Source organism: Terrabacter sp. 05T424, from assembly GCF_056396225.1.
In genome coordinates, this window is record NZ_JBFTLB010000011.1 from 56,286 (window position 1) to 111,806 (window position 55,521).

Annotated in this window: 56 protein-coding genes, 2 tRNA genes and 1 other RNA gene (2 of these 59 running past the window's edge); 31 read left to right on the top strand and 28 right to left on the bottom strand. The window is 69.7% G+C overall.

The features are described 5' to 3' along the window. From AC1DE0_RS19215 to AC1DE0_RS19230, 4 genes are all read right to left on the bottom strand, one after another. Nucleotides 1–263 carry the 5' portion of a hypothetical protein gene (locus AC1DE0_RS19215; RefSeq protein WP_478104279.1) on the bottom strand. It extends 55 nt beyond the left edge of the window, so only the first 263 of its 318 coding nucleotides appear in the window; it begins with the start codon at nt 261–263; its stop codon lies beyond the left edge, outside the window. Between the two features lie 677 nt (nt 264–940). Beyond that, nucleotides 941–2,632, bottom strand: a complete 1,692-nt coding sequence (locus tag AC1DE0_RS19220) for a hypothetical protein (RefSeq protein WP_478104283.1) — start codon at nt 2,630–2,632, stop codon at nt 941–943. A 7-nt stretch (nt 2,633–2,639) separates the two neighbouring features. Then, complete coding sequence (locus AC1DE0_RS19225; protein ID WP_478104285.1) at nt 2,640–3,983, bottom strand: DUF3987 domain-containing protein; 1,344 nt, start codon at nt 3,981–3,983, stop codon at nt 2,640–2,642. A gap of 138 nt (nt 3,984–4,121) precedes the next feature. Beyond that, nucleotides 4,122–4,364, bottom strand: a complete 243-nt coding sequence (locus AC1DE0_RS19230) for a helix-turn-helix domain-containing protein (protein WP_478104287.1) — start codon at nt 4,362–4,364, stop codon at nt 4,122–4,124. A gap of 80 nt (nt 4,365–4,444) precedes the next feature. Between AC1DE0_RS19230 and AC1DE0_RS19235 the strand changes: the two genes are divergently transcribed. Further along, the gene (locus tag AC1DE0_RS19235; protein WP_478104289.1) at nt 4,445–5,080 is read left to right on the top strand and encodes a helix-turn-helix domain-containing protein; all 636 of its coding nucleotides are present in this window, start codon (nt 4,445–4,447) and stop codon (nt 5,078–5,080) included. 202 nt (nt 5,081–5,282) lie between these two features. Then, nucleotides 5,283–6,230 (top strand): tyrosine-type recombinase/integrase, encoded by a 948-nt coding sequence (locus AC1DE0_RS19240; protein ID WP_478104291.1) that lies wholly within the window; start codon nt 5,283–5,285, stop codon nt 6,228–6,230. Nucleotides 6,231–6,386: 156 nt separating this feature from the next. Here AC1DE0_RS19240 and AC1DE0_RS19245 read toward each other — a convergent pair. Continuing rightward, nucleotides 6,387–6,463: transfer RNA gene (locus AC1DE0_RS19245), tRNA-Ile, on the bottom strand. A gap of 167 nt (nt 6,464–6,630) precedes the next feature. Here AC1DE0_RS19245 and AC1DE0_RS19250 point away from each other — a divergent pair. The 6 genes from AC1DE0_RS19250 (at nt 6,631) to AC1DE0_RS19275 (ending at nt 10,424) form a co-directional block, all read left to right on the top strand. Continuing rightward, a complete protein-coding gene (locus AC1DE0_RS19250) occupies nt 6,631–6,972 on the top strand; it encodes a bifunctional 3-phenylpropionate/cinnamic acid dioxygenase ferredoxin subunit (RefSeq protein ID WP_478104293.1) in 342 nt (113 codons plus the stop codon). Nucleotides 6,973–7,133: 161 nt separating this feature from the next. After that, entirely contained in the window at nt 7,134–7,649 is a 516-nt protein-coding gene (locus AC1DE0_RS19255) for a DUF3145 domain-containing protein (RefSeq protein ID WP_478104295.1), read from the top strand. Between the two features lie 269 nt (nt 7,650–7,918). Continuing rightward, nucleotides 7,919–8,065 carry a hypothetical protein gene (locus AC1DE0_RS19260; RefSeq protein ID WP_478104297.1) on the top strand — a complete coding sequence of 49 codons (147 nt, stop codon included), beginning with the start codon at nt 7,919–7,921 and terminating at the stop codon, nt 8,063–8,065. 107 nt (nt 8,066–8,172) lie between these two features. After that, nucleotides 8,173–8,688, top strand: a complete 516-nt coding sequence (locus AC1DE0_RS19265; RefSeq protein WP_478104299.1) for an HNH endonuclease — start codon at nt 8,173–8,175, stop codon at nt 8,686–8,688. Between the two features lie 19 nt (nt 8,689–8,707). Further along, entirely contained in the window at nt 8,708–9,079 is a 372-nt protein-coding gene (locus tag AC1DE0_RS19270) for a WhiB family transcriptional regulator (RefSeq protein ID WP_478104301.1), read from the top strand. A 136-nt stretch (nt 9,080–9,215) separates the two neighbouring features. Further along, on the top strand, nt 9,216–10,424 hold the full coding sequence (locus AC1DE0_RS19275; RefSeq protein WP_478104303.1) for an RtcB family protein: 1,209 nt from the start codon (nt 9,216–9,218) through the stop codon (nt 10,422–10,424). A 72-nt stretch (nt 10,425–10,496) separates the two neighbouring features. Here the strand turns inward: AC1DE0_RS19275 and fabF are convergent, their stop codons facing one another. The 6 genes from fabF to argG all read right to left on the bottom strand — a co-directional run bounded on the left by fabF (nt 10,497) and on the right by argG (nt 17,260). Next, on the bottom strand, nt 10,497–11,747 hold the full coding sequence (gene fabF, locus AC1DE0_RS19280) for a beta-ketoacyl-ACP synthase II (RefSeq protein WP_478104305.1): 1,251 nt from the start codon (nt 11,745–11,747) through the stop codon (nt 10,497–10,499). Between the two features lie 137 nt (nt 11,748–11,884). Further along, on the bottom strand, nt 11,885–12,133 hold the full coding sequence (locus AC1DE0_RS19285; RefSeq protein ID WP_385905824.1) for an acyl carrier protein: 249 nt from the start codon (nt 12,131–12,133) through the stop codon (nt 11,885–11,887). Nucleotides 12,134–12,250: 117 nt separating this feature from the next. Next, the gene (locus AC1DE0_RS19290; RefSeq protein WP_478104308.1) at nt 12,251–13,303 is read right to left on the bottom strand and encodes a beta-ketoacyl-ACP synthase III; all 1,053 of its coding nucleotides are present in this window, start codon (nt 13,301–13,303) and stop codon (nt 12,251–12,253) included. 155 nt (nt 13,304–13,458) lie between these two features. Then, nucleotides 13,459–14,388, bottom strand: a complete 930-nt coding sequence (locus AC1DE0_RS19295) for an ACP S-malonyltransferase (RefSeq protein ID WP_478104309.1) — start codon at nt 14,386–14,388, stop codon at nt 13,459–13,461. A 46-nt stretch (nt 14,389–14,434) separates the two neighbouring features. Next, a complete protein-coding gene (locus AC1DE0_RS19300) occupies nt 14,435–15,754 on the bottom strand; it encodes a PucR family transcriptional regulator (RefSeq protein WP_478104310.1) in 1,320 nt (439 codons plus the stop codon). Nucleotides 15,755–15,835: 81 nt separating this feature from the next. After that, the gene (gene argG / locus AC1DE0_RS19305; RefSeq protein WP_478104312.1) at nt 15,836–17,260 is read right to left on the bottom strand and encodes an argininosuccinate synthase; all 1,425 of its coding nucleotides are present in this window, start codon (nt 17,258–17,260) and stop codon (nt 15,836–15,838) included. Nucleotides 17,261–17,484: 224 nt separating this feature from the next. On the opposite strand from argG, the gene AC1DE0_RS19310 reads away from it, so the two are divergent. Then, nucleotides 17,485–18,429 (top strand): type IV toxin-antitoxin system AbiEi family antitoxin domain-containing protein, encoded by a 945-nt coding sequence (locus AC1DE0_RS19310; protein ID WP_478104314.1) that lies wholly within the window; start codon nt 17,485–17,487, stop codon nt 18,427–18,429. A 171-nt stretch (nt 18,430–18,600) separates the two neighbouring features. Here AC1DE0_RS19310 and aceE read toward each other — a convergent pair whose 3' ends face one another. Beyond that, complete coding sequence (gene aceE / locus AC1DE0_RS19315) at nt 18,601–21,372, bottom strand: pyruvate dehydrogenase (acetyl-transferring), homodimeric type (RefSeq protein ID WP_478104317.1); 2,772 nt, start codon at nt 21,370–21,372, stop codon at nt 18,601–18,603. A 420-nt stretch (nt 21,373–21,792) separates the two neighbouring features. Here aceE and AC1DE0_RS19320 point away from each other — a divergent pair, with 420 nt between their 5' ends. The 8 genes from AC1DE0_RS19320 (at nt 21,793) to AC1DE0_RS19355 (ending at nt 27,176) form a co-directional block, all read left to right on the top strand. Then, the gene (locus AC1DE0_RS19320; RefSeq protein WP_478104320.1) at nt 21,793–22,209 is read left to right on the top strand and encodes a DUF3052 domain-containing protein; all 417 of its coding nucleotides are present in this window, start codon (nt 21,793–21,795) and stop codon (nt 22,207–22,209) included. A 42-nt stretch (nt 22,210–22,251) separates the two neighbouring features. Continuing rightward, nucleotides 22,252–22,776, top strand: a complete 525-nt coding sequence (locus AC1DE0_RS19325; protein WP_478104322.1) for a peroxiredoxin — start codon at nt 22,252–22,254, stop codon at nt 22,774–22,776. Nucleotides 22,777–22,821: 45 nt separating this feature from the next. Beyond that, nucleotides 22,822–22,894 (top strand) — tRNA-Val (locus AC1DE0_RS19330). A gap of 1 nt (nt 22,895) precedes the next feature. Beyond that, nucleotides 22,896–23,798, top strand: a complete 903-nt coding sequence (locus AC1DE0_RS19335) for a Nif3-like dinuclear metal center hexameric protein (protein ID WP_478104324.1) — start codon at nt 22,896–22,898, stop codon at nt 23,796–23,798. Then, nucleotides 23,726–24,535, top strand: coding sequence for a zinc ribbon domain-containing protein (locus AC1DE0_RS19340; RefSeq protein WP_478104327.1), 810 nt, complete (start codon nt 23,726–23,728; stop codon nt 24,533–24,535). The genes AC1DE0_RS19335 and AC1DE0_RS19340 overlap by 73 nt, the downstream gene beginning before the upstream one ends. Nucleotides 24,536–24,542: 7 nt before the next feature. Then, a complete protein-coding gene (locus tag AC1DE0_RS19345) occupies nt 24,543–25,556 on the top strand; it encodes a reverse transcriptase-like protein (RefSeq protein ID WP_478104329.1) in 1,014 nt (337 codons plus the stop codon). A 25-nt stretch (nt 25,557–25,581) separates the two neighbouring features. Then, nucleotides 25,582–25,995, top strand: coding sequence for a rhodanese-like domain-containing protein (locus tag AC1DE0_RS19350; RefSeq protein ID WP_478104331.1), 414 nt, complete (start codon nt 25,582–25,584; stop codon nt 25,993–25,995). Continuing rightward, entirely contained in the window at nt 25,992–27,176 is a 1,185-nt protein-coding gene (locus AC1DE0_RS19355) for an O-succinylhomoserine sulfhydrylase (protein WP_478104332.1), read from the top strand. Before AC1DE0_RS19350 ends, AC1DE0_RS19355 begins: the two co-directional genes overlap by 4 nt. Before the next feature lie 268 nt (nt 27,177–27,444). On the opposite strand, the gene AC1DE0_RS19360 is transcribed toward AC1DE0_RS19355, so the two are convergent. Both AC1DE0_RS19360 and AC1DE0_RS19365 read right to left on the bottom strand, forming a co-directional pair. Then, on the bottom strand, nt 27,445–28,539 hold the full coding sequence (locus AC1DE0_RS19360; protein WP_478104334.1) for an ArsB/NhaD family transporter: 1,095 nt from the start codon (nt 28,537–28,539) through the stop codon (nt 27,445–27,447). Nucleotide 28,540: 1 nt separating this feature from the next. Then, entirely contained in the window at nt 28,541–29,290 is a 750-nt protein-coding gene (locus AC1DE0_RS19365) for a YaaA family protein (RefSeq protein WP_478104336.1), read from the bottom strand. 90 nt (nt 29,291–29,380) lie between these two features. On the opposite strand from AC1DE0_RS19365, the gene AC1DE0_RS19370 reads away from it, so the two are divergent. Further along, a complete protein-coding gene (locus AC1DE0_RS19370; RefSeq protein WP_478104339.1) occupies nt 29,381–30,817 on the top strand; it encodes an RNB domain-containing ribonuclease in 1,437 nt (478 codons plus the stop codon). A 37-nt stretch (nt 30,818–30,854) separates the two neighbouring features. On the opposite strand, the gene AC1DE0_RS19375 is transcribed toward AC1DE0_RS19370, so the two are convergent. Continuing rightward, a complete protein-coding gene (locus tag AC1DE0_RS19375; RefSeq protein WP_478104341.1) occupies nt 30,855–31,778 on the bottom strand; it encodes a hypothetical protein in 924 nt (307 codons plus the stop codon). Between the two features lie 206 nt (nt 31,779–31,984). Between AC1DE0_RS19375 and AC1DE0_RS19380 the strand changes: the two genes are divergently transcribed. Continuing rightward, entirely contained in the window at nt 31,985–32,329 is a 345-nt protein-coding gene (locus tag AC1DE0_RS19380; protein WP_478104343.1) for an STAS domain-containing protein, read from the top strand. 95 nt (nt 32,330–32,424) lie between these two features. Here AC1DE0_RS19380 and AC1DE0_RS19385 read toward each other — a convergent pair whose 3' ends face one another. Next, nucleotides 32,425–32,850 (bottom strand): ATP-binding protein, encoded by a 426-nt coding sequence (locus tag AC1DE0_RS19385; protein WP_478104345.1) that lies wholly within the window; start codon nt 32,848–32,850, stop codon nt 32,425–32,427. A gap of 67 nt (nt 32,851–32,917) precedes the next feature. Here AC1DE0_RS19385 and AC1DE0_RS19390 point away from each other — a divergent pair, with 67 nt between their 5' ends. After that, nucleotides 32,918–34,720, top strand: coding sequence for a GAF domain-containing SpoIIE family protein phosphatase (locus AC1DE0_RS19390; protein ID WP_478104347.1), 1,803 nt, complete (start codon nt 32,918–32,920; stop codon nt 34,718–34,720). A gap of 98 nt (nt 34,721–34,818) precedes the next feature. Beyond that, an RNA gene (gene rnpB / locus AC1DE0_RS19395) (RNase P RNA component class A) lies at nt 34,819–35,214 on the top strand. Between the two features lie 99 nt (nt 35,215–35,313). On the opposite strand, the gene AC1DE0_RS19400 is transcribed toward rnpB, so the two are convergent. Then, nucleotides 35,314–35,967 (bottom strand): winged helix-turn-helix transcriptional regulator, encoded by a 654-nt coding sequence (locus AC1DE0_RS19400; RefSeq protein WP_478104349.1) that lies wholly within the window; start codon nt 35,965–35,967, stop codon nt 35,314–35,316. 147 nt (nt 35,968–36,114) lie between these two features. On the opposite strand from AC1DE0_RS19400, the gene AC1DE0_RS19405 reads away from it, so the two are divergent. The 3 genes from AC1DE0_RS19405 to AC1DE0_RS19415 all read left to right on the top strand — a co-directional run bounded on the left by AC1DE0_RS19405 (nt 36,115) and on the right by AC1DE0_RS19415 (nt 38,194). Further along, complete coding sequence (locus AC1DE0_RS19405) at nt 36,115–36,816, top strand: alpha/beta fold hydrolase (RefSeq protein ID WP_478104445.1); 702 nt, start codon at nt 36,115–36,117, stop codon at nt 36,814–36,816. Continuing rightward, the gene (locus tag AC1DE0_RS19410; protein WP_478104351.1) at nt 36,816–37,574 is read left to right on the top strand and encodes a DUF899 family protein; all 759 of its coding nucleotides are present in this window, start codon (nt 36,816–36,818) and stop codon (nt 37,572–37,574) included. The genes AC1DE0_RS19405 and AC1DE0_RS19410 overlap by 1 nt, the downstream gene beginning before the upstream one ends. A 107-nt stretch (nt 37,575–37,681) precedes the next feature. Beyond that, a complete protein-coding gene (locus AC1DE0_RS19415; RefSeq protein WP_478104353.1) occupies nt 37,682–38,194 on the top strand; it encodes a DinB family protein in 513 nt (170 codons plus the stop codon). A 215-nt stretch (nt 38,195–38,409) separates the two neighbouring features. Here the strand turns inward: AC1DE0_RS19415 and AC1DE0_RS19420 are convergent, their stop codons facing one another. Then, complete coding sequence (locus AC1DE0_RS19420; RefSeq protein WP_478104356.1) at nt 38,410–38,871, bottom strand: NUDIX domain-containing protein; 462 nt, start codon at nt 38,869–38,871, stop codon at nt 38,410–38,412. A 1,098-nt stretch (nt 38,872–39,969) separates the two neighbouring features. On the opposite strand from AC1DE0_RS19420, the gene AC1DE0_RS19425 reads away from it, so the two are divergent. Continuing rightward, a complete protein-coding gene (locus tag AC1DE0_RS19425; RefSeq protein WP_478104360.1) occupies nt 39,970–40,287 on the top strand; it encodes a hypothetical protein in 318 nt (105 codons plus the stop codon). 81 nt (nt 40,288–40,368) lie between these two features. Here AC1DE0_RS19425 and AC1DE0_RS19430 read toward each other — a convergent pair whose 3' ends face one another. Beyond that, complete coding sequence (locus AC1DE0_RS19430) at nt 40,369–41,313, bottom strand: cold-shock protein (RefSeq protein WP_478104365.1); 945 nt, start codon at nt 41,311–41,313, stop codon at nt 40,369–40,371. 185 nt (nt 41,314–41,498) lie between these two features. On the opposite strand from AC1DE0_RS19430, the gene AC1DE0_RS19435 reads away from it, so the two are divergent. Further along, entirely contained in the window at nt 41,499–41,702 is a 204-nt protein-coding gene (locus AC1DE0_RS19435; protein ID WP_478104369.1) for a hypothetical protein, read from the top strand. 150 nt (nt 41,703–41,852) lie between these two features. Here AC1DE0_RS19435 and AC1DE0_RS19440 read toward each other — a convergent pair whose 3' ends face one another. Together AC1DE0_RS19440 and AC1DE0_RS19445 are read right to left on the bottom strand one after the other, a co-directional pair. Then, nucleotides 41,853–42,560: a hypothetical protein gene (locus AC1DE0_RS19440; RefSeq protein ID WP_478104373.1), complete on the bottom strand. Its 708-nt coding sequence runs from the start codon at nt 42,558–42,560 to the stop codon at nt 41,853–41,855. 444 nt (nt 42,561–43,004) lie between these two features. Further along, on the bottom strand, nt 43,005–44,486 hold the full coding sequence (locus tag AC1DE0_RS19445; RefSeq protein WP_478104377.1) for an amidohydrolase family protein: 1,482 nt from the start codon (nt 44,484–44,486) through the stop codon (nt 43,005–43,007). A gap of 543 nt (nt 44,487–45,029) precedes the next feature. Here AC1DE0_RS19445 and AC1DE0_RS19450 point away from each other — a divergent pair. Further along, nucleotides 45,030–45,731, top strand: coding sequence for a quinone oxidoreductase family protein (locus tag AC1DE0_RS19450; RefSeq protein WP_478104380.1), 702 nt, complete (start codon nt 45,030–45,032; stop codon nt 45,729–45,731). A gap of 28 nt (nt 45,732–45,759) precedes the next feature. Here the strand turns inward: AC1DE0_RS19450 and AC1DE0_RS19455 are convergent, their stop codons facing one another. The 3 genes from AC1DE0_RS19455 to AC1DE0_RS19465 are packed head-to-tail and all read right to left on the bottom strand — an operon-like array spanning nt 45,760 to nt 48,732. After that, a complete protein-coding gene (locus tag AC1DE0_RS19455; protein ID WP_478104384.1) occupies nt 45,760–46,566 on the bottom strand; it encodes a citryl-CoA lyase in 807 nt (268 codons plus the stop codon). Next, nucleotides 46,563–47,801 carry a CaiB/BaiF CoA transferase family protein gene (locus tag AC1DE0_RS19460; protein ID WP_478104389.1) on the bottom strand — a complete coding sequence of 413 codons (1,239 nt, stop codon included), beginning with the start codon at nt 47,799–47,801 and terminating at the stop codon, nt 46,563–46,565. Before AC1DE0_RS19460 ends, AC1DE0_RS19455 begins: the two co-directional genes overlap by 4 nt. Before the next feature lie 43 nt (nt 47,802–47,844). After that, a complete protein-coding gene (locus tag AC1DE0_RS19465; RefSeq protein ID WP_478104393.1) occupies nt 47,845–48,732 on the bottom strand; it encodes a dioxygenase family protein in 888 nt (295 codons plus the stop codon). A gap of 294 nt (nt 48,733–49,026) precedes the next feature. Between AC1DE0_RS19465 and AC1DE0_RS19470 the strand changes: the two genes are divergently transcribed. The 3 genes from AC1DE0_RS19470 (at nt 49,027) to AC1DE0_RS19480 (ending at nt 51,599) form a co-directional block, all read left to right on the top strand. Next, nucleotides 49,027–49,827: an IclR family transcriptional regulator domain-containing protein gene (locus tag AC1DE0_RS19470; protein WP_478104398.1), complete on the top strand. Its 801-nt coding sequence runs from the start codon at nt 49,027–49,029 to the stop codon at nt 49,825–49,827. A 582-nt stretch (nt 49,828–50,409) separates the two neighbouring features. Further along, on the top strand, nt 50,410–50,940 hold the full coding sequence (locus AC1DE0_RS19475; RefSeq protein ID WP_478104402.1) for a cupin domain-containing protein: 531 nt from the start codon (nt 50,410–50,412) through the stop codon (nt 50,938–50,940). Between the two features lie 95 nt (nt 50,941–51,035). Further along, on the top strand, nt 51,036–51,599 hold the full coding sequence (locus AC1DE0_RS19480) for a dihydrofolate reductase family protein (RefSeq protein WP_478104450.1): 564 nt from the start codon (nt 51,036–51,038) through the stop codon (nt 51,597–51,599). A gap of 27 nt (nt 51,600–51,626) precedes the next feature. On the opposite strand, the gene AC1DE0_RS19485 is transcribed toward AC1DE0_RS19480, so the two are convergent. The 4 genes from AC1DE0_RS19485 to AC1DE0_RS19500 form a co-directional block, all read right to left on the bottom strand. Then, complete coding sequence (locus AC1DE0_RS19485) at nt 51,627–52,004, bottom strand: hypothetical protein (RefSeq protein ID WP_478104407.1); 378 nt, start codon at nt 52,002–52,004, stop codon at nt 51,627–51,629. Between the two features lie 380 nt (nt 52,005–52,384). Beyond that, on the bottom strand, nt 52,385–53,632 hold the full coding sequence (locus AC1DE0_RS19490; protein WP_478104411.1) for a YncE family protein: 1,248 nt from the start codon (nt 53,630–53,632) through the stop codon (nt 52,385–52,387). A 50-nt stretch (nt 53,633–53,682) separates the two neighbouring features. Then, a complete protein-coding gene (locus tag AC1DE0_RS19495; RefSeq protein ID WP_478104415.1) occupies nt 53,683–54,303 on the bottom strand; it encodes a polysaccharide deacetylase family protein in 621 nt (206 codons plus the stop codon). 290 nt (nt 54,304–54,593) lie between these two features. Beyond that, nucleotides 54,594–55,247, bottom strand: a complete 654-nt coding sequence (locus tag AC1DE0_RS19500) for a phosphatase PAP2 family protein (protein WP_478104419.1) — start codon at nt 55,245–55,247, stop codon at nt 54,594–54,596. Between the two features lie 241 nt (nt 55,248–55,488). On the opposite strand from AC1DE0_RS19500, the gene AC1DE0_RS19505 reads away from it, so the two are divergent. Beyond that, a protein-coding gene (locus AC1DE0_RS19505; RefSeq protein WP_478104423.1) for a COG4705 family protein crosses the window boundary here: on the top strand, nt 55,489–55,521 show its 5' end (the start). 1,236 nt of this gene lie beyond the right edge of the window; the window shows 33 of its 1,269 coding nt (coding positions 1–33); it begins with the start codon at nt 55,489–55,491; the stop codon falls past the right edge of the window.

Here is a 55,521-nt window from a genome sequence, read left to right on the forward strand (position 1 = left end):
AAGGCCTGGTCGGCCAGCGACTTCGCTTCATTCCACGCCGAGACGAACGACTCCAGGGCTTCGCGGTCGGTGACGTAGACGAGCAGGCGTCCCACCCGGACGGCGATCTGACCGCGGGCGGTTCCCAGCAAGGGCTGGGTGGCCTGGACGGTGCTGTCCTGGCTGCCGGTGGCAATGGCCTGTGCGGCGACCTCAAAGTGGCTTGTGGTGTGGGGGAGTGCCGGTGGCAGGTCGCGTCGGGGGAGGGTGCTGAGCTGAGACATCTTTGACTCCTGACATAGAAGAAGGCCCCACGCGGGTGCGTGGAGCCTGGCGTACTGCAATCCGTTGATCGACGTTATTCCGGTGGAACGAGTTCAGGAATTGCTGTCAGGTTTATCCAGTCCATGTTCATTGGACGTGGTTATCCCGACTCCATAATTATCTCATGAATGGATCGCTAAATCCATTGTTCTGTCAGTCAGAGACATGTTCGTTCAGCGAACCATTTGCTCGATGCGACCGTTTCTCGGACGAAACGAACGCCAGGTCCGGCTGCGGAGTCAGGTAGGCATCGAGGTCACTGCGGATTGCCGCGTGTTGAAGTCGCGAAGGGCATAAAGAATCTTCACCCAGTCTGGCGTCATCCGTCAGGTCAGCCCCTGAGGATGATCACGGTGGGTAGCGATGACCACCCGTGACCCACGTGGTGGGTAGGTGGCGAAACCTGCAATGAGCGCGAATAGCGAAGCGAAGCGCCTTTTTTCGTGACATTGGTTCTCATTACTCAACTTCAGGAAATGTCCATCATGAACTTCTCGCGGGTCGCGGTGACGTCTACAACGTTTCCCCGAGGGCGGTTCATATTCGGCTACCTTTCGCTCGAGTGGCGACCGAAACCCCCGGTTGGCAACATCGAGGCCACCGACTTGGACGCATTTCGGTGCTGCTGCTGTGGCCACTACTGTCGGTCCCGGCGGAACTGTTCATTTCGGCGACCGAGCGTGCCAGAGAAGGAGTACTGGTCGGCCAGCTTGTCCAGGTCGGCTTGAAGAGCCACCCAGACGCCGTCGTCCTTCCGTTCGACTAGGTCGTCCCCGGCGAGGCCTGTGAGCTGCCTGCGGACCGTTTGCGGGGTTCGCCCGGTCCGTTGGGCCAGCTGTGCGACTGTGCCCGGTTCGGCCAGCAGCGCTTCATAGATCTGTTTGGCCGTTGGGGGGAGGCCCGACCAGTAGTCGTGCGCGACGGAGGGCATGCTTAGAGAGATCGGCGCACCGTCGAAGCTCTCCGGAAGAAGGTGGAGTCGATACCTGGCGGCATGACGCGTCACTCCGTTGCCTCCCTTGATCCTCGAGAGCCGTCCTGTGGCGATGATGCGGTGAATCGAGCTACTCACAGCGTGCAGCGACCGTCCCGAATGCGAAGCGATGTCACGAAGACTGACGTTGAACTCGACGCTTCCCAGGGCTAGCGCGTGCTCGAGAAGGACCTTGAAGACCTCCTGGTCGACCGGGCCTCCTTTGCCCCGCCATGGGACTTGGGCCTGTCGCTGGACACGCTCAACGAAGCGTTGTGCGTCGGCTTTGCAAGAGATTGGTGGTCTACGCCGGTAGAGCGCATCAGCCTTTTCCCAAGCACGGTCGATGAAGTCCGGCATCCGTCGGGGCTCACGCCAAGTAGAGGAGTTGTTCCGGGAGTCCCTGACGTATTCGGTGAATCGTGCACGGGATACACCCTTATTGATGGCGTGAAGCGCCACCGAGATGAGGGCCTCAGATTTGCTCTTATAATTGCCACCCCTTGCTGGCCTGCTCAAATCGCCAGTCCGGAGGATTCGCAGGTATTCAGGGGCGAGAGAGGCTTTCGCGGTGCCATCGTCTTGAGTGGGTGATTCGGGTACATACATAGCCCCCTGTGTATTTATGTATGTACCCGAATCATCTTCCTCGAGGGGGGGAACGTCTCGGCTATTCAGGCCCACCCCTAACAGCTGCGCAAGCTCAACGGGATCCACCTCACGGACTTGGTGTGGGACCAGCCGAACTGGCCGGGGGCTCGATGGAGATTTCCGATTGGTGGTCCCCGGCACTCTAAGCACGTCGTTGTCACTGATCTTGGGGTCCTTGGCCCCGAAGTAGGACTTCAGTCCACGGCAGAGCGCTGCGTGCTCGCTGGCGCTCACAGAGCGTGAGAGGCGAACGTAGACGTGGGCGTTTCCGGGAGAGCCCGAGGCGACCGCGAAGCCGCCCAACCGGGCAAGTTTCTCAGGATCGAACTTGCCTTCGTCCACGTCGGCGTGGGCGTTGCGACGGCTGACCGCGGTCCCCTCGAGCCTCGCGTCGGTGCTGAGGATGTTCGGGACGATGTAGACGTCGAATCCCGCCGCATCCCGCTCAAGGATCCAGTCGATCGCAGCTTCCCGGTCGGGCCAGGTGCACTGGTTCTCTTCCCACTCCTTCAGCAGCTGGCCCTGCGGGTCCCACCACAAGCAGGTGGGGCAGTGGAGCCAGCCAGCGTCGTCTGGTCCGAAGACGAGGTCAAAGAACTCGGAGATCTGCTGGCGGGCATCGAACTGGGTCGGCACGGCGTCCTGTGAGGGTTGGACATTCCGGTCGCGGCCCTGGCCCGGGTCGGAAGCGGCGGGCTGGGTCATGCCGATCTCACTTTGCCGGGGCTACGAAGGAAGAAGAAACAACCGGCTTGGTCCGCCGGTACGCGGTCGCGGGTCGGCCGCCGGTGGGTATCTCAATCTGCTCGTAGGACCCGTCTGCGGTCAGGCGGGCGAGAATCGAGTTGAGGGTCGCCGCGTCGGCGTTGCCCGAGAACAAGGCAGAGATCTGCGTCTTCGTCAGGGTCTGCTCGGGAGCGTCGTCTATGGCCTTGCGGACCTTGTCGAGCCTCCGGTCGCCCGAGACGTCGCCCAGCAGGTAGCGGACGGACTCCCTCGAGTAGCGCACGAGAGCCCATGCGGCGTTCAGATGGTCTGGAGTGACCTGGTCGACGCCGTCGAGCACGGCGTACAGGGCGGCGATCCGCCGGGTGTAGGGGGCGGCCCTTTGGATGAAGTTGCTCCAAGCGGAGTCCTCGTCGCTCAGGTCGTCGAGTTCCTGGTAGATCTCGCCCCAGAGCTTGGCGGCGTGCGGGCTCATGCCGACCCTGCCGATCGTGCGGGCGCGCAGGATGCCGTCGCGTAGGTGACCGGCCAGCTCCTCGACTAGGTCGGCGTCAGCTTCCTCGGGCAGGGGGAGGAGCTTCGAGCGCTCGACGCAGACGGGGAGGAACCGGTTGTAGGTGCCGCCCGACACGTCGCGTTCAGACATGGCCATCCGGAACTCCACTGGCGTGACGTGGCCGATGACGGCGATATGCGACCAGCTGGCGATCACCTGGGCCTTCGTCAGGACGCCGAGAGCCCTGCCGTCCCAAGCCAGGCGTAGCACCGACGACAGGGTGTTCCCCGGTCGACCTGCTCGCGTCATGACGCCCGCGAACTCCGGCTCGATGACAAGTAGGCGTTTGTCGTCCGTCCCTGCCCACCTGGACCTCGGACCGCTCTCGTCATCGCCCTCGTCGAGGTCCTTGATCCGCTCGATCAATCCCTCACCTGAAGACAGTCCGGTGACCGAGACGTCCTTGAAGTCGGGGGCGGCCGCCCTCAAGAAGGTCTCAGCGGTGGAGGTGGCCCCGCCCTTGCGTCCCCGGCCGGTCTGGCCCACCAGCACAGGCCAAATAAGGAGCGGATGCCGCTCGTAGCCGATCATCACGTGCGGGTCTGGCCCGACAAGCACGCCAACTGCGGCCAGGAGAGACACGAGGACACCGACCGGGTCGGCCTCGGTCGTGGCATCAGCAGCCTCGACGATCTCGCCAAGGAGTCCGTAGTAGATCGCTGGATCGGGCTGGGGGCCGCTCCGTTCCGCTCTCTTCGCGGCGATTCGGGCGATGGCGACGGCCTGGTCGGGGCCAGAGTCCGGCCCATCCGGGCGTCGGGGAGCGGCAGTCATTGTCCGTACTCCTCGCCTGCGAGTTCCAGCTGGGCGGGGACGCCTCGACCTGGGATCTGGTAGCACGGCTGCCACGCATGGGCGGCTAACGCCGCCTCTTCGTGCCTGAAGGCCTCGGTGTTCGCCAGCAGGGCTGCGTTATGCATCGGCGGAGCCATCTGTGTCTGAGGCTGCAGGGTCGGCTCCGAAGCTGCGCCCAGCGCTGCTGGCACCTTCAAGGAGCGACTCCAGTTGCGCCAAGGGCACCACCAATCGTCGGCCAAGCCGCAGCGTTGGGATCTCGCCCTTCGCAGCCGCCCGGTATGCAGCGTCCCGGCCGATGCCGAGCAGGCGGCCAGCCTCGGGCACGGTGCAGGTGAGCCGGTTGCTGTGTTGTTTCACGTCTCGCGACCTCCGTTCGTCGGAGAGAACCCGACTCCATCCGCCATTATTCCTGACCCATGAACGGATAGGATGTTGGGATGACGTACGCCGAACCCGACCCGCCCACTGCCGAGCCGACCCTGGGTTCTGTGGTGGGCACCAACTGTCAGGCGCTCCGCCTGGACGCCCAGCTGACCCAAGACGAGCTCGTAGCGCGGCTGCACAGGCTGGGGCTTCGCTGGAAGCGCTCGAACCTTTCGGCGCTGGAAGGCGGCGAGCGCGCACGCCCCGCCCTGGCAGAACTCGTGCTCTTGGCGGTGGCTTTCAAACGACCGGTCGGAGCCCTCCTGTCCGGCACCGGTACCGTCAGGCTCGCAGCTCAGGGACCCTCAGTGAGGTTGGCCGATCTGCGCCGTTTCTTGACAGGAGGGCCGACACCGGCGGAGCTGGAAGCTCCGCTGAGCGTCTCAACGGGTGACTCGGCTCTCCCGGTCCCTTCACCGGCGGAACGCGACATGGCACGACGACTTGGGGTGCCGATCGGCTGGATCTCTGACGCTGCGGAACGACTGTGGGGTCACACGCTGACCGAAGAACGCGACCGCCGCGTGGACTCGATGAGCGACACGACCGAGGAGAACCGTAGGACTCGTCGGGCCAGCATCACGAAGCAGTTGGAGGTGTCAGTGCAGAAACTGGTTGAGCGGAGGCAGAAGGACTATGACTACGAATAGAGGTCAGCAAGGCAGGATGCGTGATGGGCTCGTCCAGCGCGGACGCACTTGGTCCTACGTCCTCCGGGAACCTGACCAGACCGGCACGACGAGGCAGCGCTGGGTGGGTGGCTTTCCCACCCGTCAGGCTGCCAAGGACGCCCGCGACGCCGCACGGCACGCCATCCACCGAGGAACATACGTCGCCCCGCAGGATCTGATTGTGGGTGAGTGGCTGGACCGCTGGATCGAGGCTCACGCCATCACGCTCAAGCCGTCGACCGCGAAATCGTACCGGGACAACATCGACCGGTATCTGCGCCCGTCCATCGGCAGTGAACGTCTGCAGGCACTCTCGCCCTCCCGGCTCTCCCGGGCGTTCAAGGACCTCTACGAGTATGGCGGCAAAGGCGGACGACCACTCTCCCCCCGCACAGTGGAGTTCGCTAGGGCCGTGCTTCGGAGAGCGCTTCAGGACGCAGTCCTCGACCGAGTGCTGGAGGTCAATCCAGTGGTGGGCACGAAACGGCCGAAGGTCACCAAGCCCAAGCATGAGACCTGGACAGGGCTTCAACTGCGGGCCTTCCTGGATGGAGTTGGGGAGAACGAGCGCTGGGGACCGCTCTGGACGCTTGCGGCGGCCACGGGCATGCGTCGCGGCGAGCTGCTGGCATTGAGGTGGCAAGACGTCGATCTGGACGCTGCGATGGTGCGCGTCGAGCGATCGGTCACTCAGGTGAACCAGCAGCGTCTCTACGTCACGCCGAAGAACCACGAGCGCCGCGACATCGCCATCGACAACCGGACCTGCGCTGTCCTGCGATCATGGCGCAAGGTCCAAATGGCTGAGCGACTCGAGTGGGGACCGGCCTACCGTGGCGACGAGGACCTTGTCTTCACGTGGGAAGACGGTCGCCCAGTCCTGCCCGACTACGTCACGAAGGCCTTTGGTGTCCGGTCGACGTCACTCGACGTCCCGAGGCTGAAGCTGCACGAGCTGCGCCACACGCACGCGACGATGCTGTTGCGGGACGGTGTGCCAGTGCATGTCGTGGCGCGAAGGCTCGGTCATAGGGACCCGTCGGTGACGCTAAATGTGTACGCGGACGTGATCCCTGACGACGACGGGCGAGCTGTCGAAGTTTTCTCTCGCGCCGTCTACGGGGCGTGAAGAAGCACGGGTCTCACTTCCTCGGGCGCAGTCGGCACGCCGAAGGACCGACCGCGCTGCCGCCTCCTCTGTGAGCCGGTGTTAGCAATCCGTTAGCAAAGCCACTAGACCTTGGTTGCAGACGGCGGGCCCATCGCCGTCTGACCTGCAACAACTTGGTGGGGCAGCAGGGGCTTGAACCCTGGACCGACGGATTATGAGTCCGCTGCTCTGACCGGCTGAGCTACTGCCCCGGGACCCGCGAGGGCCGGCGACGGCCCGACGAGGTCGCACGGAGTCTAGCCACGGGGCCGACCCCCTCCCACGCCGGCTCGGCCCCACGGCACCGGTCGACGTCGTCGGCAGGACACCCCCTAGGCTCGCGGTCGACCCTTGCACCCGAGCTCCCCAGGACGAACGCATGAGTGACGGCATCCGCGTGGCCGCGGTCGACGACGTCGAACCGGGCGAGGCGCTCGTGCTCGACACCGACGTCACGGCGACAGCTGAGCCGATCTCGCTCTTCCGCGACGACGACGGCACCTACTACGCGCTCGACGACACGTGCTCGCACGAGGATGCGTCGCTCGCCGAGGGGTGGGTCGAAGCCGGCGAGGTGGAGTGCCCGCTGCACGCGACGCGGTTCTGCCTGGCGGACGGTCAGCCCATGTGCCTGCCCGCGACCAAGCCGGTCCGCACCCACCGCGTGGAGGTTCGCGACGACGAGGTCTACCTCTTCCCGGGGGTGCCGCGCGCGTCCTGAACGGACATTTCGGTCGTGCAACTGCTGGTGCAGGTGTGTCTCATGGTGCACAATGAGCGAGTGCTCGCTGCCGAGCACGCTGTTTGGGTACCACGAGGGATCATCCGGTCTCGAAGTAGCAGGCGTTGGGGAAGACGTCCCTGCAACTTCAGGAGGTTCGGATGCCTGTCGCGATGCCACGCACCACGACACGTGGGGTTCTGTTCGTGCACGGAGCCCCGGCAGCGCTGTGCCCCCACATCACGTGGGCGATCGAGGCCGTCCTCGACCAGCGGGTGACGCTCGACTGGATCCCGCAGCCCGCCGCGCCCCGGCTCGTCCGCTCCGAGCTGTCGTGGACCGGCGCGTCAGGCACCGGCGCCGAGCTGGCCAGCGCCTTGCGCGGCTGGGACGGACTTCGCTACGAGGTGACCGAGGACCCGTCGCCCGGATGTGACGGAGCCCGCTGGTCGTACACGCCGCGGCTCGGCATCCACCACGCCATGACGTCCGCATCCGGCGATGCCGTCGTCTCCGAGGAGCGGCTGCGCGAGGCGGTCTTGCGGGCCCGAGGCGACGTGGAGGAGCTCCAGGACGAGATCGACCTCCTGCTCGGCGTCCCCTGGGACGAGGAGCTCGAGGCCTTCCGTTACGCGGGCGACGGCGCGCCCGTGCGGTGGTTGCACAAGGTCGGCTGAGTTGGCCGGCACCCCGTGAGTCGCGTCCTCCAGCGCGTCCACAGGGCGACGAGGGCCCGGGCGGTTCGTGCTCCCGGGCCCTCGTCGCGCCCAGGCAGGGTCCTACGCCGGCGAGGCCGGCGGGTGGGTCGGCACGCCAGATGCCCCCTGGGCAGGTAAAACCACTGGCTGGCAGAGCCGTTCACCTGTCATCATCAACCGGGCCGCCCGGCGATCGCCGCGCGACCACGAGCATCCACGCACGTCCGCGACACCACCGAGAGGCCGACATGGCAACGGGAACCAGCACCGACGCGAAGCGCAGCCGGCGTCTCGTCGATGCGGCCTACCCGTTCCCAGGGGAGTGCCGCATCCGGCACCCGCGGGCCGTCCGACGGCATCCCCACTGCGACCTCGCTGACGTGCACCGAGCCTGACATGCTCCGTCCATCGAGCCGCCCACCGGGATGACCCCGGTCGGCGGCTCTTTTCGTTGTATCCCAAGAAGATCCGGCCCGACGAGACGAGAGAGGAGTGGTCGGTCATGACACAGGTCGAGGTGTGGAACGCCGACGAGACGCTCCTGCACCGCGTCTCGGTGCGGCACGCTGTCGGCATGATCTGGCGCGGTGTCGCAACGCCGGTCGAGGTCCACGAGACGGCGCGGTTCGGCCCGTACCAGGTGCCGCTCGTCGTCCGGCTCGTGCGCTACGTCGAGCAGAAGTGGCTCTATTCGCGCACCCGGGCGACCTACTCGCGCGAGGGCGTGCTGCTCCGTGACCGCGGGCAGTGCGCCTACTGCGGCCGGTTCACAGCGACGACGATGGACCACGTCCGACCGAGGTCACGCGGAGGCGCCACCTCGTGGGCCAATGCCGTGGCCGCGTGCGAGTCGTGCAACACGCGCAAAGGCGACCGCACCCCCGACGAGGCCGGTATGCCGCTGCGGTGGGAGCCGTACGTCCCGACCAGGGTGCAGCTGCACTTCGCCCGCGAGTCCAGCGCCCCGTCCACCCGCACCGTCAGCTTCACCGCCAGAGATCCCGTTCACGTCACCTAGCCCCGGAAGGAGCCCACCGATGACCAGGCACCGCACCACCATTCGCACCCAGTCCCTCGGTCAGGTCGGGCTCCGACCGACGGCCGCGTCGCCGAACGGCCTCGAGCCGTGGGTCTTCCGCGCCGCCACCGAGCACCCGTTCGAGCTCGGTGACGCCGTCCCGCACTGCGCCACCGAGGACCCGGAGCTGTTCTGGCCGGCGACCGAGGACGAGGTCCACGCAGCGCAGGCCGTCTGCCACGGGTGCCCGCTCGCCGAGGCCTGCCTCGAAGTCGGTCGGGACCGGCTCGAGTGGGGCGTGTGGGGCGGACAGCTGCTCGCCAAGGGGCGCCCCACCGCCGAGCTGCCGGGCAACGTCCGCCCCGGGGCGCACAGGGCCCGGACTGCCTGACCAGGTATGCCGCGTGGCCGGCTCCCAGCGAGCCGGCCACGCGGCGACCCGGGACGGTCGCCGACCACGCCCCGGACGTCCGGGTCGACCACAGCCGGCAGGCGAGCACCGCCGGCCTCACGAAAGGATCAGAGTCATGACCACCTTCCCTGTCGCGCTCCCTGGCGCGCAGGCCACCACCCTGATGTGGGCCGACCCGGCGCAGGTCGAGCACGCCGCTCTCGAGCAGCTGCGCAACATCAGCAGACTGCCGTGGGTCCACGGCGTACGCGTCATGCCGGACGTGCACCTCGGCAAGGGCGCGACCGTCGGGTCCGTCATCGCCATGCGTGATGCCGTCTCACCGGCCGCCGTCGGTGTCGACATCGGCTGCGGCATGACCGGCGTGCGCACCAACCTGACGGCGTCGCACCTGCCTGACGACCTCGGCCCCCTCCGGTCCGCAATCGAGGCGGTGCTGCCCGTCGGCTGGAACGCGCACAACGGCACAGCGCCGGTGCTGTCGCGTGACCCGGGGCTCGGCGCACGGTTCGACGGGCTCATGGGCCGGTTCGCCGAGCTGCGGGCGCCGAAGGTCGCCGACCGGGCGGGTCGCGCTGCGGCACAGTGCGGTTCGCTCGGATCGGGCAACCACTTCTGGGAGCTGTGCGAGGGTGACGACGGCCACCTCTGGCTGATGCTGCACTCGGGTTCGCGCAACATCGGCAAGGAGCTGGCCGAGCGACACATCGCCACGGCCAAGACGCTCGAGCACAACCTCGGCCTGCCCGACCGTGACCTGGCCGTCTTCCTCGCCGGCACCGGCGAGATGGCGGCGTACCTCCACGACCTCTACTGGGCACAGGAGTACGCGCTGCTCAACCGCGAGGTGATGATGGCGACGACGCGTGAGGTCGTGGCGCGCCACTTTGCGCAGGTCGTTTTCGACCAGCCGGTGCGGTGCCACCACAACTACGTCTCGGAGGAGACGTACGACGGGGTCGACGTGGTCGTCACCCGCAAGGGCGCGATCCGGGCCGGCGCGGGTGACCTCGGGCTGATCCCAGGCTCGATGGGGACGGGGTCGTACGTCGTGCGCGGCCTGGGCAACGAGGCGTCGTTCAACTCCGCGAGCCATGGCGCGGGGCGACGGATGTCGCGCAACGCGGCGAAGCGCCAGTTCACGGTGGAGGACCTCCGCGCCCAGACGGCCGGCATCGAGTGCCGTAAGGACGCCGGGGTGATCGACGAGATCCCGGCTGCCTACAAGGACCTCGAGTCGGTCATCGCGGCGCAGACGACCGGTCGGAGCCCGCTCGTGGAGGTCGTGGCGCGGCTGACGACCCTGCTCTGCGTCAAGGGCTGACGAGCGGCGGGGAGGACGGCAAAGTGCCCACTCGACCGAAAGGTCGGGTGGGCACTTCTCGCCGGATCGGCGTCAGATGCTGCGGATCGCGAGCGCGACGTTGTGGCCGCCGAAGCCGAACGAGTTGTTGAGGGCCGCGATGTCGCCGTCGGGAAGCTTCTGGGCTTCGCCGGTCACGACGTTGAGCGGGATCTCGGGGTCCTGGTCGTCGAGGTTGATCGTGGCCGGCACGAGCCGGTTGTAGATCGACTGGATGGTGATGACGGCCTCGAGCGCTCCGGCCGCCCCGAGCAGGTGACCGGTCATCGACTTCGTCGCCGTGACCGACATGTTCTCGGTGTGGTCGCCGAAGGCCCGCTTGATGGCGTTGTACTCGGCGACGTCGCCGACCGGAGTGGAGGTCGCGTGCGCGTTGATGTGGATGATGTCGGTCGGGGCGAGGTCGGCCCGCTCGACGGCAGACAGCATCGCGCGCGATGCGCCCGAGCCGTTGGGCTCGGGGGCGGTGATGTGGTGGGCGTCGGCCGACATGCCGACACTCGCTAGCTCGGCGTAGATGCGGGCGCCGCGGGCGCGGGCGTGCTCCTCGGACTCGAGCACGATGACGGCCGCACCCTCGCCGAGCACGAAGCCGTCGCGGCCGGTGTCGTAGGGGCGCGAGGCCTTCTCCGGCTCGTCGTTGCGCGTCGAGAGGGCCTGCATCGCGGCGAACCCGGCGATCGGGAGGGCGTGCACGGCGGCCTCGGTGCCACCCGCGACGACGACGTCGGCACGGCCCGTGCGGATCATGTCGATGGCGTAGCCCATGCTCTCGGCGCCGGACGCGCAGGCGCTGACCGTCGTGTGGGCGCCGGCGCGGGCACCGAGGTCGAGCGACACGGCCGCGGCCGGGCCGTTGGGCATCAGCATCGGGACCGCGAGCGGGTAGACGCGGCGCGGGCCCTTCTCGCGCAGGTTGTCCCACTGGTCGAGGAGCGTCCAGACGCCGCCGATGCCGGAGCCGATGGCGGCGCCGAGCCGCTCGGGGTCGACCTCGGGCTTGCCGGCGTCGGCCCAGGCCTCGCGGGCGGCGATGAGGGCGTACTGGCTGGACGGGTCGAGGCGGCGGGTCTCGACCTTGGCGAGGACCTCCTCGGGCTTGGTGGCGATCGTCGCCGCGAAGGTCACGGGGAGCTCGTACTTGGAGACCCAGTCGAAGTCCATCGGGCGGGCGCCGGACCGTCCGGCGAGCAGGGCCTCCCAGGTCTCGGGCGCGGTTCCGCCCAGGGGCGTCGTGGCGCCGAGACCGGTGACCACGACGCGTCGGTCGCGATTGGACGTCATGGTGACGTGCTCCTCTGAGTCGGGGGTCGTGCTGCGTTCTGGCTGAGGGGTGGTGCTGGTGGTGGATCCCATATGCCGTCCGGCGGGGGCGCTACCCGCCCGGCCGGACGGCATACGGAAGCCGTCTGATCAGGTGATCAGGACTGCGCGCCGCCGATGTAGGTGACGGCGTCGCGGACGGTCTTGAGGTTCTTGACCTCGCTGTCGGGGATGCGGACGCCGAACTTCTCCTCGGCGTTGACGACGATCGTCATCATCGAGAGGGAGTCGATGTCGAGGTCCTCGGTGAAGGACTTGTCCATCTCGACGGACGCGGTGTCGAGGCCGGTCTCCTCGTTGACGATCTCTGCAAGACCCTCGAGGATCTCCTGCTCGGACTGAGCCATCTGTCTGCTCCTTGTTGTTGTCGGTGGTGCCTTCGTCTGCCATCCATGACGGATGTCGTGCCTGGCCCGAATGACCCGTCGGGACCCGCGGGAGCGTGTGGCTGCCCTGTCGTGGACTCAGGGCAGCACGACGACCTGGGCGGCGTACACGAGACCGGCGCCGAAGCCGATCTGCAGTGCGAGGCCGCCGCTCGGGATCTCCTGCTCGGCGAGCATCCGGGTGGTCGCGATCGGGATCGAGGCCGCCGACGTGTTGGCGGTGGTGACGATGTCGCGGGCCACGGGGATGTCGGCCGGCAGCTTGAGCTGCTTGACCATCGCGTCGATGATGCGGATGTTCGCCTGGTGCGGGATGAAGGCGTCGAGGTCGTCCGCCTTGATACCGGCCTTGTCGATCGCCTGCTGGGCCACGGGAGCCATGCCCCAGACGGCCCAGCGGAACACGGTCTGCCCTGCCATGCCGATCGCGGGCCACACGTTCTGGTCTGCCTGGGCGGCCTGCCACGACTCGCGCACGTCGGTCCACGCCTGCTTCTGGGTGATCGCGTCGCGCTGGGTGCCGTCGGAGCCCCACACGGTCGGGCCGATGCCCGGGGTGTCGCTGGGGCCGACGACGCAGGCGCCCGCGCCGTCGCCGAAGATGAAGGCGCTGCCGCGGTCGTACGGGTCGGTGAAGTCGCTCAGCTTCTCGACGCCGACGACGAGCACGTGGTCGGCGGAGCCGGCCTTGACCATGTCGCTGGCCATCGCGACGCCGTAGCAGTAGCCGGCGCACGCAGCAGAGATGTCGAGTGCGGGCGCCGTCGATCCGAGGCGCGAGGCGAGCTCGGGTGCGGCGGCCGGGGTCTGGTAAGGGTGCGTGACGGTGGCGACGAGCACGAAGCCGATCTGCTCGGGCGAGACGCCGGCGTGCTCGAGGGCCTGCCGCGCGGCGTGCTCGGCCATGTCGATGACGCTCTCGTCGGCGGCCGCGAAGTGGCGGCTGATGATGCCGGAACGCTCGCGGATCCACTCGTCGCTCGAGTCGATCTTGTCGACGATCTCGGAGTTCATCACGACGCGGGCCGGGCGGTAGGCCCCGACCCCCATGATCCGCGAGTGGCGCGAGGCGCCGTTGTCGACGAGGGTGCCGGTGCCCTTGGGTTGGGGAGCGGTGCTGGTGGAGGTCACGTGAGGCCTTCTCGGGAGTGAGGGGTCAGTGGGTCGGGAGCTGGCGCTGTGCGGCGCCGCGACCGACGGGGTCGCCGCCGGTGCGGGCCGTCACCACGAGCCTGCCCCTGATGGGGTCGCCGCGCCAGTGGTGCGGGTGCTCGTCGTGGGCGCGGTCATGAGCGGTGGGCCTCGACGAGGGCGCGTGCCGCCTCGAGGTCGTCGGGGGTCTTGACGGCCAGGGTCTCGACGCCGGGCATCGCTCGCTTGGCGAGACCCACGAGCGTGCCGGCGGGGGCGAGCTCGAGCAGGCCGGTGACGCCGAGGGCGAGCATCGTCTCCATGCAGCGGTCCCAGCGCACCGGGTTGCTCACCTGGCGCACGAGGCGGTCGACGGTGTCGGGCCCGTCGGCGACGGTGGCTCCGTCGGCGTTGGAGAGCAGGCGCAGCGCAGGCGCCGACGGGGTGATGTCGGCGGCGGCGCCGGCGAGGGCCTCGACAGCGGGTCGCATGTGGTGGGTGTGGAAGGCGCCGGCCACCTGGAGCGGGATGACCCGGGCCTTGGCTGGTGGCGCGCCGCGCAAGGCCTCGATCTGCTCGAGCGTGCCGGCGGCGACGACCTGCCCGGCGCCGTTGATGTTGGCGGGCGTCAGGCCGTGGGTCTCGAGGGTCGCGAGCACCTCGTCGGGGTCACCACCGAGCACAGCCGCCATGCCGGTGGGCGTGACGGCGCTGGCCTCGGCCATCGCCCGGCCGCGTGTCGCGACGAGCGAGAGTGCCTGTTGTTCGGTGACGACGCCGGCGAGCGCCGTGGCCGTGAGCTCGCCCACGGAGTGGCCCGCGAGGACGGCGCCGGTGGCCGTCAGGTCGTCGCGGGAGGCGAAGAGGGCCGAGGCCGTCACGAGACCGGCCGCGACGATGAGCGGCTGCGCGACGGCGGTGTCCTTGATCGTGTCGGCGTCGGACTCGGTGCCGTGGGCGACGAGGTCGAGGCCGGCAGCCTGCCCGAGGGCGGTCAGCTGGTCGCGCACGCCGTCGAGCTCGAGCCACGGGGTGAGGAAGCCGGGGGTCTGGGAGCCCTGTCCAGGGCAGACGATCGCTAACACGTGGTCAACCTTTCCCGGTTACCGGTGGGGACCTCGCCACCGAATGTCACGAAGTCGACGGCGATAGTTTGGAGGTTTCCTCCAAACTAGCGCTGGTCGTCGTGATGCGGCGCCCACGTCGCGCGGCGGGCGCGATGTCGAGCCCTGTCGACGGCATACGGGACGGGGTGCCCGCGATCGGCGCCACCCCGGGCGTGCCCGCGAGGCGACCCAGCGCGAGGGCGATGCGCACCGCCCACGCCTCGCGCGGGGTGGTGAGGTCATAGCCGATGACCTCGGAGATACGGCCGAGGCGGTAGCGCACCGTGTTCGGGTGGACGAACAGCACGCGGGCCGTGGCCTCGAGCGAGCCGCCGCTCTCGAGGTATGCCGTCGCCGTCTGCAGGAGGGGGATGTGGCCCTTCGACATCAAGGGACGGTGGATGCGGTCGACGAGGACACGGCGCGCGGGCGGGTCGCCGGCGAGGGCCCTTTCAGGGAGCACGGCGTCGGCGTCGAGGATGCGAGGAGCGCTCGGCCAGGCGGCGGCGGCCGAGAGACCGCTCAGCGCGGCCCGGGCCGAGCGGCCCGCGGCGAACAGGTGCGGCACGGTGGGCCCCAGCACGATGGGACCGTCGCCGAAGCAGTCGGCGACCTGCTCGACGACGCGCGAGGCCTCGCGCGTGCCACCGAGGATCGCGATGAGCCGGGAGCGCTGGACGATCGCGAGGGCCTCGACGCCGTGCTGGCGCACGGACCGGCGCAGGTCGTCGACGGCCGGCACGGCCCCGCTCGCCGTCGTCGGGGTGCTGCCCACGACGAACGTCACGTCGGCGACGTCGCCCCACCCGAGGGCGCTGGCCCGAGACTGCATGGAGTCGTCGGCCTCGCCGCGCAGCACGGCGTCGACGACGAGTGCCTCGAGCCGCGCGTCCCACGCACCGCGGGCCTCGGCCGCGCCGGCGTAGACCTCGGCAGCGGCGAACGCGATCTCGCGCGAGAAGCGAAGCACCGACTCGCGGAGCAGCTGCTCGTCTCCGGGGCCGGCCAGGCTCTCGACCCTCGACTCCACCACGTCGACCACGGTGCGCACGAGGTCGAGGGTCTGGCGCAGGCTGACGGAGCGGGTCAGCTCCTGCGGCGCGTTGGCGAAGATCGAGATGGCAGAGGGGGAGTGCTTCTCCTCCTGGTGGAACCACGCGATGAACTGCGAGATGCCGGCCTGCGCGACGAGCCCGACCTGCGAGCGCTCCTCAGCGGAGAGCCGGCGGTACCACGCCAGGTGCTCCTCCATGCGACGCGAGGCCAGCGTCGCGAGCTCACCCGCGCTGCGCTCGACGGCGCGCGAGGTCTGCTCGCTCGGGTGCTGTCGCGACGGTCCGCTCACACGGCCAGCCTATGGGGCGGGACACGCCGCGTTTGTATGCCGTTCACAAACGCGGCGTCCACCGCCCCGCCGGGATGGTCGTCAGTCGGTGCCGAACTCCATGGCGGCGCGGTCGAGCGCGTCGTCCTGCTCGTCGACGTCGGCCGCGGCGGGGTTGGCCGAGATCGCGGCCGCACCACCGGGGGCGAGCTCGCCCACGAGCTCGTGCGCGTCGGCGCCGAGGAGGCCCTGGGCGGCATACAGCTCGAGCTTGGCGCGGGAGTCGGCGATGTCGAGGTTGCGCATCGTCAGCTGGCCGATGCGGTCGACGGGGCCGAACGCGGCGTCCTCGGTGCGCTCCATCGAGAGCTTCTCGGGGTGGTAGCTGAAGGCCGGACCGGTCGTGTTGACGACCGACCAGTCGTCGCCGCGGCGCAGGCGCAGCGTGACCTCGCCGGTGACCGCGGAGGCGACCCAGCGCTGGAGCGACTCACGCACCATGAGCGACTGCGGGTCGAGCCAGCGGCCCTCGTAGAGAAGGCGGCCCAGCTTGCGGCCCTCGGCGTGGTAGTTGGCGATCGTGTCCTCGTTGTGGATCGCGTTGAGGAGGCGCTCGTAGGTCAGGTGGAGAAGGGCCATGGCCGGGGCCTCGTAGATGCCGCGCGACTTGGCCTCGATGATGCGGTTCTCGATCTGGTCGCTCATGCCGAGCCCGTGACGGCCGCCGATGCGGTTCGCCTCGTCGACGAGCGCGACGGCGTCGGGGAACGTCCGGCCGTTGATCGCGACCGGGCGACCGCGCTCCCAGCGCACCGTGACGTCCTCGGTCTCGATGGCGACCGAGGAGTCCCAGAAGCGGACGCCCATGATCGGCTCGACGACCTCCATGGACTCGTTGAGGAACTCGAGCGTCTTCGCCTCGTGGGTGGCGCCCCAGATGTTCGCGTCGGTGGAGTAGGCCTTCTCGGCGGAGGCGCGGTAGGGCAGGTCGCGCGCCGTGAGCCACTCGGACATCTCGTGGCGGCCACCGAGCTCGGTGACGAAGTCGGCGTCGAGCCACGGCTTGTAGATGCGCAGGCTCGGGTTGGCCAGCAGGCCGTAGCGGTAGAACCGCTCGATGTCGTTGCCCTTGAAGGTGGAGCCGTCGCCCCAGATCGAGACGCCGTCGTCCTGCATGGCGCGCACGAGCAGGGTGCCGGTGACGACGCGGCCCAGGGGAGTGGTGTTGAAGTACGTCTTGCCGCCGCTGCGGATGTGGAAGGCGCCGCACGCGATGGCCGACAAGCCCTCCTCGACGAGCGCCGTCTTGCAGTCGACGAGCCGGCTGAGCTCGGCGCCGTACTGGCCGGCGCGGCCGGGGACCGAGTCGATGTCGGGCTCGTCGTACTGCCCGAGGTCGGCCGTGTAGGTGCACGGCACCGCGCCCTTCTCGCGCATCCAGGCAACAGCCACGGAGGTGTCGAGGCCGCCGGAGAAGGCGATGCCGACGCGTTCGCCGACGGGGAGCGAGGTGAGGACCTTGGACATGGATGTAAGTATATGCACAGCAGCGCATACTTATCCAATGGCCGGCCCGGCCCAGCGAGCCGGTATGTCGTGCGCTTCGCGTGAGGCCACGCTGACCCGGGGGCGTGGTGCGACGGCAAGGGCACGGCCTGCGTCCGTCCACACCTGCGGCGCCCTGACACCTCCGATCCACAGGGGGTGACGGGGGTGGTCCCAGGCGTGAGTTGGTCCGGCACCGTGGCGCCATGGACCTTCTGCAGATCGCTCGAGACGGTGTCTTCTCGACCGCGGACGCGGCACTGGTCGGACTCGACTCGAACGCACTGCGACGTCTGGTCCGGCAGGGGCGCTGCCTGCGGCTGGCGCGCGGCTGGTTCGCGGTCCACGACGGCGCCGACACCGAGCCGGAACGACTGCACGTGCTCACGGCGCGGGCCCTCGGCCGTCAGTACGGCGGACGCGCCGCCGTGAGCCACCACTCGCGCCTGCTCCTCGCCGGCCTGCCGACGTATGCCGCAGACCTCGCCACCGTCCACCTGACCTCGGTCGTGGACCCCGTACGCGCCGACCAGGAGACCGGGGCCGCCTACCGGCGCAACGCCACCGTGCGACGTCCAGGGGTGGTGGTGCACGAGCCGCTCGCTGGGTTTCGCCTGGCGCTCACAGCCCCGCGACTCATGGCGGTCCTGCCGGTTGCCGTCTCGCTGCTGCAGGCAGGTCTGGTCGCAGGACCCGAGGCGTTCCTCGTGCCGGCGGACGCAGCGGTGCGCCGCGGTTCGACGACGCCCGGCGAGCTGTCGGGTGTCTCCAGCCTCTTCCGCGGCCACACCGGGATCGGCCCGGTGCGAGCGGCGCTGCCGTGGGTCGACGGCAGGCACGAGTCACCGGGCGAGACGCGGACCGCGCACCTGCTGCGCTCGCTCGGCTTTGCCCTCGAGCCGCAGGTCGAGATGGTCGTGGAGGGACGTCTCTTCCGGCCGGACTTCCGCATCTGCGGCACCAGGGTCCTTATCGAGTTCGACGGAGCCGTGAAGTACGGAGGGGACGGCCGGACCCTGTTCGCGGAGAAGCAGCGGGAGGACGCGTTGCGCCGCGCGGGATGGGTCGTGGTCCGTGTCGTCTGGGCCGACCTAGCCCGACCCCAGGTGGTCCTGGCGCGAGTCCGGTCGGCCCTGGCCACCGCGGCCTGACACACGCCGTGCGTTTGGCGTCAGTCGCGCCAGATCCAGCAGGGTGGGGTGACGACAAGCGCACGGGGTCACCGACATGTGGGTTCCATCCGCGGGGGGGTGACGACAAGCGCACGGGCGTGTGGCCCGGCCCCTGGGCAGGGACCGGGCCACACGGCATACGTCAGCGGGTCAGCTCTCGCCGCCAGCGTTGCCGGACGTGCCGGCGGTGACGTCGTCGAGCTTGTACTTCGCGGCCGCCCTGGCGGGCACGTCGGCGGGCACCTTGCCCTCCTTCGCGAGCAGCTGGAGCGTGCGCACCGCGACGGACGGGCCGTCGATCTTGAAGAAGCGCCGCGCCGCCGCACGGGTGTCGGAGAAGCCGAAGCCGTCGGCGCCGAGCGTCGCGTAGGTGCCGGGCACCCACTCGCGGATCTGGTCCTGGACGGCCCGCATGTAGTCGGACACGCCCACGACCGGGCCCTCGGTGCCCTCGAGGCACTGGGTGACCCACGGCTTGACGGGCGCCTCACCGGGGTTGAGGAACTCGTGCTCGTCGGCGGCGAGGCCGTCGCGGCGCAGCTCGTTCCACGAGGTCACCGACCACACGTCGGCGGCCACGCCCCAGTCGTCGGCGAGCAGCTGCTGCGCCTCGAGCGCCCACGGCACACCGACGCCGGAGCCGAGGATCTGCGCGCGCGGCGCCTCGTGCGTCCAGCCCTCCGTGTTGGCCGGCGCAATCTTGTGCATGCCTCGCAGGATGCCCTCGACGTCGACGTCGTCGGGCTCCTTGGGCTGCTGGATCGGCTCGTTGTAGACGGTGAGGTAGTAGATGACGTTCGACTCCTCGGGCGTCTTGCCCTCGCCGTACATCCGCTTGAGGCCGTCCTGCACGATGTGGGCGATCTCGTAGCCGTAGGCCGGGTCGTAGTGCACGACCGCGGGGTTCGTCGAGGCGAGCAGTGGGCTGTGCCCGTCGGCGTGCTGCAGGCCCTCGCCGGTCAGCGTCGTGCGACCCGCCGTGGCGCCGATGAGGAAGCCCCGCGTCATCTGGTCGGCGGCCGCCCAGATCGAGTCGCCCGTGCGCTGGAAGCCGAACATCGAGTAGAAGACGTAGATCGGGATCATCGGCTTGCCGTGCGTCGCGTAGGACGTGCCGGCTGCCGTGAAGGCCGCGAGCGAGCCGGCCTCGTTGATGCCGAGGTGCAGGATCTGGCCGCTGACGTTCTCGCGGTAGGCGAGCATCAGCTCGGCGTCGACCGGCGTGTAGTTCTGCCCGTTGGGGTTGTAGATCTTGATCGTCGGGAAGAACGCGTCCATGCCGAACGTGCGCGCCTCGTCGGGGATGATCGGCACGATGCGCGGGCCGAACTCCTTGTCGCGCAGCAGGTCCTTGAGCAGGCGCACGAAGGCCATCGTCGTGGCGACCTCCTGCTTGCCCGAGCCCTTCTTGACCTGGGTGTAGGCCTCGTCGCCGGGCAGCTTGACCGGCTCGAAGTCGACGCGACGGCTCGGCAGCGTGCCACCGAGCTTCTGACGGCGGTCGACGGAGTACTTGATGACCTCGCTGTCGGCGCCGGGGTGGTAGTACGGCGGCTGGTAGGGGTTGGCCTCGAGCTGCTCGTCGGTGATCGGGATGCGGAGGCTGTCGCGGAAGGCCTTGAGGTCGTCCAGCGTCATCTTCTTCATCTGGTGCGTGGCGTTGCGGCCGGCGAAGTGCGACCCGAGGCTGTAGCCCTTGATCGTCTTGGCGAGGATGACGGTCGGCTGGCCGGTGTGCTCACGGGCTGCCTTGTAGGCCGCGTAGACCTTGCGGTAGTCGTGGCCGCCGCGCTTGAGGTCCCACCAGACCTGGTCGTCGCTCCAGCCCTCGACCATCTTGGCCGTGCGCGGGTCGCGCCCGAAGAAGTGGTCGCGGACGTACTTGCCGTCGTTGGCGCGGAAGGTCTGGTAGTCGCCGTCGCTCGTCTGGTTCATGACGTGGACGAGCGCGCCGTCGCGGTCGGCGGCGAGCAGCGGGTCCCACCCGCGGCCCCACACGACCTTGATGACGTTCCAGCCGGCGCCGCGGAAGAAGGCCTCGAGCTCCTGGATGATCTTGCCGTTGCCGCGGACCGGTCCGTCGAGGCGCTGCAGGTTGCAGTTGATGACGAAGTTGAGGTTGTCGAGCTCCTCGTTGGCCGCGAGCTGGAGCAGGCCGCGTGACTCGGGCTCGTCCATCTCGCCGTCGCCGAGGAAGGCCCACACGTCCTGCTGGCTGGTGTCCTTGATGCCGCGGTTGTGGAGGTACTTGTTGAACTGCGCCTGGTAGATGGCGTTCATCGGGCCGATGCCCATCGACACCGTCGGGAACTCCCAGTAGTCCGGGAGCAGACGCGGGTGCGGGTAGGACGGCACGGCCTTGACCTTGCCGTCGACCAGGTGGCTCTTCTCCTGGCGGAACCCGTCGAGGTCGGCCTCGGTCAGGTGGCCCTCGAGGAAGCTGCGGGCGTACATGCCGGGGGAGGCGTGGCCCTGGAAGTAGATCTGGTCGCCGCCGCCCTCGTGGTCCTTGCCGCGGAAGAAGTGGTTCATGCCCACCTCGTAGAGCGTCGCGGCGCTCGCATAGGTCGAGATGTGGCCGCCGACCCCGATGCCGGGGCGCTGGGCGCGGTGCACCATGACCGCGGCATTCCAGCGGATGTAGCGGCGCATCTCGCGCTCGACGTCCTCGTCGCCCGGGAACCACGGCTCACGCTCGGGCGGGATGGTGTTGATGTAGTCGGTCGCCGTCAGCGACGGGACACCGACCTGCTGCTGGCGCGCCCGCTCGATGAGCTTGAGCATGATGTAGCGCGCTCGGGTGCGGCCCTTCTCGTCGAGGACGGCGTCGAGGGAGTCGATCCACTCCTGCGTCTCGTCCGGGTCGATGTCCGGGAGCTGACTGGGGATGCCGTTGAGGATCGGGCCGGCCTCGGATGCCACGTCGTGGGTCCTTTCTCGTCGCGTCCGCCGCGCGCGTGACCGGTCGGCCACGCCGCTGCTTCGTCCATCCTCTACCAATCCGTGGTGACCGTCACACCCGGGTCCAGCGATGGGACGGGGCCGCTCGGCCCCACCAGGCCCTACCCGGTGGTATCCCGTCGCGCCCGGCCCGAGGGCCACCGGGCCGGGCGACGGGTGAGGTGAGGGGGAGCCAAGGGGGAGCCAAGGGGGAGACCGAGCCGGGCGGGTCGGTGCCGACTGGGCGTTGTGCCAACGCCGGACCGGGCTTGCGCGGTAGCGTCGGACCCAGTGCACTGGATGTCGTGACGGTGACGTCGCGATCGTGGTGTCACGGGTACGACAGATGCGACCGACCACAGCACCAGGGCCCGTGGGCCGTGACCGAGAGGACCGGTGACAGTGAGCGAGACCGCGGGAGCGGCGTCCTTCAGCAAGCTCGGATTTGCCAACGGGCAGATCATCCAGGAGTTCGGCCATGACGACGACGTCGACGATCCCCTGCGGTTCGGGATCGAGGACGTCATCGGGAGCGAGCTCGAGGACGAGGACTTCAACGACGGCGCGGACGGGGTGCTGCTCTGGTACCGCGACGGCGACGACGACCTCGTCGACCTCATGGTCGACGGGCTGACCAAGCTCTTCGACCAGGGCTTCATCGTGCTGCTCACGCCGAAGGCCGGTCGTCCCGGTCACGTCGACGCGAGCGAGGTCGAGGAAGCCGCCTCGACGGCCGGCCTCGTCACGGGTGGCCAGGTCAACGTCGCCAAGGAGTGGGCGGCGACCCGGCTCATGCCGCCCAAGGGTCCGAGGCGCTGACGACGATTCGGGCCGCCGCACGTCTGGTGACAGACTGGCCGCATGATGAACGCGCACCCGACCGAGTCGGTTCACGCGGCCGCCCCGTTGGGGGTCGGCGAGCTCGCACCTGACTTCACCCTCGTCGACCAGTACGGCGTCGACGTCAGCCTGTCCGCGGTGCGCGACGTCAAGAACGCCGTCGTGGTCTTCTACCCGGCGGCCTTCTCGGGCATCTGTCGCGGAGAGCTGCGCGAGATCCGCGACGGGCTGGAGGACTTCCAGGACGACGACATCCAGGTGTTCGCCATCTCCTGCGACTCGATGTACACGCTGCGCGCGTGGGCCGACGCCGAGGGTCACTTCTTCCCCCTGCTCTCCGACTTCTGGCCGCACGGCGAGGTGGCCCGGCGCTACGGCGTGCTCGACGACGAGGAGGGCTACGCGACGCGCGGCACCTTCCTCGTCGACCGCACCGGCCACATCGTCTGGACCGAGGTGCGCGGCATCGGCCACGGACGCGACTTCACGGCATACCGACAGGCGCTCGCGGCGCTCCGCGCGACCACACCCGATGCCGTAGGCTGACCGCCGCCCGCCGGTGACGTCCACAGGTCACCTGCTGGTGCGTGAGGGCCTGTAGCTCAGTTGGTAGAGCACCGCGTTTACACCGCGGGTGTCGTCGGTTCGAGCCCGGCCGGGCCCACGTGGACGACCCAGCCCCCGACCTCGAGGGACCCCTCCGGCTGCGCGACGTCGTCGCGGCCCTGGAGTCCCTCTACCCCCTCGAGACCGCAGCCGACTGGGACCGCGTCGGTCTCGTGGCGGGTGACCTCGAACAGCCGGTACGCCGCATCCTCTTCGCGCTGGACCCGACGCTCGCCGTCATCGACGAGGCCGCAGGCTGGGGGGCCGACCTGCTCGTCACCCACCATCCGCTGCTGCTGCGCGGGGTCCACTCGGTCGCGACGACCAGCGCCAAGGGCGCGTCGGTCACGGGGCTGGTGCGTGCCGGCGTCGCGCTTTGGGTGGGCCACACCAACGCCGACGTCGCCGACCCCGGGGTCTCGACCGTGCTCGCCGACGCGCTCGGGCTCACCGACCAGCGACCACTCTCGACCGAGGGTGCCCAGGCCATCGGCAGGGTCGGCGTGCTGGCCGCGCCGACGAGCCTGGCGCAGTTCGCAGAGCTGCTCGCCGCCGCACTGCCGGCAACGGCAGGCGGCATTCGCGTCAGCGGCGACCCGGCCGCAGAGGTGTCGGTCGTGGCGGTGATGGGCGGTTCCGGGGACGACCGCTTCGACGACGTCAGGGCCAGCGGTGCCGACGTCTACGTCACCGCGGACCTGCGCCACCACCCCGTGCTCGAAGCGCGCGAGGAAGCCCGCGGCGGTCGCCCGTTCCTCGTCGACGCCGGGCACTGGGCCACCGAGTCGCTCTGGCTGGCGAACGCACGGGCCCGGCTCCTCGCCGCGCTGGAGAACGGTCCGGGAGCGACTAGGGTCGAGGCCAGAGTCTCAGCCATCCGCACCGAGCCGTGGACGTTCGTCGTCGGTGCGAACGCCGCCCGGGAGGACCGGGCGGCAACCCAACTCGGAGGTGTGTCCTGAAAGCCGACCCGTCCCGTCAGTGGCGCCTGCTCGACCTGCAGGCCATCGACACACGCCTCGACCAGATCGCCCATGCGAAGGCGACGCTCCCGCAGACGCCGGCGGTCGAGGCGGCCGGGCGTGAGCTGTCTTCGCTCGAGACGGAGATCGTCAACGCGCGCACGGCGGCCGGCGACGTGCAGCGCGAGCTGACGAAGTCCGACCAGGACGTGCAGCTCGTGCGCGACCGAGCCGCGCGCAACCAGTCCCGCCTCGACGCCGGGCAGGGCAGCGCGAAGGACCTGCAGGCACTCCAGCACGAGCTGGCCTCGCTCGCCCGCCGCCAGTCCGAGCTCGAGGACGTCGAGATCGAGGTGATGGAGCGCTCCGAGACGCTGACGGCCAAGGTCGCCGAGCTCGAGGCCCGCCGTACCGAGCTCGTCCAGCGGGTCGAGACCCTCGAGGCCGAGCGCGACGCGGCTCTGGCCACGCTCGACGCCGAGGCAGTTCAGGTCGGGTCCGGGCGGGCCGACATCGTGGCCGGCATCGGTGACGACCTCGCCGCTCTCTACGAGAAGATCCGCGCCTCCAGCGGCGGTCTCGCCGCGGCCGAGCTGCGTCACCGTCGCTGCGGCGGCTGCCGGCTCGAGCTCGGCAACGTCGACCTCGACCGCATCCGGCGTGCGCCTCAGGACGAGGTCGTGCGTTGCGAGGAGTGCCGCCGCATCATGATCCGCACGGGCGAGTCCGGCCTGTGAGCGGTAGGTGAGCGCAGCGTCTCGCGGGACGGGCCGTCGGCTCGTCGTCGAGGCGGACGGCGGTTCGCGCGGCAACCCAGGCGTGGCCGGCTACGGCGCGCTCGTGCGCGACCCGGCCACCGGGGCCGTTCTGGTCGAGCTGGCCGAGCCGCTGGGCAAGCAGAGCAACAACGTCGCGGAGTACTCCGGCCTCATCGCCGGGCTGCGTGCCGTGCTCGACATCGACGCGGGCGCGACCGTGCGGGTCAAGATGGACTCCAAGCTCGTCGTCGAGCAGATGTCGGGTCGCTGGAAGATCAAGCACGAGGACATGCGCCGGCTCGCCCTCCAGGCGCGCGACCTCTGCGCCGAGATCTCCGAAAGCGGCGGCAGCGTCGACTTCGAGTGGATCCCGCGCGAGAAGAACAAGGACGCCGACGCCCTGAGCAACGAGGCGATGGACGGCAAGAGCGTGCACCGCGTGCTCACCGGTGACGTCCGCGAGGCGGCCGTCGACGCTCCCTCCGAGCCGGACGGCGGGCAGGACGTCGAGCAATCCGCGTCCCCCGTCGTGGCGGGCGGCGCCTCCGACACGGCGCGGCCGCTGCGGCTGCTGCTCGTGCAGACCCCTCTCGACGACGGGCAGACCGCGTCGATCGTCGCTGCCGTCCGGCGCCTCGTCGGCCCGGGCGCCTTCGTCATCGGCGCCGACGACGCGCAGTCCGTTCGAGTCGCCCGCGAGATCGCGTCGGCCGTCGACTCCGACGCCACGACGACCGGCGACTGGTCGGGACGCGCGCCCGGCGCGGGGGCGGACGCAACGGTCGTGGCGGCGTACCGGGGCCTCGCCGGCTCGGGCGGCACGGCGGTCGCCGTGACGAGCCGACGTGGCATCCTCTCCGTGCTCGCCGAGGTGCTCGGGACGCCGGTCGAGCGCTTCTGGGCCCTCGCCACGGCGGCGGGCAGCCTCACCGCCGTCGAGGTCTGGGAGGACGGGTCCGCGTCGGTGGCTTTCACCAATCGGACTGACCATCTCGCCTGACGGACGCTGTGCGATATTCGGTCTCATGAGCTACGCCGGTGACGTGACCCCCGAGCAGGCCTGGACGGCGCTGCGCGACGAGCCCGGCGCGGTGCTCGTCGACGTTCGCACGAGGGCGGAGTGGTCGTACGTCGGCCTGCCCGACCTCGGCTCGATCGGCAAGGAGGTCGTCCTCGTCGAGTGGCAGTCCTTCCCCGACGGCCGGGTCAACGACGCCTTCGTCGACGAGCTGGCTGCGGCCGGGATCGGCAAGGAGCAGTCCGTCTACTTCCTCTGCCGCTCGGGAGTGCGCTCGGTGAGCGCCGCGGAGGCCGCGACGGCGGCCGGCTGGACCGAGTCGCGCAACGTGCTCGAGGGCTTCGAGGGGCCGCACGACGCACAGCGCCACCGTGCCGTCTCGGGCTGGAAGGTCGCGGGGCTGCCGTGGGTGCAGGGATGAGCGACGACGTGACCAACGACTGGCGGCCCGACACCCTCGCAGTGCGAGGGGGCTTGGCCCGCAGCGGTTTCGAGGAGACGTCCGAGGCGCTCTACCTGACCTCCGGCTTCGTCTACGACACGGCCGAGGACGCCGAGGCGGCGTTCAAGGGAGACGTCGACCGGTTCGTCTACTCGCGTTACGGCAACCCGACGGTGACGATGTTCGAGGAGCGGCTGCGCCAGATCGAGGGCGCCGAGGCCTGCTTCGCGACCGGCTCGGGCATGTCGGCGGTCTTCGTCGCGCTGGCCGCGCTGCTCGGCAAGGGCGACCGTGTCGTCTCGTCACGGGCGCTCTTCGGCTCCTGCTTCGTCATCCTCGACGAGATCCTGCCGCGGTGGGGTGTCGAGACCGTCTTCGTCGACGGCGCCGACCTCGACCAGTGGCGCGAGGCGCTCTCCGAGCCGACGACGGCCGTGTTCTTCGAGACGCCGAGCAACCCGATGCAGGAGCTCGTCGACATCGCGGCCGTGACCGAGCTCGCGCACGGCGCCGGGGCCACGGTCGTCGTCGACAACGTCTTCGGCACGCCCGTCTTCTCGAAGCCGCTCGACTTCGGCGCCGACATCATCGTCTACTCCGCGACGAAGCACATCGACGGCCAGGGACGCACCCTCGGCGGCGCCGTGCTCGGCCCCAAGGAGTTCATCGACGGACCGGTGCAGAACCTCATGCGGCACACCGGCCCGTCCATGTCGCCCTTCAACGCCTGGGTGCTCGTCAAGGGCCTCGAGACGATGTCGCTGCGGGTCGAGCGGATGGCCGACTCGGCCCTTGAGGTGGCGCGCTTCCTCGAGTCGCACCCGAAGGTCACTCGCGTCGTGCACCCGTTCCTCGAGTCGCACCCGCAGCACGACCTCGCCAAGCGGCAGATGCTCGGCGGCGGCACGGTCGTGACGTTCGAGCTCGACGGCGGCAAGGACGAGGCGTTCGCGCTGATGAACGCCCTCCAGGTCATCGACATCTCGAACAACCTGGGCGACTCCAAGTCGCTCATCACGCACCCGGCCACGACGACCCACCGACGGCTCGCACCCGAGGCGCGCGCGGCCGTGGGCATCACCGACGGCGTGCTGCGCGTGTCGGTCGGGCTCGAGGACGTGCGCGACCTCGTCGACGACCTTCGTCGCGCGCTCGGCTGACCCTCCGAGCGAGCCCAACGCGTACGCCGTCGGAAACTGAGCACTCGACTGGCGGGACCCGGCCCATCTCATCGAGTGCCCAGTTTCCGACGGTTCGGGTGCGTCGGGAACTGAGCACTCGACGGTCCCTTCTCGTCGAGTGCCCATTTCCCGACGGCCTCGCCCAGTCGAGTGCTCAGTCCGGGGCGTCGGAAAGTGGGCACTCGACTTGAGCTGGGGGGCGTATGCCCTCCGGTCGGGTCCGGTCGGGTTGGGTTGGCTTGGTGGGTCAGGCGGTGGCGGCGAGGGCGAGGGTGGCTGCGGCCACGACCGCGACGGCGCAGAGGGCGCCGGTGCCGGCGATGCGGCGGGAGGAGACCTCGAGTCCGGCCGAGCGGCACCGCTGGGCCCAGAGCAGGGTCGCCACCGAGCCCCACATAGTGATGATCGGGCCGGTGTTGACGCCGACGAGCAGCGCCGCCAGTCGGGTGGGGGAGTCGGCCACGGTCGGCTCCAGGGCCAGGTAGGCGGGCAGGTTGTTGATGCCGTTGGCCGTGAGGGCGCCCAGCCCACTGACGCGCAGGAGGTCTGCGACGGAGCTGCCTGACCCCACGACGGTGCGGAGCCACGCCTCGAGGCCGAGCCTCAGGGCGGCGTCGACGACGAGGAACAGGACGCAGATGCCGACGACCGTGAGCCACGGCATGCGGATGCGGCGCAGCAGCTCGGGGGCGCGCCAGTAGGTGGCTGCAACGAGGATGCCCGCGGCCGGGACCGAGGCCAGCGCGGGCTGCACCCCGGAGACGAACGCCACGGCCAGGAGGCCGCAGACCACGCCGGACACCTGCGTGAGGAGCCGGTCGTGCGGCTCGGCCAGCGGTGGGGTGTCGTAGGCGCCGCCCAGCTCGCGCCGGTGGAGCAGCCACAGCACGGCCACGGTGGCGACGACCGCGGTCGCGGCGGGGACCGCCATCAGCTTGATGAAGCCCAGCGTGTGTACGTCGAGCGCCGCGAGCGGGTGCAGCGCCAGCAGGTTCGTCAGGTTGGACACGGGCAACAGCAGGGAGGCCGTGTTCGCTAGCCACAGGGTTGTCATCGCGAAGGGCAGGGGAGGAGCCCCGACCTGCCGCGCGACGGTGATGGCGACCGGGGTGAGCAGGACGGCCGTCGTGTCGAGGCTGAGCACCGTGGTGGCTGCCACGGCCAGCACGACGACGAGCAGCCACAGCACGACGACTCGGCCCCTGGCCAGGCGGGCGGCGTAGTGGGCTGCGACGTCGAAGAGCCCGTCGAGGTCGCAGATCTCCGCGACGAGGGTGATCGCGACGAGGAAGACGAGGATCGGGGCCACCCGCTCGACGAGCTGGGCGAGGTCGAGCAGCACGTCAGGTCTTCGGCGTGGTCGCGAGCTGCCACGGCTTGCCGGGACGCGGCGGTGGGGTGAGCGCGACCTCGAAGCGCTCCGACAGCCGCTCCGCGAGGGCCTCGGGGCTGCGGGGCGCCTCCGCCTGGACCAGCTCGCGGGTGACCAGGCCACGCGTGTGCTTGGCCATGTGCGAGGCGCCCGGCACGGTGACCTGCACCCAGCGGGCCGCTCGTTCGTCACGGGGACGCCACACGGAGGCGTACGTGCTCGACCGGCAGTCGACGATCAGCTCACGCGGCTTCACCGCCGCGTCGAGTGCGGCAGGGAGCTCGCGGCGCCACTCGTGCGAGAGGTAGCCGACGTCGGGAAGGGTGCTGCAGATGTTGACCCGGTAGGCGGGCACGCGGTCGCCGAGGCGCAGCGCGCCGAAGAGGGCGGAGACGACGACGATCCAGCGGTTCGCCCGGCGCTTGGAGGCCGGGTCGAGCGAGTCGACGTCGAGGGCCTGGTAGAGCACGCCGGAGTAGACACGTGACGCGGTGGCCGTCGGGGCGCTGTGCAGGCGCGTGTTGCCGGCGATGTCGTCGACGAGGTTGGGGTTGAGCTCGAGGACGCGCGCGGCGTCGGGCTCACCGCTCAGCCTCGCCACCGTGTCCACGACGGCCTCGCGCAAGGGCGTGAGCTGGGGGAAGGACAGGGAACCGAGATCGAGCGAGGACCCCCGCCGGGGCCTGGTCTTGCCCTCGGACGGCGGGAGCAGGATGAGCACGGGGGTCAGCCTAGGGAAGCGGCGGTCCAAAGTCCCAAAACGTCCAGCGACGCGCGGAGTGCGTGCGCGTTCGGTGCGTAGGGTGGCGCCATGGCCCAGCGACACATCGTCTTCCGCCCGGCGACGCAGCCCGGCGACGTGGCACGGCAGCTCGCAGACCGGTTCGTGGCCGTGCGCCGCGAGCTCGAGGTGCCTGAGGAGTTCCCACCAGAGGTGCTCGCCGAGGCACAGGCGGCCGCAGCGAATGCAGACCTGCCCGGTCGAGACGAGACGTCGGTGCCGTTCATCACGATCGACCCGCCCATGTCCATGGACCTCGACCAGGCGATGTGCATCGAGCGTGACGGCGACGGCTACCGGGTGCGCTACGCCATCGCCGACGTGCCCGCCTTCGTCAAGGTCGGGGGCGCCGTCGACGCGGAGACCCGTCGCCGTGGACAGACCGTCTACTGCCCTGACAAGCGGGTGCAGCTGCACCCCACCGAGCTGAGCGAGGGTGCGGCGAGCCTGCTGCCCGACCAGGTGCGCCCCGCCTTCGTCTGGGACATCCGGCTGGCCGCCGATGGCGAGGGCACGGCCGTCGAGGTGTCTCGGGCCATGGTCAGGAGCGTGCGGCGCTACGACTACGAGCAGGTGCAGAAGGACATCGACGCCGGCAGCGCGGAGGAGTGCCTGATGCTGCTCAAGGAGGTCGGCGAGAAGCGGATCGCCCTCGAGCGCAAGCGTGGGGGAGCGAGCCTGCCGATGCCGGAGCAGGAGGTGGAGGAGGGCCCGGACGGCACCTTCCACATCTCGTTCCGCCCTGTCGTGGCGGCTGAGGACTGGAACGCGCAGATCTCGCTCCTCACCGGCATGGGGGCCGCCGACCTCATGCTCAAGGGCAAGGTCGGCGTCCTGCGCACCATGCCCTCACCGGACCCACGCGACGTCAAGCGCTTCCACCGACAGGCGACCGCGGCCGGGGTGCCGTGGCCCGACGGCATGGCGTACGGCGAGTTCCTCCGCACGCTCGACCGCACCAACCCCAGACACCTCGCGCTCATCCACGAGGCGACCACGCTGTTTCGCGGTGCCGGCTACACGCCGTTCGACGGCACGGTCCCCGACCAGCCGATGCACGCCGCGGTCGCCAACCCGTACGCCCACGTCACCGCCCCACTGCGCCGGCTCGTCGACCGCTTCGGCCTCGTCGTCTGCGAGGCGCTGTCTGCGGGCGCGGACGTCCCGGGTTGGGTGCGCGAGGCCCTGCCGACGCTGCCCGAGATCATGACGACCTCCGACCGGCGCACCAACGGCGTCGAGCGCGCCTGCACCGATGCCGTCGAGGCAGCCGAGCTCCTCCCATTCGTCGGCCAGACGGTCGACGGGGTCGTGGTCGAGGAGAACGACAAGGGCGTCGTCGTGCAGCTCGCCGACCACGCCGTCGTGGCTCGGGCGTCGGGCTCGGCCAAGGCCGGTGACCGCGTCTCGGTGCACGTCGACGCGGCCGACATCTCGACCGGGACGATCACGCTCTCCATCGTCTGAAGGGCGAGCATTCGGGGCGGCCCGCCGTCGCCCGGCCTCAGGGAGTCGGGGTGGATCCCGCAATGGGGCCGCCGGCGGCGTCGGTGCTTGCCGGCGGGCTCGCCGTGGGGCCGCCGTCTGCGGGTGCGGCCGGCGTCGTGGCGGCGGGCACCGGCTGGGCCGGCTGGGTCGGCTGGGCCGCGTCAGGTGTGGTCGCGATTGACGGCGGGGTGTCGGCCACCGCGGTCGTGGGCGTGCCCGTCACCTGGGTGGTGCCGGCCGAAGGGTCGACACCGGCGCCGACGGTGCTGCCTGGAGTGCTGCCCGAGCCGTTCGCCGGCTCCTGCCCGGGGTCCTTCTGCTGGCTGCCGGTGGCGCCGGCCGAGTCCGCCGACCCGTCGACGACAACGCCGGCGGCCGTGCGCCCACCGAGGTTCGTGCCGGTGACCGGCGCGCCGGTGGCGAGCTGGAGCCCGGCGAGGAAGGCTGCCGCCAGGGCGAAGACGGCCCCGGTGGTGGCGAGCGCCCGCCGTGCGGTGGCGCGATCGGGCCGCGACCACCCCTGCCGCGCCCGGGCAGGCAGCGCGAGCCCGGGGCGTCCGAGGGCGATGTCGCGTCGCGAGCGCACCAGCACCACGACCTCCCTGGCCCGCGCCATGGAGTTGGTGTAGAGCGCGCCGGCGATCGCGGAGACGACGCTGAGGACGGCCGCTCCGGCAATCGTCCCGACGACGCCGAGGCGTGAGCCGAGGGCGGCTGCGGTGGCTGCGGCCATGGACCCGCCGAGCAGCTGGGTCAGGGAGAGGTCGAACAGCCTCGACCTGGGCTCGATGGCGCTCCCGGTGCTGGGGGTGCCGCTCTCGGTGCTGCCCTCGGGGTCGGTCACGGCGGTCGCCGTGGTGCTCGTCCGCAGGTCGGGCTCTGTGTCGTCGGTCGGTCTGGTTCGGGCGTGGGGCAGGTCTGCTGTCAACGGGTGCGTCATGTTCCTGGCTGGTTGCGTTCGTTCGTCCGGTGACGTCGTCGTCTCCAAGGCATGACGAACGACGCGACGGATTCGTTGACGCCCGGCCCCGGGAGTGACGGTCGTCACATTGCCCGCATAAGCACGCGGCATACCCGATTGCCCTTCTCGTGCGGGTCCGCGGGGCCTAACGTGGGCCGTGGTGGTCGTTCGAGGAGGGGGAGCCAGTGAACGTGACGGTCGAGGACAGGGGCAACGTGCTGGTGGCGCACGTGACGGGGGAGCTCGACACCTACACCGTCTCGGATGCACGCAGGGTGTTCGACGGGCTGAGGGCGACGACCGGCTCGGAGGTCGTGATCGACCTGCGCGAGGTGACCTTCCTCGACTCGTCCGGCCTCGGCGCCCTGATCGGCCTCTATCACCGCGTCAGCGATGCGGGCGGGCACCTGCGGCTGGTCTGCGCGGGCGTGACGCTCCGGCTGATGGAGCTGATGAATCTCGGTCAGGTGCTCGACATCAGCACCGAGCTCGGTGAGGCGTCGCCCAACGGCGGAGCTGCGCTCGCCTGAGCGAGCCTTGGGCACGCCGGTACGCCGGCTCGGCGTCGGGCGAGCGGGACCCGGAACAGGCGTGCCCTCGCGAGGTGGAGCGTGGCGGGGGCTTGTCAGGCGTGCTGTGCGCGCCCCGCAGTCATCGGCGTGAGCCTCAGGTGGAGGCGTACGCGTGTGCGACCGGGGGGTGACTCGATCGTCAGTCGGTCGCTGAGACGCTGCGCGATGAGCAGGCCGCGTCCGCTCGTCGCGTGCCCCGCGGGCTCGCGGATCCGAGGAACCGAGGACGTGCCGTCGCAGTCCTCGACCGTGAAGACCAGCGAGTCGGCCGTCTGGTCGATGAGCAGGACGCCGTGGCCGCCGCCGTGGATGATGCTGTTGACGGCCAGCTCGTGCACGGCCAGCATCGCGTCGCTGGCCCGTTCGGGCACGTGCTGCTCGGCCACCGCACGCACGGTCTCACGCACGAGGCGGAGATCCTCGGGGCCGAACTCGACGTGACTGAGCCCGCTCTCGCCGGTGTCCCTCGGCCCTCCCACATTGTCATCGTGCCACTGATGGGACATCTGTGGGACGTCAGGGCTCCTGTGGTGTCAGGATGACGCCATGGACGCGACGGCGCGGGACGGTGGCGAGGGACCTCCGTCTGCCATCGCCACTCGACTCGTGGAGCTCGGGCGGATGGCGGCCGCCCTCGCTAACGCCGTGACGATGGACGACCTCACCGAGGTCATCACCGAGCGCGCCTCGGCCGTCATGGGCGCTTCTCGCGCGGTACTCGCGGTGCGGGAGGGCCGCCACCGTCTTCGGACCATCGGCACGCACGGTCTCAGCCCGCACCTGGTCAGGCAGTGGTCCTCCTTCGACATCCGGACGTCGATGCCGATCACCGATGCCGTCCGCACCCGACGGCCCGTGGTCGTCACGACCGTCGCCGAGCTGATCAAGCGCTACCCCGATCTCGAGGATGCCGCCGAGCGGTTCACGGTGGCGTTGCCGCTCGTGTCGCCGACCAGCGGCGAGGCCGTGGGTGCGGTCGGCTTCCGGTTCGACGGCGAACGTGGGCAGCTGGACTCGGACGAGCTCTCGGTGCTCCAGTTCCTCACGGACATGTGCGCCCAGACGATGCTCCGGCTGCGCGCCGAGGCCGAGAGCGCGGACCGCGCGGCCCGACTCGAGTTCCTCGCCGACGCCTCGCAGGCCCTCGCCGAGTCGTTGGACTACCGCCAGACGCTGCGCCAGGTCGCCTCGCTCGCGGTGCCCACCCACGCCGACTGGTGCTCGGTGCAGATGATGGACGACGGCGTGCTGCGCACGCTCGCCGTGGCGCACGTCGACCCGGCCAAGGTGCAGATGGCCAAGGACCTCGAGACCCGATGGCCGCCCGACCCGGACCGCCCGGGTGGGGCGGCGCAGGTCGCGCGCACCGGCAAGAGCATGCTCATCGAGGAGATCACCGACGAGATGCTCGTCGCCACGGCCCGCGACGACGAGCACCTGCGTGTCGCCCGTGAGCTGGGGCTGCAGAGCGCGATGTCGGTCCCGCTCCGCGCCAACGAGCGCGTCATCGGGGTCCTCAGCTTCGTGGCCGCCGAGTCCGGACGCCGGTACACGTCCGGCGACGTCGCCTTCGCCGAGGACCTCGCCCGTCGGGCCGGTCTCGCCATCGACAACGCCGACCTCTACTCGCAGACGCGCCGGGTGGCATCGGTGCTCCAGGCCACGCTCCTGCCTCACGACCTTCCGGAGGTGCCCGGTTGGCAGGTGGGCATGGTCTACCGCCAGGCCGGCCGCACCGATGTCGGTGGCGACTACTTCGACGTCAGCACCCTCGGTGACGACAGGGTCTTCGCGTTCGTCGGCGACGTGATGGGTCGAGGTGTCGACGCGGCCGTAGCGGGCTCTCGAATGCGTTCCGCCACAAGGGTGCTCGTGACCCAGGATGCCGAGCCGGGTGCGTTGGCCATGGCGATGGACCGCCTGATGGCCAGCCAGCCGCCCACACCGATGGCGTCAGCGGCATACGCCCTCTTCGACCCAGCGCACGGCAAGCTCTCGACGGTCGTCGCCGGCCACCCGCCCCCCCTCCTGCTCCACGACGGCGCCAGCCGCTACGTCGTCGAGGAGGGGTCGCCGGTCCACGGCATCGGCATCGTGCAGCGGCCGGCCGCGCGAGTGCCGTTCATGGTCGGCGACCTGCTGCTGCTCTACACCGACGGGCTGGTCGAGCGACGCGGGGAGAGCATCGACATCGGACTCAAGCGGCTGCAGACCGCGGCCGAGGAGCTGCTCGGCCACGTCGACGACGACATCGACCTCGACGACGTGCTCCACGAGCTGGCCGAGTCGGTCACCGACCCGGACCGGCACGACGACGTGGCCCTGCTCGCGTTCCGTCGCGTCGTCTGAGCCCTGACGCACCGCGCCGTTTCGCGGGTGATCCGGCCCCACCGGCGCAGAGGGGCGTTGGGGTCACCCGGCGTACGGGCTCTATGCTGGGCCGCGGATGAGTCGGCCAGGCGGTCGCGTCAGGGCTTCGGCCCTGCCGAGGAACGTCCGGGCTCCACAGGGCAGGGTGGTGGCCAACAGCCACCCGGGGTGACCCGCGGGACAGTGCCACAGAGAACAGACCGCCGGCAGCTTCGGCAGCCGGTAAGGGTGAAACGGTGGTGTAAGAGACCACCAGCGCTCCAGGTGACTGGAGCGGCTCGGTAAACCCCACCCGGAGCAAGTCCAGACAGCGTATGCAGGGTGCCCTAGGGCGCCCAGGAGGCCGGCCCGGTCGAGTGCGCGGGTAGGACGCTAGAGCCGGCCAGCAATGGCCGGCCCAGATGGATGGCCGTCGCCGCGTCCCTGGTAACGGGGGCGCGGAACAGAACCCGGCGTATCGGCCGACTCATCCACTTCAGGCATCTGCCCTGCGGTGACGTGTGTGGGACACCGCGTTGCGCAACCAGTCCGCTGGCGTGCCCTGGTCGGACGGCCCGACGGCACGTCGTTGCTCACGCCACGGGGAAGCAGGCGAGGAGGGCCTCGACCGGAGTCGGGCTCCCGGTGATCTGGGTGTTCCCGTCCACTGGACGTCCTGCGAAGAGGATCTCGGCCCACGTGGAGGAGTCGGCCCTGAGGGTCGTCGCCGGGCGGGCCCACGTGCCGCGTTCCGCGTGCAGCTCGGTGGCGTCCCAGCGGATCCGGTAGGGATGCTCGACATCGGAGACACGGGCGTCGCGCAGATAGAGCTGCAGCTCTCCCGCTGCCGGGGTGAGGTCGGGCCTGGCCATGGTGAGCATGGCCTGCACGGCCGCGTCCGGGGTCAGGCCCCCCGTCGTCTCGCGGACAGGGGAGCCCTGCGCCCACCGGCCGAGCTCGCGCAGGACCGGCCCGAGCTCGTTGGCCCAGGGCGTGAGCGCGTACACGTGCTGCGAGCCGGGCTCGCCCGGCTCGGCCTCGACCAGTCCGGTGGCGGCGAGCTCGCGCAGCCGGCCGCTCAGGACGGCCGGCGTGATGCCGCGCACCGTGGTGAGGAGCTCGTTGAAGCGTTTCGGCCCAAGCATCAGCTCGCGCAGGATCGGGTAGGTCCACCGGCTGCCGATGAGCTCCATGGCGTGCGCCGTGGCACACGCGTCGCCGAGCTGTGCGTAGGTGGACTTCGCCACGAGACCCCTCCCGTCAGGACCGGAACTATGGTAATCATAGCAACTATGGAAAACATAGTTGAAGGTGTCGATACATCGGCAGACGGGACTCGGATCGCGTGGACCCGGCGGGGCGAGGGCCCGCCCGTCGTCATGGTTTCTGCCGTCATGGCCTGCCGGGAGCGGACACCGCAACCTGACCTTCCGGCGGCCCTGGCGCAGCGGTACACGGTAGTGACCTACGACCGCCGGGGCACTGGCCAGAGCCACGAAGAGCCGGGCGCGACGTATGCACTGGAGCGCGAGTTCGACGACCTGGCAGCGGTGCTCGAGGTCGCCGGGCCCGACGCGTCGGTGTACGGCTTCTCGTCCGGAGCGACGCTGGCGCTGCTGGGCGCTGCCCACGGACTGCCCGTGGCGCGACTGCTGCTCCTGGAGCCGCCCCTGTTGGCTGACCCCGGCCTGACGCCGCTGGAGGAGGCGCGACGGCGGCTGGCCGCGGATCCTGGCGACGCCCGTCGATGGTTCGACGAGACGGTCACGGGGATCCCGGCCGAGATCCGGGCCACGTTCCCACCGCCTGACGAGCTAGACCTGGCGAACGCACCGGCGATGCTGCACGAGCTCGCCTTCCTGCCCGGGACCACGGCCGAGCAGTTCACCGGCGTGACGGTCCCGACGTTGCTCCTGGCGAGCGACCACACCGCCCCGGTGCTGCTACAGGCGACCCACGCCTTGGGTAGCGCGCTGCCGAACGCCCTCGTGCGAGTCCTCCCCGGCCGGTGGCACGGCGTCCCCGACGCCGACATCGTCGCCGAGGTTGAGGCCTTCCTCGACAGCGACCGCGCCCTCACGACGGAGGCGACCTGATGAGCGCCCGCCGCCTGCCCGCGCGTCCGGCCGAGCCGCAGGCGTACCCCGAGATCGTCGACCGCGACACCTGGCAGCGGCAGCTGTCCGACCTGCTCGTCCGCGAGAAGGCACACACCCGGGCGGGCGACGCGTTGGCCGCCGAACGCCGCCGGCTGCCGATGGTGCCGGTGCCGTCGGATGCGTCCGTCGTCGGCCCCGCCGGCCGCACCCCGATCCTCGACGTCTTCGAGGGCCGACGCCTGCTGCTCGCGTACTTCCACATGTGGCACGACGGGATGCCGTGGCCCCAGCAGTGCGAGGGCTGCACCTTCTGCGCGTCGCAGCTGCAGCGGCCCGAGTACCTTCACGCCCGCGACATCACCGTGGCCCTCTTCTGCGAGGCCGACTACGACGAGAGCAGCCCGTATGCGGAGTACCTGCGCTACACGACGCCCTGGTACTCCGCCCGGGACTCCACCTCGCTGGTCGCCGGACGGGAGTTCGGGTTCCACGCCTGCTACGTGCGCGACGACGATGACCGGGTGTACGAGACGTACTGGACGACCGACCGCGGCACCGAGGCGGGCCTGTGGAGCTACGGCCTCATGGACCTGACCGTCTTCGGCCGGCAGGAGGCCTGGGAGGACAGCCCGGCCGGGTGGCCCCGGATCCCGGCTGGTCAGCACCAGTGGCGGGTCGAAGGCCGACCGACGGCGCAATGGGCCGTCACCGACGAACCGGTCGATGCGGCCACAACCCCCTGCCACCACCACTGACAGGGGGTCGGGGGCGGCGTGACGCCCACCGCGGCGCCGATGGCGCGCCGTCTGGAGCGTCACGTCCAAACACGTGAGCTGCCCGGGTCGATGGCTAGGGTCGCAGCATGGGTCCAGCCACCGATCGGGCGCGTGCCGAACGTGCCGTGTTGCTCAGCCGCCTGGCCGGCCAGCGCGCCCACGTCCTGGCGCAGCTGGACGGACTCTCCGACGAGCAGCTGCGTCGTTCGGTGCTGCCGTCCGGCTGGTCCTGCCTCGGTCTGGTCCGCCACCTCACCCTGTCCGACGAGCGGTACTGGTTCGAGGTGGTCGTGGCCGGGAAGCCATTGGACTTCTGGCCCGACGGCGACAACGGGGACTGGCTCGTCGGTCCGGATGAGCGGGCCGCCGCGGTGATCGAGGCCTACCGCTCAGCCATCGTCAGCGCCGACGAGATCATCTCCGCACGTCACCTCGACGACGCCCCTCAACAGCCTGAGGACTGGTGGGCTGAGGCCGGGCTCTCCTTTCCCGATCTGCGCACCGTCGTGGTCCATGTCCTGGTTGAGACCGCTGTGCACGCAGGCCATCTCGACGCGGCACGTGAACTGTTGGACGGACATCAGCACCTCGTCCTCTGACGGCTCTTTGCGGGTTGATGCCACCCACACCGGGAGTTCTGAACGGCGGGGACTCTCCCACCTTGGCGCCATGACCATGGATTCGACATCTGCCCGAGCGCGCGAGATCGGATCTAACGCGTACCAGTACCTGTATCCGTTGGTTTCGATGGACGTGACGCGGCGGAAGGCGGTCAATCTGCCGGATGCCGTCGCGGGCATGACGGGTGAACACGTCACCTCTCGATCCCGTCGATCCGCGCCAGGGCCCGGCTGACCAGCAGCCCGTTGTACCCGCTGAGGACGGGGAGGCGCCCCGGGCGGAACCACCCAACTTCGTGCCCCTCCACCCCGTCGGGCGTCGGGACCCCAGCAACCCGCCCGGCCAGGAACGTCACGCCAACGACGTAAGCCTGATCCCCGTTGGGATAGGTCAGCCGGAACTCCGGACCTGAGTAGACATCCAGCTGACGGAGCGACTCGGCGCTGAGCCCGCTCTCCTCAAGTAGCTCGCGACGAGCTGCGTCCTCGAAGCTCTCTCCGAGTTCCAGAGCCCCACCAAGGAGTCCCCACAAACCGTCGTCGGCGCGCCGCTGAAGTAGCCATTGTCCCGACTCGTCTACGACCACGACTCCGGCCGCCGCAAGCAAGAGTGGCCGCTGACCGACGAGATCGCGCAACTCGCTCACATAGCTCATGAGGGCAACTTAGATGTCTCGAGGTCCTTACTCCTCGGAGCACCCATTGGGGCAGAAGCGGACGCAACCGCCCTGCGGCACGACCGGGCGACTGGCGCGCCTTTTGGCGCCCATCAAAGCCGTTACGGAGGGCGGATGCCGCGCCCGCGCAATATCTCACCCACCGCCTTCGCGTCCCGGTTGGCGTACTCCAGGGCCGCCGTTCTCACGTCGGGGCGACTGGTTTGGGGGTGTGCACTTTCGCCCCACGCTGTCGCGGTCTCCTCGGTGACAACGCGCGCGCGAACTCTTCGGGCTTCCAGGTCGGCGACGATCTGAGCCACGTCCTGCACCGAGCCACCCCAGCTGAAGGTGGTCGGCATTCGTGACCACCGCCGGCGATCGAGAAGGAAGACGACGAGAAGCGGAGCAACGCCAAACGCGGCGCCGAGTAGAAGGGGAGCGCGAGTCGCCGCCGACACCGCAAGACCTACCGCGGCCGCCAAAAGGCAAACTCCCAGAAGCGCCGACCAGCCCACGAGATTGAGCTTCGCGGTCCGGAGCCACGAGCGCCGGCCGTGCCGGCGCCGGCCCGACGGTTCCATGACTCGGCGTGCCCCCGGGACCGGACCATGAATCGATCCTGACAGACCCCACCCCCCCGTCGGAATGACGGAGCAGATGGCCGGCACCGACGCGGACCGCGTGCAACGAGACGCGGCATCGTGCCGACCTCATCTAAAGACTGCGCCGCCTCCTCGAGATGGAGAGGGCGGAGTGTCCTCGGGAGCAGCTCTCCCTCGAGCACGACCTGGACGCCCGGTTCGTGCAGGTCGATTACAGATCGATGCAACACCCTGTGCCCCCCGCGGCTGGGCGTTCGCCTGCGGGAGCCGCGGGAACCGGTCGCTGAGCTCGTCATGGCCCGCGCAGTAGATCACTTCGGTCGCCCCGCCTTGCCCGGCCATGAAGCCTTCCCGCGTCAACAAGCCGTCGAGCGCGGCGGTCGTGGCAGGGGTGAAGTCCATCTGCGCATTGTGACGAGAGCCGTGGTGGGCGGAGCGGAAAGCGGGACGAGCGTTCGTCGGTGTGTGATGCCCGACGTTTGAGTAGGGCACCATGAGCGGCGAGGCCGGCGCGTCGGCTGCAAAGCGTACGAAGGAGATCAGCCTGGTGGGAAGGCATGTGGATGCACGACCCGCTCTGCAGCGCGCGCTGGACGCCGCGGCGGGACTCAGAGCGGGTTCATGGGAAAGCGTCGAGGCGTTGGCGCTGCTGGCAATCGAAGCCGGTGCTCGAGGTCTCACCGAGAGCGCTGCGCTGCTCGAATCCGCTCACACTGCGGCAGCCGTGAACAAGGCAGGTTCGTATGACAGCGTCCGTGCGCTCGCTTGTCTCGCTCGCGCCGATCGAGAGCTCGCCTCGATCAGGCGCTGACCGGCCGGGTTGCAGAGAGCCCGACCCGCGGCGTGAGCGTGCGACGGGATCGCGACACGCCTGGACGTCTGCTCCGGCCGCTCACACCCGTTCGACGCGGTCGGCCTGCGGTCCTCGATCGCTCTGTCGCACCTGGTACCGGACCCGATCCCCTTGCTGCAGCTCCTCGGCGCCTCTGAGGACTGACACGTGCACGAACAGGTCCGCGCCTCCCGCGTCTGGGGCGATGAAGCCGAACCCCCGTTCCGCGTCGTAGCGCGCGACCACTCCCTCGCCGCCGCGCGCCGGGACGTCGGATGCCTGCCGGTGTCCCGACCGCGCGCGGGTCGCCGACGTCGCGGTTGCGCCCCGCGGTGTCGAGCTGCGCGCGAGGCGCACGTCGCGAGCCTGCGGCCCCTTCTCGCTCACGACGATGTCGAACGTCACCCGGTCTCCCTCGACCAGCTCGGGGAGCCCGTCGGCCAGCGCCCGGACGTGGACGAATACATCGGGGGCGCCCGACTCGGGAGTGATGAACCCGAATCCTTTGTCCGCGTCGTACCAGGACACGGTGCCGTCCGCCCCGTCGGATGCCACGGCCTGCTCGGCGGCCTGTGCTCCCAAGGGGAGCACGTAGTCAGCCTGAGGTCCCTTCTCCCCGTCGACAACGAGGAAGGCCACCCGCTGGCCCTCCGAGACCACGCCGCCGGGCACGATGGCCGAACTGTGCACGAAGATCTCGGCACCACCGCCATCGGGCGTGATGAAGCCGTACCCCTTGGCAGGCTCGTACCAAGCGACCGTGCCGAGCACGCCCAGCGGTGTATCGGCGGCCTGGTCGGCCGTGACCCGGACGCGGCGTGCCTGCGGGCCACGGTCGCCCTCGCCGATCTCGAACTCGACCACCTGCCCCTCCCGGAGCAGCTTCATCGCGTCGTCGCTGACGATCTCGGACGCATGCACGTACAGGTCCTCTGCGTCCGGCCCGAGGGCGATGAAGCCGAACCCCCGGTCGGCATCGAACCAGCGGACGGTTCCCTCGGTCACGGCTGACTCCTTGTCGAAGCTGCGGGTATCCACCCAGTGTCCCCGACGAGACTGGGACAAGCGCTGACGCCCGACAAGGCGGGCACCGTCGTGACAAGGGCCCGACTGCGACGTCCACGGCTCCCGACGCTGCGCCGACAGCGGCATGAGGGTGAGACTCCGTGCCGTGCTGTCAGGGGTCGCTGATGCCCGCCAACCGCAGTCAGATCTCGATCATGCCTTTGCAGTGGTCGACGAAGCGATGGGCGATCGGTTGGCGGTTTGCGAGTGCCTGCGAGCAGACGGATCCGTTTCCGGGCCTCACGCAACTCGCCGTTGTCGGCCGCGGTGGTTCCCGGTTTCACGCCGTCCTCGACGTCGGCATCGCGCAGCCAGTTGCGCAGGCATGACTCGGCGATGCCGAAGTCGGCCGCGATCTGCTTGAGCGACTGGCCCGGCTCACGGCCGCGGGCGACGTTGACCGCGTCGTCGCGGGACTCTTTGGGGTAGGGCTTGGGCACGGTGCACATCCTTCCAGCGACGCCTCGCGGCGCCACACATCAGATGTCGACTGTTCGCGCACGCACCAGCCGTACGCCGGTGGCAAGCAGCCACACGAGCCATGCGGCGAGCCCTAGGAGCCCGACGAAGATCAGCGCCGAGCCGTCGGCTATCGCGAGGTTGCCGAGCCCCGCGGCGAGCAGCAGGCTCCCGCCCACCAGGCCCAGCAGGCGCTGCCACGGTGGCGTCAGCCGGCTCGTGTGCGCCGCCAGTGCAGCGCCGATGAAGGTGGTGCCGAGGGCCGGCAGCGCCAGCGCGAACGCTGCCGCATGCAGCTGCCAGGCGAGCTCGAACGCCGGGTTCGGTGCGGCGAGATCGCGGGCGGACAGCACGACCCCGATCCACAGAACGGCGTAGAGCGCGAAGACCGCCGAGAGAGTCGCGCCCGCGGCCCCCGCGAGGCGCGACCAGTCCGCGCCCGCACCCCCGCGACGCCCGACGAGCCCGTGGAGACCGGTCACGAACCCGAGCAGCAGCGGCAGGTGCAGCGCCTCCTGTCCGGTCGCGATCGCGACCACGACCCGGTTCTCCGCGTGCCAAGCGAGCACCTTCTCGATCGGGTCCCCGTACCCGGGCGGTCCGGTGGCGGCGAACATCGCGTTCTGGATCGCCATCGACGCAGCGAGCACGATCGCCGCCCCGCCGACAACCCGCATCGTCGCCGCCCCGGCTGGACTCGTCTCCGGCGCCGGGCGGGTTCCCTCCATGCGCTCATGGTGGAGTGGCTCACGCAGGTTGTCCATACCCCCGCGCACTCCGCTCACCGGCACAACGAGCATGAGCGGAAGACTTCTTCCGGTTCAGTCGCGGCACACGGTCATTGGCAGATGGATCAAGGATCGAACCGGCCGTGGGGTGACTGGTCGGCGCCCTCGTCGGGGATCGCCGAGGGCGGTTCAGTCCGCAAGAAATCCGAATGGGGTCCGAGATGCACCCGCTCTGGCCATATTGACCAAACCCCCAACAAATGCGTTCTTGCAGGCTAGGGCCGAAGCCATCATCGGCAGCACGGCTCGAACTAGCCCGTGCATTCCCTGGCGTATTGGCGACTCCTCCACTTCCAGGCCTTGGACTGCGTTGCTGTATCTGACAGCTGAGGACCGCCGTGTGAGGGCGTCTCCGCCACAACGCGTTTGCGCTGCGCGGCGCCTTCACTCCTTGGTGTCTGCCTCGCCGCTGCCGGCAGCCGCGTTGCGGAACTCGGTGTAGGTGTAGGGGTTGTCGAGAACCTTCGACTCCGGGACGTCGGGGTGCATGCCGGCAGTCCACTCTGCTTCGCCGAGGGTCAGCTGAAGGAACTCCACTGTCTCTTCGACTGCCTGCCGCGCCTTGGGCAGGGCGGTGCCGGTCAACTGCCCCTCGTACTTCACGACCTTGCCGTTCACGAGGACGCTGTGCACGTCGCCGCGTTGTGCTTGAAACACCACGTGCCCGTAGGGATGCAGGATCGGGACCATGGCGGGCGACTGGTCGTTCTTGATGAGCACCAGGTCGGCTCGCTTGCGCGGTTCGATGCTGCCCACGAGATGGTCGAGGCCAAGTGCTCGAGCACCGCCCCGCGTGGCGTACTCGACAACATTCTCGGCCCGCAGCCCGATGTGGGTCACCGTATCTCCGCGGGCGTGCGCAAGCGCGTGCTCGCGGGTGCGGTCGGTCGACAGGGTGGCGCGCATCGCCGAGAACGGGTCGGCGCTCCACCACACGCTCGTGTCGACCGACAAGGAGATCGGGATGTCGTGTTGTCGCAGGGCCCAGCTGGAGGGATAGCCCTGGCCGCACGACGCTTCGCTCTCCGCAGAGACAGAGGCATGACCACCGGTCGCCGCGATGCGCTGGTACGAGTCGTCGCTCAAGGTCGCGGCGTGCACGTAGATCGTCCGAGGCGTCATGAATTCGTGGTCGTGCATCAACTTGATGCCGTTGTCGTTCGTAGCGCCCCACACTCCGGCGTGGGTGGTCACCGCGACATCGAGCTCTCGGGCTGCCTCGAAGGCGGCGCGTTCCGGGAACGCTGGGTCTCCTGTCACGTCGAAGGCGAGCTGGAAACCGAGCATCTCGTCCCGGGTCATGCGCCTCTCGACGAAGTCGCGGAACTCGGGGGAGTGGCTCCACTCCCACGGAGCCGCGTGAATGTTCCCGTAGGCGAAGACGAAGCGGCCGGGGACCTCCTCGAGCGCGTCGACCGCAGCGTCAGCGTGCTCGATGGTTGCCAACCCGTGGGACCAGTCGACGCTCGTGGTGACTCCGGAGTCGATGGCCTCGACTGCAGAGAGCAGGTTCCCGGCGTAGTAGTCCTGAGGGCGGAACTTCCTGCCGTGCTCGAGGTAGTTCCACACGAAGTACTGGGTCAGCGTCCAGTCGGCTCCGTAGCCCCGCATCGCGGTCTGCCACATGTGACGGTGGGTGTCGATCATGCCGGGCATCAAGATGCCCCCGCTGGCGTCGACCTCGGCGGTCCCGTCGGGGACGTCGAGGTCGGGCCCGACGGCGGCGATGTCCGTCCCGATGACCAGGACGTCACCGGTCTGGTGGACGGTGTGGGCGTCGTCCATGGTGATGACCAGACCGCGACGGAAGACGATGGCCGGTGCGGCCGTCAGCGTTGCGAGAGGAAGCGATGGTTGGGCTGACATGTTGACCTCCGGTGTGCGCAATCACGTATGCCGTCCGCTCTGCGGCAAGTCGTCCGTTATCAAACTCTGGCGACCGCGTCGGGCCCCTGTCAAGGCATTCGAGGCCCGACTTCAGGCGCGCAGATGCGTGTCGTTTGCTGGCCCCTCTGGTCGCGCGGCCACGCGACCGCGGGCTAGGCGCGATGCGTTCGTCGTGGTGGACTGGCGTCACTGCCAGAAAGAGAACGCACGCCTGAATAACGGTCCGGTGAGGAACAGCACATGCGCGCCGCCCAGCTCCACACCTGCGCACAGCCCCCACGCGTCGTAGAGATGGATGCCCCAAGGCCCGACGTCGGCTCGTCTCTGATCGCCGTGTCGGCGGCTCCGATCACCCCACTCGATCTGCTGTGCGCCGGCGGCGACTCGTATTTCGGCGAGCCCGTCACGCCGTACGTTCCGGGTGTGCAGGGCGTCGGTGTCGTCTTGAGCTCGGCGCGCCACCCTTCGGGCACGAGGGTCTGGTTCCCGACGTCAGCGGGGATGTCGCCCGGTGACGGAGGCATGGCGGAACGCGCAGTGGTTCCGGACGCAGACCTCGTGCCGCTCGGCCACGGGGTCGACGACACGCATCTGGCGGCGCTCGGTCTCTCGGCTGTCGCGGCGTGGACGGCACTCCTGATCTGGGGTGGGCTCCAGGTCGGCGAGCGGGTCCTGGTCCTCGGCTCCAGCGGCATCGTCGGGACCGTGGCGCTGCAAGCAGCGCGACTCAACGGGGCTGGTGCGGTCTTCGGTGCAGCGACGTCTCCTGGGGCGGCAGAGGCGGCTCGCAACCTCGGTGCGGACGGATTCGTGCAGCTGAGCCGTGCGGACGACGTGGACAGCGCAGCCGCCCGCATCCGTCAGGTGGCCGGCGAGGTCGACGTGGTCATCGACCCGCTGTGCGGAGTGCCGGCGTCGGCGGCGTTGCTCTGCCTGGCACCGCGGGGCCGTCTCATCAACCTCGGCTCGAGCGCGGGCCCTACCGCCACGTTCTCCTCTGCCCATCTGCGCAGTGGGTCGCGAGTGGTGCGCGGCTACACGAACAACGACCTCACGGCTGAGCAGCGCGCCGATGCGATGGGCGCCATCGGGGAGCACGCCGCCGCTGGAGCGCTGAGTGTCCCCTTCGAAGTCTTCCCGCTCGACCAGGTGGCCATCGCGTGGGAGCGCCAACGGTCCGGTCAGGTGCACGGCCGTGCCGTGATCGACCTTCGCCAGTCCTAGGGGCAGCCGCGAGGCAGTGCCGGGAGCGTCAGTCGTCCGACGGCGGGACGAACTCTGCTCGGCTCTCGACGTGGTTGAAGATCTGGGGCGCGATCGGGTTGCGCATCTCGTCGGCGAGCTGTCCGAGCAGGCCTGCGCAGCGGGCGAGCAGGACGACGCCGCGGAGCAGCTGTTGTGGGATGCCGAGGTCGGCCAGGACGGCGCCGCAGGCGCCGGCGCCGTTGAGTGGGAGGGCCTTGCCGAGTGCGTCGGGGGCGACGCGTCCCATGGCTTCGAACAGTGCGAGGCGGGGTCCGTAGGTGCCGTGCTCGCGGGCGAGCTGGAGCAGCCGGGGCACGCGGGGGTCGCCGTTCTTGTGCAGGTGGTGTCCGAGCCCGGGAATGAACTGCCCGGCGGCTCGCCGGTCCTTGATCGCGGTCGTGGCAAGGGAGTCCCAGCCTGCGTCGTCGATGGGCAGCTCGCCGCCGCACGCGTCGAGGGCTTCGTCGAGGAAGCGGCCGGTGTCCTCGCTGACGCCCAGGAACCGGGAGCCGCCACCGAGCAGCCCTGATGCCAAGGCGCCCTGGATGGCGTCGGGTGCGCTGAGCCAGGTCAGTCGGGCAGCGATGGCGGTGGGGGTGAAGCCGTGGTCGGCCAGAGCCACGAGGACGGCGTTGAACATCGCCGCCTGGCCCGGGGTCGGCTCGCGCAGTGTGATCAGCTGGTAGGCGAGGTCGCCGAAGTCGACGGCGCCGATGAGGTCGTTCGACAGGTCCCGCCCCATCAGGCTGATCGTGTCGACGGTGGAGACTCCGAGAGATGTCGGGTAGCGCTCGGTCGCATCGCTGGTGCTCATGCCGACCACCTGTTCTCTCCGGCCTTGCGGGCGCTGGGGCCGCCTGATGCTGTGTCGGCGAGCCACGCGCGTACGCGATCACCGTCCGCGTCCAGGGCGGGTGGGGCCAGGTCGTAGCGGGCCGGGGTGCGGGAGAACCGGATCGGGTTGCGGACGGTGGGCGTGCCCTCGATGGTCACGACCGGTTCGAGGCCGAGCCGGTCGGCGAGCTCGATGCCGCCGCGGACGTCGTTGATGGGTCCGCAAGGTATGCCGGCGGCGCTGAGCCGATCGAACCACTGCTGCGCCGTCTTCTTCGAGAGAAGAGCCAGGAGCAGGGGACGCAGCTCTTCGCGATGCTCGTTGCGGCTGCCCACCGTGGCGAACCGTTCGTCGTCGGCGAGCTCGGGGGCGCCGAGCTCGGCCACGAGCTTGCGGTACTGGCGGTCGTTGCCGGCCACGATGATCAGCTCTCCATCGCCGGTGGCGAGGGGCTCGTAGGGGAACAGGCTCAGGTGCGCGTTGCCCATGCGGTGGGGGACGACTCCGCCGGCGACGTAGGCGGAGGTCTGGTTGACCAGGGAGGAGACGGCGGTGGAGAGCAGATTGGTCTCCACGTGCTGACCCTCGCCGGTCAGCTCGAGGTGGCGCAGGGCGGCGAGGATCCCGATGACCGAGTGCAGCCCGGTCATGACGTCGAAGACGGAGATTCCCGAGCGGTAGGCGGGGCCGTCGGGGTCGCCGGTCAGACTCATCAGCCCGGACATGCCTTGCACGAGCAGGTCGTAGCCGGGCAGGTCCCTGCCGCCGATGGCGCCGAAGCCACTGATGGAGCAGTAGATCGTGCGAGGGTTGCGGGCGGCGACCGCGCCATAGTCCAGGCCGAAGCGGGACAGGCCCCCGGGCTTGAAGTTCTGGATCATGATGTCGGCGCGTGCGGACAGCTCGTGCGCGATTTTGAGGTCGGCGTCGTCCTTGAGGTCGAGCACGATGGAGCGCTTGTTGCGGTTGATGGCGAGGTAGTAGGTGCCGACCTCGTCTCGGACGGGAGGCACCCAGTGGCGGGTGTCGTCGCCGCTGGGGCTTTCGACCTTGATGACCTCCGCGCCGAGGTCGGCCAGGATCATGGTGGCGTAGGGGCCGGCCAGCACACGGGAGAAGTCCGCGACGACGAGGCCGTGCAGCGGTCCGTGCGGCGGGTCTTCGGTGGTGGCTGTCGTGCCGCCGGGGTCTGCGGGGGCGTTCGTGGTGCTCATGGTTTCCTTCCGGTCGAACCAGTCGACGTGTGGAGGCGCCGGCTCACGCGCTGGTTGCTCGCGCGGGTGACTCCTCGGGTTGCAGCACGAAGTTGAACTCAGCTGTCACGTAAGGGGTGTCGAACTCGGTGCCGTCGGGGGCCACGCCGTTGGCGTGGTGGACGAACTCGGTGATGAGTTCCTTCCGGGTGCCGAACACGACGTCGTTGTCGAGGTAGCGAGTGCCGTCTTCGAAGATGTGCGTGATGAGCCTCCGGTAGCCCGGCTCGTCGATGAGGAAGTGGATGTGTGCGGGCCGGTAGTGGCTGATGTCGGTCTGCGAGATGAGTGAGCCGACCGGGCCGTCCATCGGGATCGAGTAGCCGAGGGGCACGACGGACCGCAGACAGTAGGTGCCGTCATCGCGGGTCTCGTACTTGGCGCGCAGCCGCGCCTCGTCGGCTCCGCTGATCTGCGCCTCGTACAGGCCGTCGGAGTCGGCTTGCCACACGTCGAGCACGGTTCCGGGTAGGGCCCGGCCGGTGATGTCGGTGACCGTGCCGGTGACGAACAACGGCACGCCGTCGATCCCCTCGGACATGTCGAAGCCGTAGGGGGCGGCCGGTGAGCCGTCGATGTGGAAGGGGCCGAGCACGGTGGCGGGGGTGGCTGCGGGGTCGAAGTCGTGGTTGAGCTGCACGACGAGCATGCTGAGACCCAGGACGTCGGAGGCCAGGATGAACTCCTCGCGTTTGTCGTCGCTGATCTGCCCGGTCTTGGTGAGCCACTGGATCGCGGCCATCCACTCGTCCTCGGTGAGGTCGACCTCTCGGGCGAAGTCGTGCAGGTGTCGTACGAGGCCGGTCAACAGCTCCTGCAGCCGCGGCGTGTGAGCCGTGCCCCAGCGGCGTAGCGCCTCGTCGGTGAGGTCCTGGAAGCGTGTCTCAGTCATGTCGGATCTCCTTGGACTTCGGTGGCCGAAGGTTCGGGCTCGTCGAGCTCGGGCCCCGACGAGCGTTGACGTGGGTGGGCCCGACTCGGATGGAGGAGGATCTGCTGGCTGTGCCGCTGACGGATTCTTCTCGGACAGCCGTCCGCTGAGCGGTGCTCTGTTGGTATTTGAAGCAACGATGCTCCGGCGGCCAGGTGACTTCAAGGCCCGCTGCTGGGATTTCGGGAGCATCTGGACTTCTGTCCGCACAGCGGACAGACTTGTCACGACGACGTCACCGAACTGAGGAAGCTCATGCCGCGCCGCGACAGCAACCCCAACTTCGTCGAGGCGGTGGCCCGCGGCCTCGACCTCATCCGGGCGTTCGCACCTGGGCGACCGGACATGACCTTGGCCGAGCTCGCGAACGCCGCGGGACTTCCTCGACCGACGGCCTCTCGCATCCTCTACACCCTGGAGAAGCTCGGCTACGTGCGCCAGACCCCGGGTGGTTACACGCTCACGGTCCGAGTGCTCGAGCTGGGCATGACCTACGTCCAGGAGGTCGACATGTGGGACGTTGCGCGGCCGCACCTTGAGCGGCTCGTCGCCCGGACCGGCGAGTCGAGCTCGATCGCGGAGCTCGACGGCTCCGACATCGTCTACGTCGCCCGCGTCGCCGTCCCCAAGCTCATCGCCCTGGTCGTGCGGATCGGAACCAAGTTCCCAGCCGTCCCGACGTCCTTGGGAAAGGTTCTCCTCGCGGGCCTCGACGACGAAAGGGTCGCGGCTGTGTTCCGAGAACCATCGCGGTCCGGTATCGAGCCGCGGTGGCGTCCCGAACTCCCCGAGCTGCTCGACGTTCTCGCCGAGGTGCGAGCGCAGGGCTGGGCGTTGACGGACGAGCAGCTCGCGAGCGGAATCCGATCTGTCGCCGCTCCGCTGCGCGATGGCTCCGGCGCCGTTCGGGCCGCCATGAACGTCACCGTCCACGCAGCCGAGACCTCCACAGAAGTCTTGCTGGAGGAGCATCTGCCTCGCCTGCTTGCGACAGCCTCGGCAGTCAGCGCGGACTGGGCACGGCGCGATGCCCTGCCCCTCGCTCACGCCACCTAGGCCGCCTGCCGTCGCGCTCTCGGATGACGTCGAGGCCGCCGTCGGCGATTTTGCCTGCATGACGACGACGAGCCCACCGCGGCTGCGAGACGCTCGAGCCGACGACGTGGACAACCTCATCGCCCTCTGGGGCCTCCTCTTCGGCGAAGCCCCGCACGACACACGTCCCTGGCGCGGCCATGCGAGGGACTGGCTCGGCACCGTGGTCGACAACCGACACGTGGCGTGCTTCCCGGTGGTCGAGGCAGACGCTGCGATCGTCGCCTGCGCGTCGGGACGCTGGAGCTCGGTGTGCCCAATCCCCATTGTCCGCGCGGAGCGCGCCGCGAATGAAGCTCGTGCTCTAGGGAGCTGCGACCGATGTGACCGAGCGCAACGTGCCCGTTGGTGCGGATCCGGATGTGAATCGTCCGGAGGCGGTCTCAACATGTTCAGATGGCAACGCCGACACGCGCTGTGGACGGGCAGCGAAGGTACGCCGTCGCGCAACTGGACGAGATCGAGCCGCTGGCCGACGGGCCGTGCCGTTATCGGCCCGTACGGCACCACTTCGGCATCACGAGCTTCGGTGTGACCGCATGGGTGGGCTCTGCGGGTGACGCCATCATCAATGAGTTCGACGAGGACTCCGAGCCGGCAGAGGAACTCTTCCTCGTCGTCAGCGGACGCGCGGTCTTCGAAGTCGAGGACGAACGGGTGGAAGCGGGCCCGGGCACCCTCGTGTTCACACCACCGGGCACCCGGCGCGCGGCCGTAGCGGCCGAGCCCGCGACCACGGTCCTCGTCTTCGATGGCTCGCCGGGCAGGGCGTATGACGCGACTGGATGGGAGCTGTGGGCGCCGCTGAGACCGGTCTACGACCGGGGAGAGCACGCAGAGCTCAGCGCTCGACTCGAGGAGGTCATCGCCGCCAACCCCGGATATCCGATGCTCGACTACAACTTGGCCTGCTGCGAGAGCCTTCGAGGCCGCCCGGCCGAGGCCACCCATCACCTACGGCGTGCCATCGACCTCTCGGAGAAGTTCCGGACAGATGCACGCGGCGATGCCGACTTCGTCCCGATCAAGGACGAGCCGGAGTTCCAGAGGCTGATCGGCGACGGCCCCGGGTAGTGGTGCATCGGCCCGAGGCATTGCCCGACCAACACCTCTTCCCGGCGTGGCCGATCTGTATATTCCGAAGACCGACTCCCGGGAGAGTGACGCGCGTGCGCAAACTGACCTTCGCGATGAACGTGAGCCTGGACGGCTACATCGCCGGACCCGGTGACGATCTCGGCTGGAGCGTGCCGAGCGACGAGCTGTTCCAGTGGTGGTCCGACCGGGTGGGTGCGACGGGCCTCGCGTTGTACGGGCGGAAGCTCTGGGAGACGATGAGCGCCCACTGGCCGGCCGCCGGCGAGCAGCCCGGCGCCACACCGGCGGAGGTGGAGTACGCGGCCCGCTGGCGGGACATGCCGAAGGTGGTGTTCTCGTCGGGAACCACCAGGGTCGACGGACAGGCCCGCCTGTTCACGGGCGACGCGGTCGCCGAGATCACCCGGCTCAAGGCCGAGGACGGTGGTCCCATCGACATCGGCGGCGCCACCCTCGCCGCGGCGGCCATGCGGGCCGGGTTGATCGACGAGTACGCCTTGGCCACTCATCCCGTCCTGGTGGGCAGCGGCACGCCGTTCTTCGCGCACCTGGACACGTGGGTGAACCTGGACCTCGTCGAGACCCGGACTTTTGCCAACGGGGTGGTCCTGACCAGGTACGAGACCAGGCGCTAGGCACTCGACGTCGGGGGCGAGCTGAGGTCAGCCGACGACTTTGGTGGTCTTGGGACCTCGTGATGTGCCGCGAGGCACCTGCGCCGCCGGGATGATCGGGGTCACGAACCACCCCCACATGCAGTCCTTCTCGCCGGAGCAGCTCACCGTCGCGGTGCCCGACGGGTCGGTCGGGGTGAAGCCGTCGTCACCTGCGCCTGGCACCTTGTAGCCGGCGAAGTAGAACGCGGCCCGACGTCGGAGCCGAGAGTGGCCTGACAACCGGTCGCGTCGGGTGTCGAGCCAGCCGAAGTTGCCCGGGGTGTAGAGCCCGGGCCCCGCCGAGCCGCACTTGCTCGTCCAATCAAAAGTGCCGTTGCCGGTGTGCAGGACGATCTTCGTGACGTACTTGGCAGCGACCGGCACGCGGGGGCGGGGAGTGAGCCCCGGGGGTCCCGGATCCGGTCAGGGCGTACGGCGGGGCTGCAGGGAAGTCGGTGCCGACGTTCGTCGCGCTGTCCCAGGCGCACTGGGCCTGCGTGACGGGGAAGACGACGCTCGGATACCCCGCGGACCAGCTGGCTCGGGCGCAGGCGCGGACGGAGGTGCCCTGGTTGCCGAAGAACTGAGCGAAGAACGGCTTCAGGATCGTTCCGGTGTTGGTCGCGTTGGTGGACGTCTGCGTGCGGACTTCGACGAAGTCGGTTACTCCGGCGGGCGTCGGAAGACAGCCAGCCAGCCCAGCCGAGCCAGCTGCGCAAGCGGGGAACCCGGTTGAACCGGGAAACGTGCCAACGGCTTTTGGGTCAGCGCATGTTTCCGGTGTGGCCCAAGGAGAACCGCCCCGGCTGCGGCCAGACGAGCAGGCCATGCGGACCGGGCCTGACGGGGATCCGGTGGCTCACGCGCCCGGTGGCAGTGTCGAAGACGTAGACGACAGAGTCGTATCGCCCCGAGAGCCAGAGTTCTCGGCCGTCGGCCGTCACCCCGCCCATGTCGGGCGAGCCGCCGCCGGGGATGCGCCACGTCGCGACGCGGCGCAGGGTGGCTCCGTCCAGGACCGAGACCGTTCCCTCGTCGCGGTTGCCCACGTAGACCCGCTTCGCGTCGCGGGAGAGGTAGATGCTGTGGGCGCCCCGCCCGGTGGGCACGAAGCGGACGACGCGGAACGTGTGGGCGTCGATGACCCACACACCGTTGCGGAGCATGTCGGCGGCGAGCAGCCATCTGCCATCGGGTGAGAGGCGGACGTCCTGCGGCATGGCGCTCGAGCCGGGGTCCAGCATGGCCGCGGGGCCGCCCATGTGCCGGGCCATGGCGGACGGCGTGGCTCCCGGTGTCGCGATGACGTTGAGGTCGATCATCCGCAGGAGGCGCGTGGCCGAGGCGTCGACCACCGCGAGCTTCCCGCTGAACTCGCAGCTGACGAGGAGGGTGGACAGGTCCTGGGTGTAGTCGGCGTGGTTGATCCCGTGGCAGGGGATCGGGAGGGACCGGCGAAGCACCATGCTGTGTGCGTCACGGACGTCGATGCGCTTGAGGCGCTCGGCCATCACGAGCGCGAAGCGTCCGTCGGGGGTGAAGTAGAGGTTGTACGGGTCCAGCACCGGGCGCGCGCGCCCGGGGCGGCCGGTACGCGGGTCGATCGGCAGCATGGAGTTGCCCGTGTCGCTGTTGACCCACAACGTGCGGAGGTCGTGTGACGGGACCACGTGCTCGGGTGACGCGGCGACGCGGGTCGTGGCGATGACGGCATACGTCCTCGGGTCGATGACCTGGACCGTCCCCGATTTCTGGTTGGGCACGTAGACGAGCGGCCTTGCCCGTCGCGCCTCCGCCGACAACGCACCGGCGACGACGTGGGCGTACGGGCCCGGCTGGGTCGACTGGCCGTCCTCTGGTGCGAGGCCGGTCGTCGCACCAGTGCTCGGCGTGACGACCGCGGGCTGAGTCGTCCCCGTCCCGGTGAAACCCTTTGCTGCGTCAGGGATCCCGGCCTCCGCCTGAGTGCACCCGGCGAGCAGGGTCATCGTGATGAGCAGGGCTGGTGCCAACGTGACTCTTCGCAGGTTTCGTCGGGTCGGCCGACCCTGCCGGGTCGCGGTCATGTGGCTCCACCGAGCATCTCGGTCACCGTGACCGCGGTGAGCCCTCGCTGCTGGAGACCGTCGAGGATGCCGGGGAGTGCGGCGACCGTTCCGGGATGCCCGAGATGCAGGCTGACGATGCTGCCGTCGCGCGCTGCGGCAAGGGTTCGGTCGCGCACGGCAGTGGTGCCCGGGTCGAGGTAGTCGAGGGGGTCGACGTCGTAGGAGACGCAACGGTGGTAGCCCGCCGCGAGAGCGGCAGCCCGGATCGTCGAGGTGCTCAGCTGGGTTCCAGACGGTCGGAAGAGCAAGCCGGCGCTCCCGCGCACGGCAGCGACCGCCGCCGCGCCGCGCCGGACCTCGAGGTCGGCTTCGGCTGCCGTGAGGCGTCTCATCGGCCGGTGGCTGTAGGTGTGGTTGCCGAGGTCGTGACCGCCGGCGAGGATCGCTCGACCGAGCGACGGGTTCACGTTGAGCCAGGTGCCCACGGCGAAGACGGTCACCTTCGCCGTGTGGGCTCGGGCGATGTCGAGCACGCGGAGGGTGAGGGCCGGTGCCCCGGCGCCGTGGAAGGTGAGCGCGACCCGTTTCGCACCGACCGGTCCGGTCCGGACGTCGGGGCCCGTCGACTCGAGCAATGCCGGAGCTGCGTTGCCGGAACCGGTCGGAGTGCCGGGAGCGGCAGGACCGGTCGATGCCGAAACCGTCGGCGAGCCGGCGGAACCGGGAGGCCCGGTCGAGGGCGAAGCAACACGAGAAGCCGGCGGCGACGACGCGGGAGCGGAACAGCCGGACAGGCCCACCGAGCCCAGTGCTGCAGCCACGGCCGTCACGACGGTACGCCGTGTGGCGCGGGCCGCGCCCGCGCGCGGTGCAGGCGGCTCGACCTCCTGTTCGCGGTTCACCGACCTCGGCTCCCCCTGCGCGGTCACGGCAGCACTCCGTCGCGCCGGCTCCGGCCGACGAGAAGTCGTGCGAAGAGCGCGACACTGAGAAGCACGGAACCCCCAGCAAAGATGACCGAGGCTGTGACGTCGGCGAGGTAGTGAACCCCAAGGTAGAGCCGCGAAGCGGCGACCAGCAACACCATCGGGAGTCCGACCGCCCACACCCCCGTGGCTCGCCGCCCGAGGAGCGTCATCGTGGTGGCGATGGCGATGACCACAGCAGCGGCGAAAGCCGTGTGACCGCTGGGATAGCTGTCGGCCGCGGTTTCGCTCACCAGGGCGTGCACCGTCGCGCCCGGCGGGCGTGGACGCTGGACGACGGTCTTGCCGATCTCGACCGAAAGCCACCCGACCATCGTGAACAACGCGATGGCTGTGGCCGCGAAATGGCTGCGGCGCCAGAGGAGTCCGCACACCAGCAGGAGCAGCACGAGCGCGACGCCCGGCGAGAGAGCGACGTCGAAGAATCGCGCGACCGCAGTGAGCACTCCGGTGCGGTGGTCCGCGACCGCGATGTCGACCGCGAGCTCACCCGTTCGCGCGGCGCCGATCCGCGTGACGGCCAGCCCGAGCAGGAGACCGGCCAGGAGCAGGGCCGCTCCGGAGACGGCGAGCAGCGTGGTTCGGATCGTCACGAGATCGCGTCGCAGTCCGAGGTGTCCGCCGGTTCCACACATGCATGTCCCTCCGACGCCCAGTCTGGGGCGCGTCAACGGTCGAGGTCTCAGTGTGTGATCCGGTCGCTGAGAGGACGCTGAGCCCTGTGTCCAGGCGGCCCGCCTTCCATCGCAGTCGGGCTCGGGCTCTCAGCGAGACCTCAGGGCCGGTCGGGCAGTCTCTCGATCGGTAAAGTCCGACTCGACCAGAGGAATCTCCATGCCTGGAAGCGTGACCACCGCGCTCGACCGT

Excerpts from the sequence above, each read along its gene's own strand:
- AC1DE0_RS19220 (WP_478104283.1), bottom strand. The coding sequence starts at position 2,632 with ATGACCCAGCCCGCCGCTTCCGACCCGGGCCAGGGCCGCGACCGGAAT.
- AC1DE0_RS19225 (WP_478104285.1), bottom strand. The coding sequence starts at position 3,983 with ATGACTGCCGCTCCCCGACGCCCGGATGGGCCGGACTCTGGCCCCGAC.
- AC1DE0_RS19235 (WP_478104289.1), top strand. The coding sequence starts at position 4,445 with ATGACGTACGCCGAACCCGACCCGCCCACTGCCGAGCCGACCCTGGGT.
- AC1DE0_RS19250 (WP_478104293.1), top strand. The coding sequence starts at position 6,631 with ATGAGTGACGGCATCCGCGTGGCCGCGGTCGACGACGTCGAACCGGGC.
- AC1DE0_RS19255 (WP_478104295.1), top strand. The coding sequence starts at position 7,134 with ATGCCTGTCGCGATGCCACGCACCACGACACGTGGGGTTCTGTTCGTG.
- AC1DE0_RS19260 (WP_478104297.1), top strand. The coding sequence starts at position 7,919 with ATGGCAACGGGAACCAGCACCGACGCGAAGCGCAGCCGGCGTCTCGTC.
- AC1DE0_RS19265 (WP_478104299.1), top strand. The coding sequence starts at position 8,173 with ATGACACAGGTCGAGGTGTGGAACGCCGACGAGACGCTCCTGCACCGC.
- AC1DE0_RS19270 (WP_478104301.1), top strand. The coding sequence starts at position 8,708 with ATGACCAGGCACCGCACCACCATTCGCACCCAGTCCCTCGGTCAGGTC.
- AC1DE0_RS19275 (WP_478104303.1), top strand. The coding sequence starts at position 9,216 with ATGACCACCTTCCCTGTCGCGCTCCCTGGCGCGCAGGCCACCACCCTG.
- fabF (WP_478104305.1), bottom strand. The coding sequence starts at position 11,747 with ATGACGTCCAATCGCGACCGACGCGTCGTGGTCACCGGTCTCGGCGCC.
- AC1DE0_RS19285 (WP_385905824.1), bottom strand. The coding sequence starts at position 12,133 with ATGGCTCAGTCCGAGCAGGAGATCCTCGAGGGTCTTGCAGAGATCGTC.
- argG (WP_478104312.1), bottom strand. The coding sequence starts at position 17,260 with ATGTCCAAGGTCCTCACCTCGCTCCCCGTCGGCGAACGCGTCGGCATC.
- AC1DE0_RS19310 (WP_478104314.1), top strand. The coding sequence starts at position 17,485 with ATGGACCTTCTGCAGATCGCTCGAGACGGTGTCTTCTCGACCGCGGAC.
- AC1DE0_RS19325 (WP_478104322.1), top strand. The coding sequence starts at position 22,252 with ATGATGAACGCGCACCCGACCGAGTCGGTTCACGCGGCCGCCCCGTTG.
- AC1DE0_RS19350 (WP_478104331.1), top strand. The coding sequence starts at position 25,582 with ATGAGCTACGCCGGTGACGTGACCCCCGAGCAGGCCTGGACGGCGCTG.
- AC1DE0_RS19355 (WP_478104332.1), top strand. The coding sequence starts at position 25,992 with ATGAGCGACGACGTGACCAACGACTGGCGGCCCGACACCCTCGCAGTG.
- AC1DE0_RS19370 (WP_478104339.1), top strand. The coding sequence starts at position 29,381 with ATGGCCCAGCGACACATCGTCTTCCGCCCGGCGACGCAGCCCGGCGAC.
- AC1DE0_RS19375 (WP_478104341.1), bottom strand. The coding sequence starts at position 31,778 with ATGACGCACCCGTTGACAGCAGACCTGCCCCACGCCCGAACCAGACCG.
- AC1DE0_RS19390 (WP_478104347.1), top strand. The coding sequence starts at position 32,918 with ATGGACGCGACGGCGCGGGACGGTGGCGAGGGACCTCCGTCTGCCATC.
- AC1DE0_RS19405 (WP_478104445.1), top strand. The coding sequence starts at position 36,115 with ATGGCCTGCCGGGAGCGGACACCGCAACCTGACCTTCCGGCGGCCCTG.
- AC1DE0_RS19410 (WP_478104351.1), top strand. The coding sequence starts at position 36,816 with ATGAGCGCCCGCCGCCTGCCCGCGCGTCCGGCCGAGCCGCAGGCGTAC.
- AC1DE0_RS19415 (WP_478104353.1), top strand. The coding sequence starts at position 37,682 with ATGGGTCCAGCCACCGATCGGGCGCGTGCCGAACGTGCCGTGTTGCTC.
- AC1DE0_RS19420 (WP_478104356.1), bottom strand. The coding sequence starts at position 38,871 with ATGAGCTATGTGAGCGAGTTGCGCGATCTCGTCGGTCAGCGGCCACTC.
- AC1DE0_RS19425 (WP_478104360.1), top strand. The coding sequence starts at position 39,970 with ATGAGCGGCGAGGCCGGCGCGTCGGCTGCAAAGCGTACGAAGGAGATC.
- AC1DE0_RS19435 (WP_478104369.1), top strand. The coding sequence starts at position 41,499 with ATGCCCGCCAACCGCAGTCAGATCTCGATCATGCCTTTGCAGTGGTCG.
- AC1DE0_RS19440 (WP_478104373.1), bottom strand. The coding sequence starts at position 42,560 with ATGGAGGGAACCCGCCCGGCGCCGGAGACGAGTCCAGCCGGGGCGGCG.
- AC1DE0_RS19445 (WP_478104377.1), bottom strand. The coding sequence starts at position 44,486 with ATGTCAGCCCAACCATCGCTTCCTCTCGCAACGCTGACGGCCGCACCG.
- AC1DE0_RS19450 (WP_478104380.1), top strand. The coding sequence starts at position 45,030 with ATGGCGGAACGCGCAGTGGTTCCGGACGCAGACCTCGTGCCGCTCGGC.
- AC1DE0_RS19455 (WP_478104384.1), bottom strand. The coding sequence starts at position 46,566 with ATGAGCACCAGCGATGCGACCGAGCGCTACCCGACATCTCTCGGAGTC.
- AC1DE0_RS19460 (WP_478104389.1), bottom strand. The coding sequence starts at position 47,801 with ATGAGCACCACGAACGCCCCCGCAGACCCCGGCGGCACGACAGCCACC.
- AC1DE0_RS19465 (WP_478104393.1), bottom strand. The coding sequence starts at position 48,732 with ATGACTGAGACACGCTTCCAGGACCTCACCGACGAGGCGCTACGCCGC.
- AC1DE0_RS19470 (WP_478104398.1), top strand. The coding sequence starts at position 49,027 with ATGCCGCGCCGCGACAGCAACCCCAACTTCGTCGAGGCGGTGGCCCGC.